Annotated in this window: 51 protein-coding genes and 2 tRNA genes (2 of these 53 cut by a window edge); 11 read left to right on the plus strand and 42 right to left on the minus strand. The window is 72.8% G+C overall.

Features of this window, described 5'->3' with window-relative positions:
• Positions 1-106: the 3' portion of an MFS transporter gene (locus CP977_RS11390; protein ID WP_152370034.1), read on the plus strand. Its footprint begins 1,244 nt before the window's first position; 106 of the gene's 1,350 nt are visible here — the last part of the coding sequence; the start codon falls outside the window, past its left edge; it ends in the stop codon at positions 104-106.
• Between the two features lie 245 nt (positions 107-351).
• On the opposite strand, the gene CP977_RS11395 is transcribed toward CP977_RS11390, so the two are convergent.
• The 5 genes from CP977_RS11395 to CP977_RS11415 all read right to left on the minus strand — a co-directional run bounded on the left by CP977_RS11395 (position 352) and on the right by CP977_RS11415 (position 5,123).
• Complete coding sequence (locus CP977_RS11395; RefSeq protein ID WP_152370035.1) at positions 352-1,356, minus strand: adenosine deaminase; 1,005 nt, start codon at positions 1,354-1,356, stop codon at positions 352-354.
• Positions 1,357-1,358: 2 nt separating this feature from the next.
• Positions 1,359-2,264, minus strand: a complete 906-nt coding sequence (locus CP977_RS11400) for a ribonuclease Z (protein ID WP_062755782.1) — start codon at positions 2,262-2,264, stop codon at positions 1,359-1,361.
• 3 nt (positions 2,265-2,267) lie between these two features.
• Positions 2,268-2,627, minus strand: coding sequence for a histidine triad nucleotide-binding protein (locus CP977_RS11405; RefSeq protein WP_062755780.1), 360 nt, complete (start codon positions 2,625-2,627; stop codon positions 2,268-2,270).
• 91 nt (positions 2,628-2,718) lie between these two features.
• The gene (locus CP977_RS11410) at positions 2,719-3,834 is read right to left on the minus strand and encodes a tetratricopeptide repeat protein (protein WP_229991656.1); all 1,116 of its coding nucleotides are present in this window, start codon (positions 3,832-3,834) and stop codon (positions 2,719-2,721) included.
• Positions 3,831-5,123 carry an ATP-binding protein gene (locus CP977_RS11415; RefSeq protein ID WP_152370036.1) on the minus strand — a complete coding sequence of 431 codons (1,293 nt, stop codon included), beginning with the start codon at positions 5,121-5,123 and terminating at the stop codon, positions 3,831-3,833. The genes CP977_RS11410 and CP977_RS11415 overlap by 4 nt, the downstream gene beginning before the upstream one ends.
• Before the next feature lie 87 nt (positions 5,124-5,210).
• Here CP977_RS11415 and CP977_RS11420 point away from each other — a divergent pair, with 87 nt between their 5' ends.
• Positions 5,211-5,591 carry a hypothetical protein gene (locus CP977_RS11420; RefSeq protein WP_152370037.1) on the plus strand — a complete coding sequence of 127 codons (381 nt, stop codon included), beginning with the start codon at positions 5,211-5,213 and terminating at the stop codon, positions 5,589-5,591.
• On the opposite strand, the gene CP977_RS11425 is transcribed toward CP977_RS11420, so the two are convergent.
• The 4 genes from CP977_RS11425 to hrcA all read right to left on the minus strand — a co-directional run bounded on the left by CP977_RS11425 (position 5,588) and on the right by hrcA (position 9,667).
• Positions 5,588-6,331: a 16S rRNA (uracil(1498)-N(3))-methyltransferase gene (locus tag CP977_RS11425; RefSeq protein WP_109185920.1), complete on the minus strand. Its 744-nt coding sequence runs from the start codon at positions 6,329-6,331 to the stop codon at positions 5,588-5,590. The two genes, CP977_RS11420 and CP977_RS11425, sit on opposite strands and share 4 nt — an antisense overlap.
• On the minus strand, positions 6,328-7,410 hold the full coding sequence (locus CP977_RS11430; protein ID WP_109185921.1) for a nitronate monooxygenase: 1,083 nt from the start codon (positions 7,408-7,410) through the stop codon (positions 6,328-6,330). The genes CP977_RS11425 and CP977_RS11430 overlap by 4 nt, the downstream gene beginning before the upstream one ends.
• A 100-nt stretch (positions 7,411-7,510) precedes the next feature.
• Entirely contained in the window at positions 7,511-8,647 is a 1,137-nt protein-coding gene (gene dnaJ / locus CP977_RS11435; protein ID WP_030211060.1) for a molecular chaperone DnaJ, read from the minus strand.
• A complete protein-coding gene (gene hrcA / locus CP977_RS11440; protein ID WP_030211063.1) occupies positions 8,648-9,667 on the minus strand; it encodes a heat-inducible transcriptional repressor HrcA in 1,020 nt (339 codons plus the stop codon). It lies immediately after the preceding gene.
• 147 nt (positions 9,668-9,814) lie between these two features.
• On the opposite strand from hrcA, the gene CP977_RS11445 reads away from it, so the two are divergent.
• Positions 9,815-10,543, plus strand: coding sequence for an MBL fold metallo-hydrolase (locus CP977_RS11445; protein ID WP_152370038.1), 729 nt, complete (start codon positions 9,815-9,817; stop codon positions 10,541-10,543).
• A 10-nt stretch (positions 10,544-10,553) separates the two neighbouring features.
• Positions 10,554-11,357: a DUF3097 domain-containing protein gene (locus CP977_RS11450; protein ID WP_062755764.1), complete on the plus strand. Its 804-nt coding sequence runs from the start codon at positions 10,554-10,556 to the stop codon at positions 11,355-11,357.
• Between the two features lie 18 nt (positions 11,358-11,375).
• Here CP977_RS11450 and hemW read toward each other — a convergent pair whose 3' ends face one another.
• From hemW to lepA, 3 genes are all read right to left on the minus strand, one after another.
• Entirely contained in the window at positions 11,376-12,608 is a 1,233-nt protein-coding gene (gene hemW, locus CP977_RS11455) for a radical SAM family heme chaperone HemW (protein ID WP_062755762.1), read from the minus strand.
• Positions 12,609-12,697: 89 nt separating this feature from the next.
• Positions 12,698-14,575 carry an AMP-dependent synthetase/ligase gene (locus tag CP977_RS11460; protein WP_152370039.1) on the minus strand — a complete coding sequence of 626 codons (1,878 nt, stop codon included), beginning with the start codon at positions 14,573-14,575 and terminating at the stop codon, positions 12,698-12,700.
• Between the two features lie 311 nt (positions 14,576-14,886).
• Complete coding sequence (gene lepA / locus CP977_RS11465; protein WP_062755758.1) at positions 14,887-16,755, minus strand: translation elongation factor 4; 1,869 nt, start codon at positions 16,753-16,755, stop codon at positions 14,887-14,889.
• A gap of 186 nt (positions 16,756-16,941) precedes the next feature.
• On the opposite strand from lepA, the gene rpsT reads away from it, so the two are divergent.
• Positions 16,942-17,208 (plus strand): 30S ribosomal protein S20, encoded by a 267-nt coding sequence (rpsT, locus tag CP977_RS11470; protein ID WP_030211082.1) that lies wholly within the window; start codon positions 16,942-16,944, stop codon positions 17,206-17,208.
• 309 nt (positions 17,209-17,517) lie between these two features.
• Here rpsT and holA read toward each other — a convergent pair whose 3' ends face one another.
• Positions 17,518-18,510, minus strand: coding sequence for a DNA polymerase III subunit delta (gene holA, locus CP977_RS11475; protein ID WP_152370040.1), 993 nt, complete (start codon positions 18,508-18,510; stop codon positions 17,518-17,520).
• A 79-nt stretch (positions 18,511-18,589) separates the two neighbouring features.
• Between holA and CP977_RS11480 the strand changes: the two genes are divergently transcribed.
• Positions 18,590-18,832, plus strand: a complete 243-nt coding sequence (locus tag CP977_RS11480; protein WP_030211087.1) for a hypothetical protein — start codon at positions 18,590-18,592, stop codon at positions 18,830-18,832.
• 23 nt (positions 18,833-18,855) lie between these two features.
• Here the strand turns inward: CP977_RS11480 and CP977_RS11485 are convergent, their stop codons facing one another.
• The 8 genes from CP977_RS11485 to CP977_RS11520 all read right to left on the minus strand — a co-directional run bounded on the left by CP977_RS11485 (position 18,856) and on the right by CP977_RS11520 (position 29,775).
• Complete coding sequence (locus tag CP977_RS11485; protein WP_152370041.1) at positions 18,856-19,746, minus strand: YceI family protein; 891 nt, start codon at positions 19,744-19,746, stop codon at positions 18,856-18,858.
• A gap of 176 nt (positions 19,747-19,922) precedes the next feature.
• Entirely contained in the window at positions 19,923-20,789 is an 867-nt protein-coding gene (locus CP977_RS11490) for an arylamine N-acetyltransferase family protein (RefSeq protein WP_079131211.1), read from the minus strand.
• Positions 20,790-20,862: 73 nt separating this feature from the next.
• Positions 20,863-23,430 (minus strand): ComEC/Rec2 family competence protein, encoded by a 2,568-nt coding sequence (locus tag CP977_RS11495; protein WP_229991655.1) that lies wholly within the window; start codon positions 23,428-23,430, stop codon positions 20,863-20,865.
• A 44-nt stretch (positions 23,431-23,474) separates the two neighbouring features.
• Positions 23,475-24,332 carry a ComEA family DNA-binding protein gene (locus tag CP977_RS11500; protein ID WP_308017199.1) on the minus strand — a complete coding sequence of 286 codons (858 nt, stop codon included), beginning with the start codon at positions 24,330-24,332 and terminating at the stop codon, positions 23,475-23,477.
• A gap of 373 nt (positions 24,333-24,705) precedes the next feature.
• Positions 24,706-25,551, minus strand: coding sequence for a DegV family protein (locus CP977_RS11505; RefSeq protein ID WP_062755750.1), 846 nt, complete (start codon positions 25,549-25,551; stop codon positions 24,706-24,708).
• A gap of 87 nt (positions 25,552-25,638) precedes the next feature.
• Positions 25,639-26,376, minus strand: coding sequence for a hypothetical protein (locus tag CP977_RS11510; protein WP_062755748.1), 738 nt, complete (start codon positions 26,374-26,376; stop codon positions 25,639-25,641).
• A gap of 167 nt (positions 26,377-26,543) precedes the next feature.
• Complete coding sequence (gene leuS / locus CP977_RS11515) at positions 26,544-29,414, minus strand: leucine--tRNA ligase (protein WP_152370044.1); 2,871 nt, start codon at positions 29,412-29,414, stop codon at positions 26,544-26,546.
• Between the two features lie 288 nt (positions 29,415-29,702).
• Positions 29,703-29,775 (minus strand) — tRNA-Ala (locus tag CP977_RS11520).
• A 121-nt stretch (positions 29,776-29,896) separates the two neighbouring features.
• Between CP977_RS11520 and CP977_RS11525 the strand changes: the two genes are divergently transcribed.
• Positions 29,897-31,246, plus strand: a complete 1,350-nt coding sequence (locus CP977_RS11525) for a glycosyltransferase 87 family protein (protein WP_062755740.1) — start codon at positions 29,897-29,899, stop codon at positions 31,244-31,246.
• Here the strand turns inward: CP977_RS11525 and CP977_RS11530 are convergent.
• The 8 genes from CP977_RS11530 to CP977_RS11565 all read right to left on the minus strand — a co-directional run bounded on the left by CP977_RS11530 (position 31,225) and on the right by CP977_RS11565 (position 36,042).
• On the minus strand, positions 31,225-31,458 hold the full coding sequence (locus tag CP977_RS11530) for a hypothetical protein (RefSeq protein ID WP_030211122.1): 234 nt from the start codon (positions 31,456-31,458) through the stop codon (positions 31,225-31,227). The two genes, CP977_RS11525 and CP977_RS11530, sit on opposite strands and share 22 nt — an antisense overlap.
• Before the next feature lie 230 nt (positions 31,459-31,688).
• A tRNA-Ala gene (locus tag CP977_RS11540) sits at positions 31,689-31,761 on the minus strand.
• Between the two features lie 105 nt (positions 31,762-31,866).
• A complete protein-coding gene (locus tag CP977_RS11545) occupies positions 31,867-32,520 on the minus strand; it encodes a histidine phosphatase family protein (RefSeq protein WP_062755738.1) in 654 nt (217 codons plus the stop codon).
• Entirely contained in the window at positions 32,517-32,984 is a 468-nt protein-coding gene (gene rsfS, locus CP977_RS11550) for a ribosome silencing factor (RefSeq protein ID WP_109185930.1), read from the minus strand. Before rsfS ends, CP977_RS11545 begins: the two co-directional genes overlap by 4 nt.
• A 106-nt stretch (positions 32,985-33,090) precedes the next feature.
• The gene (locus CP977_RS11555) at positions 33,091-34,866 is read right to left on the minus strand and encodes an LCP family protein (RefSeq protein WP_152370045.1); all 1,776 of its coding nucleotides are present in this window, start codon (positions 34,864-34,866) and stop codon (positions 33,091-33,093) included.
• A gap of 19 nt (positions 34,867-34,885) precedes the next feature.
• Entirely contained in the window at positions 34,886-35,512 is a 627-nt protein-coding gene (gene nadD / locus CP977_RS11560; protein WP_079131209.1) for a nicotinate-nucleotide adenylyltransferase, read from the minus strand.
• Between the two features lie 51 nt (positions 35,513-35,563).
• Positions 35,564-35,725 carry a hypothetical protein gene (locus CP977_RS34015; protein ID WP_167309045.1) on the minus strand — a complete coding sequence of 54 codons (162 nt, stop codon included), beginning with the start codon at positions 35,723-35,725 and terminating at the stop codon, positions 35,564-35,566.
• 83 nt (positions 35,726-35,808) lie between these two features.
• On the minus strand, positions 35,809-36,042 hold the full coding sequence (locus CP977_RS11565; RefSeq protein WP_062755731.1) for a hypothetical protein: 234 nt from the start codon (positions 36,040-36,042) through the stop codon (positions 35,809-35,811).
• A 128-nt stretch (positions 36,043-36,170) separates the two neighbouring features.
• On the opposite strand from CP977_RS11565, the gene CP977_RS11570 reads away from it, so the two are divergent.
• Entirely contained in the window at positions 36,171-37,289 is a 1,119-nt protein-coding gene (locus CP977_RS11570) for a M48 family metallopeptidase (RefSeq protein ID WP_152370046.1), read from the plus strand.
• On the opposite strand, the gene CP977_RS11575 is transcribed toward CP977_RS11570, so the two are convergent.
• The 7 genes from CP977_RS11575 to CP977_RS11605 all read right to left on the minus strand — a co-directional run bounded on the left by CP977_RS11575 (position 37,274) and on the right by CP977_RS11605 (position 44,184).
• Entirely contained in the window at positions 37,274-38,359 is a 1,086-nt protein-coding gene (locus CP977_RS11575) for an SCO2583 family membrane protein (RefSeq protein WP_062755727.1), read from the minus strand. The two genes, CP977_RS11570 and CP977_RS11575, sit on opposite strands and share 16 nt — an antisense overlap.
• 172 nt (positions 38,360-38,531) lie before the next feature.
• Positions 38,532-39,092 (minus strand): SCO2584 family spore wall biosynthesis protein, encoded by a 561-nt coding sequence (locus tag CP977_RS11580; RefSeq protein WP_104860532.1) that lies wholly within the window; start codon positions 39,090-39,092, stop codon positions 38,532-38,534.
• Positions 39,093-39,225: 133 nt separating this feature from the next.
• Positions 39,226-40,509 carry a glutamate-5-semialdehyde dehydrogenase gene (locus CP977_RS11585; RefSeq protein ID WP_062755725.1) on the minus strand — a complete coding sequence of 428 codons (1,284 nt, stop codon included), beginning with the start codon at positions 40,507-40,509 and terminating at the stop codon, positions 39,226-39,228.
• Between the two features lie 139 nt (positions 40,510-40,648).
• Positions 40,649-41,170, minus strand: coding sequence for a hypothetical protein (locus CP977_RS11590; protein WP_062755723.1), 522 nt, complete (start codon positions 41,168-41,170; stop codon positions 40,649-40,651).
• A 197-nt stretch (positions 41,171-41,367) separates the two neighbouring features.
• The gene (proB, locus tag CP977_RS11595) at positions 41,368-42,471 is read right to left on the minus strand and encodes a glutamate 5-kinase (RefSeq protein ID WP_109186122.1); all 1,104 of its coding nucleotides are present in this window, start codon (positions 42,469-42,471) and stop codon (positions 41,368-41,370) included.
• Positions 42,472-42,580: 109 nt separating this feature from the next.
• Complete coding sequence (locus CP977_RS11600; protein WP_152370047.1) at positions 42,581-43,177, minus strand: GtrA family protein; 597 nt, start codon at positions 43,175-43,177, stop codon at positions 42,581-42,583.
• Positions 43,177-44,184 carry a glycosyltransferase family 2 protein gene (locus CP977_RS11605; RefSeq protein ID WP_062755721.1) on the minus strand — a complete coding sequence of 336 codons (1,008 nt, stop codon included), beginning with the start codon at positions 44,182-44,184 and terminating at the stop codon, positions 43,177-43,179. Before CP977_RS11605 ends, CP977_RS11600 begins: the two co-directional genes overlap by 1 nt.
• Before the next feature lie 240 nt (positions 44,185-44,424).
• Between CP977_RS11605 and CP977_RS11610 the strand changes: the two genes are divergently transcribed.
• The 3 genes from CP977_RS11610 to CP977_RS11620 all read left to right on the plus strand — a co-directional run bounded on the left by CP977_RS11610 (position 44,425) and on the right by CP977_RS11620 (position 50,362).
• Positions 44,425-45,975, plus strand: a complete 1,551-nt coding sequence (locus CP977_RS11610) for a DUF6056 family protein (protein WP_152370048.1) — start codon at positions 44,425-44,427, stop codon at positions 45,973-45,975.
• 347 nt (positions 45,976-46,322) lie between these two features.
• The gene (locus CP977_RS11615) at positions 46,323-49,193 is read left to right on the plus strand and encodes a bifunctional glycosyltransferase/CDP-glycerol:glycerophosphate glycerophosphotransferase (RefSeq protein ID WP_062755715.1); all 2,871 of its coding nucleotides are present in this window, start codon (positions 46,323-46,325) and stop codon (positions 49,191-49,193) included.
• A 62-nt stretch (positions 49,194-49,255) separates the two neighbouring features.
• Complete coding sequence (locus CP977_RS11620; RefSeq protein ID WP_109186123.1) at positions 49,256-50,362, plus strand: glycosyltransferase; 1,107 nt, start codon at positions 49,256-49,258, stop codon at positions 50,360-50,362.
• A gap of 93 nt (positions 50,363-50,455) precedes the next feature.
• On the opposite strand, the gene galE is transcribed toward CP977_RS11620, so the two are convergent.
• From galE to CP977_RS11650, 6 genes are all read right to left on the minus strand, one after another.
• Positions 50,456-51,445: a UDP-glucose 4-epimerase GalE gene (gene galE / locus CP977_RS11625; protein WP_152370049.1), complete on the minus strand. Its 990-nt coding sequence runs from the start codon at positions 51,443-51,445 to the stop codon at positions 50,456-50,458.
• Positions 51,446-51,459: 14 nt separating this feature from the next.
• A complete protein-coding gene (locus CP977_RS11630; RefSeq protein ID WP_183953194.1) occupies positions 51,460-53,097 on the minus strand; it encodes a glycosyltransferase family 2 protein in 1,638 nt (545 codons plus the stop codon).
• 133 nt (positions 53,098-53,230) lie between these two features.
• Positions 53,231-54,670, minus strand: coding sequence for a GTPase ObgE (obgE, locus tag CP977_RS11635; RefSeq protein ID WP_109185938.1), 1,440 nt, complete (start codon positions 54,668-54,670; stop codon positions 53,231-53,233).
• Between the two features lie 107 nt (positions 54,671-54,777).
• A complete protein-coding gene (rpmA, locus tag CP977_RS11640; protein WP_010041940.1) occupies positions 54,778-55,032 on the minus strand; it encodes a 50S ribosomal protein L27 in 255 nt (84 codons plus the stop codon).
• A gap of 14 nt (positions 55,033-55,046) precedes the next feature.
• Complete coding sequence (gene rplU / locus CP977_RS11645) at positions 55,047-55,367, minus strand: 50S ribosomal protein L21 (RefSeq protein ID WP_030211179.1); 321 nt, start codon at positions 55,365-55,367, stop codon at positions 55,047-55,049.
• A 283-nt stretch (positions 55,368-55,650) separates the two neighbouring features.
• Positions 55,651-57,324 carry the 3' end of an Rne/Rng family ribonuclease gene (locus tag CP977_RS11650; protein WP_152370050.1) on the minus strand. 2,283 nt of this gene lie beyond the right edge of the window, so 1,674 of the gene's 3,957 nt are visible here — the last part of the coding sequence; its start codon lies beyond the right edge, outside the window — the gene reads right to left on this strand; it ends in the stop codon at positions 55,651-55,653.

The raw sequence follows: 57,324 nt of genomic DNA on the forward strand, positions 1-57,324 counted from the left end.
GGCGCCGGAGCAGCCGGTGGCTTCGATCCGGGTGCCGGTCGCGGCGGGCCGGCGGCGCTTGACGAAGTCGACGTTCGGGTTGGCGAGGCCGAGCGATCGGGGGTGAGGGGGTGGGGGGCCGGTACGGGGCGCCTGCGGCGGGCTTGTTCCCCGCCCCTTCCCGTAACCGGGGGCGAGCCCCCGGACCCCCGTACGCCCTGCGGGCGTGTCCTCAAACGCCGGACGGGCTGAAAATCCAGCCCCGCCGGCGTTTGAGACGCGGGGTCCGGGGCGGAGCCCCGGTTTCGGGAAGGGGCGGGGTGGGGAAGAGGCCCGCCGCAGGCGTCCCGGCCCGCACCCGACCCGCCACGTCTACGACCCGCCGCCCCCGAACTCGTACGCCTCCACCTCCGCCAGATACCGCTCCCTCCGACCCTCCTCGTCCTCCAGGAACGATGCCAGGAAGGAGTTCCGGGCCAGCTCCCGGAGCTGGTCCTGCGTCAGGCCGAGCGCGTCGCGGACGCCGTCGTAGTTGTCGCCCGCGTAGCCGCCGAAGTAGGCGGGGTCGTCGGAGTTGACGGTGACGAGGAGGCCGGCCGACATCATCGCGCGGAGCGGATGGTCGGCGAGTGTGTCGATGCCGCGGAGGCGGACGTTCGACAGGGGGCAGAGGGTGAGCGGGACCCGCTCGCGGGCGAGCCGGGTGACGAGGTCGGGGTCGTCCATGCAGCGCAGCCCGTGGTCGATCCGCTCGACGCCGAGGACGTCGAGCGCCTCTCGGACGTACTCCGCGGGGCCCTCCTCGCCCGCGTGGGCGACGCGTCGCAGGCCGAGCCGGGCGGCCTCCTCGTACACCTCGCGGAACTTGGCCGGCGGGTGGCCGACCTCGGCGGAGTCGAGGCCGACGCCGGTGATCCGGTCCAGGTACGGCTTCGCGGCCTCCAGGGTGGCGAGGGCCGACTCGGCGGACTCGTCGCGCAGGAAGCACATGATGAGCCGGGTGGAGATCCCGTACCGCTCCTCGGCGCGGTCGAGGGAGGCGGTCAGGCCCTCGATCACGGTGCCGATCGGAACGCCTCGGGCGGTGTGCGCCTGCGGGTCGAAGAAGATCTCGGCGTGCCGGACGCCCTGGGCGGCGGCCCGCTCCAGGTAGGCGTCGGCGAGTTCGGTGAAGTCCTCGGCGGTGCGCAGGACCGCCATCAGGCCGTAGTACAGGTCCAGGAAGGACTGGAGGTCGCTGAAGCGGTACGCCTCGCGCAGGGCGTCGGTGTCCGCGTACGGCAGGGTGACGCCGTTGCGCGCGGCGAGCGCGAAGGCCAGCTCGGGTTCGAGGGTGCCTTCGATGTGGAGGTGCAGTTCTGCCTTGGGTACGGGCATGTTCACGTTCGTTTCGGTACGGGGACCCTCATGAGGTCCTGGGCAATGCTCAGCTCGCCGTCGAACCCGGCCGCCCGCGCCTGCCGTTCGAACGCGGCGGGGTCGTGGTAGCGCTGCGAGAAGTGGGTGAGGACGAGGTGCCGCACGCCCGCGTCCCGGGCGACCGCGGCGGCCTGTCCGGCCGTCAGGTGGCCGTGGTCGGTGGCGAGGCGGACGTCCTCGTCCAGGAAGGTCGACTCGATGACGAGCATGTCGGCGCCCTCGGCGAGGGCGTGCACGCCGTCGCAGAGCCGGGTGTCCATGACGAAGGCGAAGCGCTGGCCGCGCCGGATCTCGCTGACCTGGTCGAGGGTGACGCCGTTCAGGGCGCCGTCGCGCTGGATCCGGCCCACGTCGGGGCCCTTGATGCCGTGTTCGGCGAGCTTCCCGGGCAGTATGCGGCGCCCGTCGGGCTCGACCAGGCGGTAGCCGTAGGACTCGACGGGGTGGGAGAGCCGGTGCGCTTCCAGGGTGTAGGCGTCGGTGACGGCGAGCGGCCCGTCGGCGGTGACGGGCGCCTCGACCAGTTTCACGGTCTCGCGGTAGGCGGTGGCGTACCGCAGCCGCTCGAAGAAGCGCTGTCCGCTCGCCGGGTAGTGGGCGGTGACCGGGTGCGGGACCTGGTCGAGGTTGATCCGCTGGATCACCCCGGCCAGGCCGAGCGAGTGGTCGCCGTGGAAGTGCGTGACGCAGATCCGGTCGAGGTCGTGCGCGGCGACCCCGGCGCGCAGCATCTGGCGCTGGGTGCCCTCGCCGGGGTCGAACATGATGCCCCGGCCGTCCCAGCGCAGCAGGTAGCCGTTGTGGTTGCGGTGCCGGGTCGGGACCTGGCTGGCGGTGCCGAGGACGACCAGTTCGCGTACGGACACGGCTTATCCGGGGGGCCAGTTGAGGCCGCGGCCGCCGAGCACGTGCGCGTGGGTGTGGAAGACGGTCTGACCCGCGCCCGCGCCGGTGTTGAGGACGATCCGGTAGCCGGTGCCGTCGGTCTTCTCCTGGGCGGCGACCTCTCCGGCCTCGCGCAGCAGGTCGGCGGCGACGGTCGGCGCGGCGGCGGCGAGGGAGGCGGCGTCCGGGTAGTGGAGGCGCGGGATCACCAGGACGTGGGTGGGTGCCTGCGGGTTGATGTCGCGGAACGCGACGGTCGTCTCCGTCTCGCGCACGATCGTCGCCGGCACCTCCCCCGACACGATCTTGCAGAACAGGCAGTCGCTCTGCGGCTCTCCGGCCATGGTCCGGGCCTCCTCGCCTCCGTCGGTCAGTACACGCGCATGCTATCCGCCGGCGCCGACAAGATCGGTTCCGTTGTCCACAGGGGCGGGGTCAGTCCTTGGGCGCGCGCCGGTTCAGGAACGAGCGGCTCACCCAGTACGTGATGATCACGGCCCAGAACAGGGGTGTGCCGAGCCCGCCGACCGCCCCCGCGTCGAGGTTCCAGAGGGCCATCGTCACCACCGAGTGGAGCCCGAGCAGGCCCACGGCCGTCGCCATGGCGATCACCGGCCGGCAGCCGCGGGCCACCAGGAGCAGCGGGCGGCGCAGGCGGGGCGGCAGCCGGCGGCCCATCCACAGGACCCAGCCGCCCCAGGCGCCGACGAGGACGGTCGCGCCGATCAGGAACGGGACCACCGCCTCGGCCCCGGTCGCGCCGGTGCGGACGGGGGCGGAGCCGAGCGCGGAGGCGATGAAGCCGAGCAGGGCGACCCAGCGGGCCCCGGCGACGGTGTTCCAGGCCATGGCCTCCAGGTTGTAGCGGGCCTTGCGGTCCTGGAGGTCGAGCGCGGCGGAGGCGACGAACCCCTCGGCGGCCTGCGTCCACGCCCCGCGCCGGAACCAGCGGCGCCGCAGCCGGAGCAGCGAGAGGTTGTTGTGGGCCTCGCTGCTCTGCGGGTTGAGGCGCAGCGTCGTCTCGTACGCGCGCTGCGCGGTGGCGTGGTCGCCCCGGCGCTGGGCGGTGAGGCCGACCAGGAAGTGGGCCGCGTCCTCCTCGGGCGCGAGGTGCACGGCGGCCCGGGCCGCCTCGTACGCCTCGACGGTACGCGCGGGCGTGCGCGTGTGTTCGCCGTGCTCGGTGAGGGCGGTGCCGAGCGCGTAGTGGGTGCCCCAGTACTGCGGGGCGAGCGCGACGGCGTGCCGGGCGGTGCCCTCGGCCTCCTGGAACCGCTTCTGGGCGAGGAGGACCTGGACGCGCATCAGCCAGGCGCCGAGCAGTTCGGGGTCGGCCCGCAGCGCCTGGTCCACGGCGGCCAGGGCGGCGGGGTGGGCGCCGTCCCGGTGGTGGCAGCGGGCGAGCAGGACGAGGGCCTCGGCGTTCTCGGGGTCGGTCGCCAGGTGCTGGGCGGCGAGCGCCCCGGCCTGGGCGTACCGCCCGGCCTCGTACAGCGCCTCGGCGCGCCGCAGCGTGGTGTCGTGGGCGCCCCGGACCTCCGCCTCGCTCACAGCTTGCGCTTCCGCTTGAGGTGGGCGAGCAGGTCGTCGTAGAGGCCGCCCTCGTTGGCGAACATGGCGACGTTCCGGGCGGCGGCGAACCACGGCTCCGTGGACGGCTTGATCTGCTTGGCCGCGCCGAGCAGGTCCTTGGTGGTGATCAGGCGTACGGAGCCGCTGCGGGCGGAGTCGAGGAGGGCGGCCTCGGCGGCCGTCTCGCAGACGTGGGCGAGGTCGGCGCCGGAGAAGTCCTCGGTGGCCTTGACGAGCTTGCCGAGGTCGACGGCCTCGATGGGGCGCTCGCGCAGGTGGTAGCGGAGGATCGCCTCGCGGGCGGCGGCGTCGGGCGGCAGTACGAGCAGGGTGCGGTCGAGGCGGCCGGGGCGGCGCAGGGCGATGTCCACGTCCCAGGGGACGTTGGTGGCGGCGAGCACGAAGACGCCCTCGTTGCCGGCGCCGCTCGCGATGCCGTCGAGCTCGGTGAGGAGCTGGTTGACGACGTTGCGCAGGCCGCTGTGGTGGGTGCGGGAGCGCTTGGCGCCGAGGGCGTCCAACTCGTCGAGGAAGACGACGCAGGGGGCCTGGCGGCGGGCGGTCTCGAAGATGTCGTGGATGTTCTTCTCGGAGGCGCCGATCCACATGTCGAGGACGTCGGAGAGCGAGACGGTGAGGAAGCTCGCGCCGAGTTCGCCCGCGACGGCCCGGGCGATGAAGGTCTTGCCGCAGCCGGGCGGGCCGTAGAGGAGCAGGCCGCCGCGCAGCGACTTGCCGTACAGCCTGCGCAGTTCGGGGTTGCGCATGGGGGCGAGGAAGGCGGCCTCCAGGCGGTCCTTGACCTCCTCCATGCCGCCGACGTCGGCGAGGCGGACGGAACCGGGGGCGTCGACGTCCCAGGCGGCCGCGTCCCCGGCGGTCCCGTCGCCGTCGGCGGCCTGCGGGTCCTCCAGGAAGCGGGGCCCGACGAGGTCCCGCACCTGCTGCTCGGCGGCGTCCCAGTCGAAGGAGGTGGCGGGGGCGCTCGGGGCGGGGGCTTCCGCGGTCGTCGGTTCCGGGGCCGGGGGCTCCACGACGGCCGGTGCGGGGCTCTCCGCGGCGGGCAGTCCCATCGCGCGGACCATCAGGGCGCGGGCGTTCTCGTCCCCGGGCGCGTGCTGGAGGGCGACGGCCGCCTCCGCGACGGCCTCGTCGCCCAGTCCCTCCGCGAGGAGGAGTTCGGCGAAGTGGAGGCGCAGGGGCACGTCGCCGGGGGCGGCGGCCACGGCGGCGCGGAGACTGCGGATCAGGGGGGACTCGTCGGCCATGCGGCCACCCTAAGGAGCCTTCGGGGGTGGCCGTCCACCGGGTTCGTCACATCTCCCCTCCGCGACGCCCTCCGTACACTCCGCCGCATGAGACGGGACGGGGCGCTGCGCAGGCTGACGGTGGACGACGGGACGGTCTGGCTCTGGAACGTCCGGCGCCGCCACCGGCACCCCGACTGCCGGACCGTGCTGGGCCTGCGCCGCGCCGATTCCCCCCGGGCCGTGCTGCGGCTGGTCTTCCGGGAGGAGCCGGGCCGCGCGGTGGCCGGTTTCACGATGGGCCGGCACGAGGTGCTCGCCGTCGGGGGCGGCTGGCTGAACCTCGACGAGCCCGGGGTCGTCCGCCGGTTCCTCGACGCGGCGGTGGCCCGCGGCCTCGTCCCGGCCGCGAACGGGGTGCGGGAGGAGGACGGGTGGCCGCTCTTCGACGCGCTGACGGCCGACACCTCCCGTCCTCCGGGGTCCTAGCTCCAGCGGCCCGTCCGTCCCAGGACGAGCGCCGTGGCCGCCGTGCCCGCCGTGGAGGTGCGCAGGACGCTGCGGCCCAGCCGGTACGGCTTCGCCCCGGCCGCCCCGAAGGCGGCCAGCTCCTCCGGGGAGACCCCGCCCTCGGGCCCGACGACCAGGACGACCGAGCCCTTCGCGGGCAGGTCGGCGGTGGCGAGCGCGCCGCTGGGGTGGTCGCGGTCCTCGTGCAGGACGGCCGCGAAGTCGGCCTCCGCGAGGAGGGCGGCGACCTGCTTGGTCGTCATGAGGTCGGCGATCTCGGGGAAGCGGGTGCGGCGCGACTGCTTGCCGGCCTCGCGCGCGGTGGACCGCCACTTGGCGAGCGCCTTGAGGCCCCGGTCGCCCTTCCACTGGGTGATGCAGCGGGAGGCGGCCCACGGCACGATCGCGTCCACGCCGGTCTCCGTCATCGTCTCGACGGCCAGTTCGCCCCGGTCGCCCTTGGGGAGGGCCTGGACGACGGTGATCCGGGGCTCCTCCGCGGGGTCCTCGTGGACCTCGGCGACCCGTACCGTCAGCTGGTCCTTGCCCTCGGCGGCGACGACCTCGCAGGCGGCCCAGCGGCCCCGGCCGTCGACGAGGACCAGCTCCTCGCCCTCCCGCAGCCGCTTCACGGAGACGGCGTGCCGCCCCTCGGGGCCGTCCAGGAGGAAGTTCCCGGCGCCGGGGACGGCGTCGACGACGAAGACGGGTGCGGTCACGGGGTGCTCCTGTGGGGCAGTGCGGCGAGGGCGGTGTCGAGTTCGGCGGCGAGGACCCCGACCAGTTCCCCGGCGGGGAGCGCGCGGGCGAGGCGGTGGCCCTGGCCGGCCCAGAGGGCCATGCCCTGGGGGTCGCCGGCGGTGGCGGCGGCCTTGCGCAGTGGGGCGGTGAGGTGGTGGACCTCGGGGTAGGCGGCGGGGGCGTACGGGCCGTGCTCGCGCGTGAAGCGGTTGACGAGGCCGCGCGCCGGGCGCCCGGAGAAGGCCCGGGTGAGGGCGGTCCGGGTGAACAGCGGGTCGGTCAGGGCCCGCTTGTGCAGCGGGTGGGCGCCCGACTCGGGGCAGGGGAGGAAGGCGGTGCCGAGCTGGGCGGCGCCGGCCCCGGCGGCGAGGACGGCGGCGATCTGGGCGCCGCGCATGATTCCGCCGGCGGCGACGACCGGCAGGCCGGTGCTCTCGCGGACCTGGGCGACGAGGGTGAGCAGGCCGGTGCCGGGCGTGCCGTCCTCGTCCGGGTCGTCGCGGTGCGTCCCCTGGTGCCCGCCGGCCTCGACGCCCTGGGCGCAGACGGCGTCGGCCCCGGCGCGCTCGGCGGCCAGGGCCTCCTCGGCGGAGGTGACGGTGACGATCGTGTACGTGCCGGCGCGGGCGAAGGCGGCGAGGACGTCGGGCGCGGGGCAGCCGAAGGTGAAGGAGACGACGGGGACCGGGTCCTCCAGGAGGATGGCCAGCTTGGCGTCGTAGGCGTCGTCGCGGGAGTCGTCGGTCTCGCCGAGCCGGGTCCCGTACCAGTCGGCCTCTCCGGCGAGCTGGTGGCGGTAGACCTCGACGGCGGCCGGGTCGGCGGGCCGTCCGGTCTGCGGCATGAAGAGGTTGACGCCGAAGGGGCGCGCGGTGAGCCGGCGCACCTGCTTGATCTCCTGGTAAAGCCCTCCGGCCGTCTTGTAGCCGCCGGCCAGGAAGCCGAGCGCCCCGGCCTCGCAGACGGCTCCGGCGAGCTCGGGACAGGAGGCGCCACCCGCCATGGGGGCCTGCACGATCGGGAACGGAGAGAGATCGTTCAGTGCGGTGGTGGACATATGGGCATCGTGTCATGCCGCGGGGAGACGTATGGGAAGGGGCGGTATCCATACATGGATACCGCCCCTTCCCATACGTGAAGCCGTGCGTACTCCGGACCTACCGCCCGTTGAACGCGTCCTTCAGCCGCGAGAACAGCCCCTGCTGCCCCGGCTGGAACTGCCCCGTCGGCCGCTCCTCGCCGCGCAGCTTGGCCAGCTCGCGCAGGAGGCGCTCCTGCTCCGCGTCGAGCTTGCTCGGGGTCTGGACCTCGACGTGCACGATGAGGTCGCCGCGCCCGTTGCCGCGCAGGTGGGTGACGCCGCGCCCGTGGAGCGGGATCGACTGGCCGGACTGGGTGCCGGGCCGGATGTCGACCTCCTCGACGCCGTCGAGGGTCTGCAGCGGCACTTTGGTGCCGAGCGCGCCCGCCGTCATCGGGATCGTCACCGTGCAGTGCAGGTCGTCGCCGCGCCGCTGGAACGTCTCGTGCGGGGTCTCGTGGATCTCGACGTACAGGTCGCCGGCGGGGCCGCCGCCGGGGCCGACCTCGCCCTCGCCCGCGAGCTGGATGCGGGTGCCGTTGTCGACGCCGGCCGGGATCTTGACCGTGAGGGTGCGGCGGGAGCGGACCCGCCCGTCGCCCGCGCACTCGGGGCACGGGGTCGGGACGACGGTGCCGAAGCCCTGGCACTGCGGGCAGGGCCGGGAGGTCATGACCTGCCCCAGGAAGGACCGGGTGACCTGGGAGACCTCGCCGCGGCCGCGGCACATGTCGCAGGTCTGCGCGGAGGTGCCGGGCGCGGCGCCCTCGCCGGAGCAGGTCGTGCAGACGACCGCCGTGTCGACCTGGATGTCCTTCGTGGTGCCGAAGGCCGCCTCGTCGAGGCTGATCTCCAGACGGATCATGGCGTCCTGGCCGCGGCGGGTGCGCGAGCGCGGGCCGCGCTGCGAGGCCGTGCCGAAGAAGGCGTCCATGATGTCGGAGAAGTTGCCGAAGCCGCCCGCTCCGAAGCCGCCCGCGCCGCCTCCGCCGGAGGACGAGAGCGGGTCGCCGCCGAGGTCGTAGACCTGCTTCTTCTGCGGGTCCGAGAGGACCTCGTAGGCGGCGTTGATCTCCTTGAAGCGTTCCTGCGTCTTCGGATCGGGATTGACGTCCGGGTGCAGCTCGCGCGCGAGCCTCCGGAACGCCTTCTTGATCTCGTCCTGGGACGCGTCGCGGCGCACGCCGAGTACGGCGTAGTAGTCCGTGGCCACTTACGACTCCGCCAGGATCTGTCCGACGTAACGTGCCACTGCGCGTACCGCTCCCATCGTTCCGGGGTAGTCCATGCGGGTCGGTCCGACCACGCCGAGTTTGGCGACTGCCTCGCCGCCCGAACCGTAACCGACCGAGACGACGGACGTGGAGCTCAGCCCCTCGTGGGCGTTCTCGTGCCCGATCCGTACGGTCATGCCCGATTCCTTGGCCTCGCCGAGCAGCTTGAGGAGGACGACCTGCTCCTCCAGAGCCTCCAGGACGGGCCTGATCGTCAGGGGGAAGTCGTGTCCGAAGCGGGTGAGGTTGGCGGTGCCGCCGATCATCAGCCGCTCCTCGTGCTCCTCCACGAGGGTTTCGAGGAGGGTCGCGAGCACGGTCGAGACCGTGGCGCGGTCCTCGGCCTCCTCGAAGGACTCGGGGAGGTCCTGCACCAGCTGCGGCACGTCGGCGAACCGGCGGCCGACGACCCGGCTGTTGAGCCGGGCCCGCAGGTCGGCGAGGGAGGTCTCGCCGAAGGGCGCGGGGCAGTCGATCACCCGCTGCTCGACCCGGCCGGTGTCCGTGATGAGGACGAGCATCAGGCGGGCCGGGGCCAGCGCGAGCAGTTCCACGTGCCGGACGGTGGAGCGGGTCAGCGAGGGGTACTGGACGACGGCGACCTGCCGGGTCAGCTGCGCGAGCAGCCGGACCGTGCGGCCGACGACGTCGTCCAGGTCGACCGCGCCGTCGAGGAAGTTGTGGATGGCCCGCCGCTCGGGCGTCGAGAGCGGCTTGACCCCCGCGAGCCGGTCGACGAAGAGGCGGTAGCCCTTGTCCGTCGGGATGCGGCCCGCGCTGGTGTGGGGCTGCGCGATGTAGCCCTCGTCCTCGAGCACGGCCATGTCGTTGCGCACGGTGGCGGGCGACACGCCGAGCTTGTGGCGCTCCGTGAGCGCCTTGGAGCCGACGGGCTCCTCCGTCCCGACATAGTCCTGGACGATGGCGCGCAGCACTTCGAGTCTGCGTTCGCTGAGCATCGTGCGCACCTCCAGCTGTCGTCGGTCGTTCCGGTTGCTCCGCTTTTGGCACTCGCCCTGTCCGAGTGCCAGCGATCCCGGGCCAGTGTACGGCGGCACACGTCGCTCCTGGCAAGGAGGCGACGCCCCGCCGGTTAGCGTCACCGTATGGATATCGACTGGGAAGCGCGGGGATGGGAACGGCTCGCGGACGGGGTGGGCCGGCGGCGGCTGCCCGGCTGGGACGCCACGGTGGGGCTCGTCGTGGGCGAACGGGCGGTGCTGCTGTACGACACGGGGGCGTCCCTCGCGGAGGGCGCGAAGCTGCGGGCGGAGGTGGCGGAACTCACGGGCGGCCGGCGGGTGACGCACATCGCACTGAGCCACCCGCACTTCGACCACGTGTTCGGCACGGCGGCCTTCGCGGGCGCGGAGGTCTTCGGCGCGGTCGGCCTGGAGGAGCTGCTGGCCCGGGAGCGGGACCGGGAGGAGCTGCGGTCGGACGGGGTGAAGCAGGGCCTCGACCCGGCGGCGGCCGCGGAGGCGGCGGACGTCCTCGTGGCCCCGCGGCACGTGGTCTCCGGCGAGTGGACGCTCGACCTGGGCGGCCGGCAGGTGCTCCTGGCGAACGTCGGCCCCGGGCACACCGGCCACGACCTGGCGCTCCTGGTGCCGGGCCCGCCGGAGGTGGTCTTCTGCGGTGACCTGGTGGAGGAGTCGGGCGAGCCGCAGGCGGGCCCGGACGCGATCCCGTCCCGCTGGCCGGACGCCCTGGACCGCCTCCTGTCGCTCGGCGGCGGCGACGCGGTGTACGTGCCGGGGCACGGCGCGGTGGTGGACGCGGCGTTCGTACGACGCCAGCGCGAGGAACTGGCGACGCGCTTCTCCGTCGCATAACGTCGCCCGAATGCGCAGCTACAACCCGGATCTGACTCCCCCCTGGAAGCGCTCGGCGCCCGTGCCGGAGGTTCCGGCCGACCGGGACCTCGTCGTGGAGGAGGTGGCGACGGGCTTCTGCGGGGCGGTGATCCGCTGCGAGGCGGGCACGGTGACCCTGGAGGACCGCTTCGGCAAGCACCGGGTCTTCCCGCTGGAACCGCGCGGCTTCCTCCTGGAGGGGAAGGTCGTGACCCTGGTCCGCCCGTCCGCCGCCGCGCCGGCCCGCCCGACCCGTACGGCCTCCGGCTCGGTCGCGGTGCCGGGCGCACGCGCGCGCGTGGCGCGGGCCGGCCGGATCTACGTCGAGGGCCGCCACGACGCGGAGCTGGTCGAGCGGGTCTGGGGCGACGACCTGCGGATCGAGGGCGTGGTCGTGGAGTACCTGGAGGGCGTCGACGACCTGCCGGCGATCGTCGCGGAGTTCGGCCCGGCGCCCGACGCGCGCCTCGGCGTCCTGGTGGACCACCTGGTCCCGGGCTCCAAGGAGTCCCGGATCGCGGCCCGGGTGACCTCCCCGGACGTCCTGGTCGTCGGCCACCCGTACATCGACGTCTGGGAGGCGGTGAAGCCGTCCTCGCTCGGCATCCCGGCCTGGCCGACGGTCCCGCGCGGCCAGGACTGGAAGACGGGCGTCTGCCGGGCCCTGGGCTGGCCGGAGAACACGGGCGCGGCCTGGCAGCACATCCTGTCGCGGGTGACGTCGTACAAGGACCTGGAGCCGGCCCTCCTCGGCCGGGTGGAGGAGCTGATCGATTTCGTGACGGCGCCGTAGGAGCCCTCGGAGCGGCTCCTAGTCCACCAGGTCCCGCACCACCGCGTCCGCGAGCAGCCGGCCCCGCAGGGTCAGGACCGCCCGCCCCTCCTCGTACGGCACGGGGTCGAGCAGGCCGTCCGCCAGGGCCTTCCCGGCGGCGGCCAGGCCGGCCGGTCTGAGCAGGTCCAGCGGGCAGCCGTCCCGCAGGCGCAGTTCGAGCAGGATCCGCTCCACCCGCCGGTCCTCCTCCGAGAGCAGCTCGCGGCCCGCGCCCGGCGTCCGCCCCTCCGCGAGGGCCGCCGCGTACGCGCCCGGGTGCTTCACGTTCCACCAGCGGACCCCGCCCACGTGGCTGTGCGCGCCGGGCCCGGCGCCCCACCAGTCGGCGCCGCGCCAGTACAGCTCGTTGTGGAGGCAGCGCCCGGCCTCCGAGGTGGCCCAGTTGGACACCTCGTACCACTCGAAACCGGCCCCGGACAGCACCTCCTCGGTGATCAGGTACCGGTCGGCGTGCACGTCGTCGTCGGTCATCGGCACCTCGCCGCGCCGGATGCGGCGGGCCAGCTGCGTGCCCTCCTCGACGATCAGGGCGTACGCGCTGACGTGGTCGGGTCCCGCGCCGATCGCCGCGTCGAGCGAGGCCCGCCAGTCGTCGTCGGACTCGCCGGGCGTGCCGTAGATCAGGTCGAGGTTGACGTGGTCGAACCCGGCGGCCCGCGCCTCGGCGACGCACGCCTCGGGGCGCCCGGGGGTGTGGGTGCGGTCGAGGACCTTCAGGACGTGCTGCCGGGCGCTCTGCATGCCGAAGGAGACCCGGTTGAAGCCGCCCTCGCGCAGCTCGGCCAGGTAGGCCGGGTCCACGGACTCCGGGTTGGCCTCGGTCGTGACCTCGGCACCGTCCGCGAGCCCGAACTCGTCGCGGATCGCCCCCAGCATCCGTACGAGGTCGCCGGCGGCGAGCAGCGTGGGCGTGCCGCCGCCGACGAAGACGGTCCGGACCGGCCGGGGGTCGTCGCCGAGGACCTTCCGGGCGAGCCGGACCTCCTCGGCGACCTGGTCGGCGTAGTTGTCCCGGGAGGCGAGCACGCCCCCCGTGCCGCGCAGCTCGCTCGCCGTGTAGGTGTTGAAGTCGCAGTACCCGCAGCGAGTCGCACAGTAGGGCACGTGCAGGTAGAACCCGAGCGGGCGCTCCCCGGCCCCTTCCAGGGCGTGCGGGGGCAGCGCCCCGTCCTCGGGAACGGTCTCACCATCGGGCAGTACGGAAGGCATGAGCCCATTGTCCCGTACTGCCCGGGGCGGGCCGACTGCCTGTGGACAACCGGCTCCCCTGCTGGTCGGCCCCGGTGCGGGGCCGCCGGTCAGGCCTCGCGCGAGCCCGCGTACATCTCGTCGATGAGGTGCTTGTACTCGCGCTCCACGACCGGCCGCTTGAGCTTCAGGGACGGGGTCAGCTCGCCGTGCTCGATGTCGAGGTCGCGCGGCAGCAGGCGGAACTTCTTGATCGTCTGCCAGCGCTGCAGGCCCTCGTTGAGCCGGTCCACGTACCCCTGGATCAGCTTCTCGGTCTGCGGGGCGGCGACGACCTCGGCGTACGACTTGCCCGCGAGGTCGTGCTCGGCGGCCCAGCCGAGGATGGAGGGCTCGTCGAGGGCGATCAGGGCGGTGCAGAAGTTCCGGTCGGCGCCGTGGACCAGGATGTTCGAGACGAACGGGCAGACGGCCTTGAACTGGCCCTCGACCTCGGCCGGCGCGATGTACTTGCCGCCGGACGTCTTGATCAGGTCCTTCTTGCGGTCGGTGATCCGCAGGTAGCCGTCGGCGGACAGCTCGCCGATGTCGCCGGTGTGGAACCAGCCGTCGGACTCCAGGACCTCGGCCGTCTTCTCCGGCAGGCCGTGGTAGCCCTCCATGATGCCGGGGCCGCGCATCAGGATCTCGCCGTCGTCGGCGATGCGGACCTCGGTGCCGGGGAGCGGCTTGCCGACGGTGCCGGTGCGGTAGGCCTCGCCCGGGTTGACGAAGGAGGCGGCGGAGGACTCGGTGAGGCCGTAGCCCTCCAGGATGTGGATGCCCGCGCCGGCGAAGAAGTAGCCGATCTCGGGGGCGAGGGCGGCGGAGCCGGAGATGCAGGCGCGCAGGTTGCCGCCGAAGGCCTCGCGGATCTTGCCGTAGACCAGGGCGTCGGCGACCTTGTGCTTGACGCCCAGGCCGAGGGGCGCGGAGGCGGTGCCGGTGCGGCGGAAGTTGTCCTGGGTGGTCTTCGCGTACTCGCGGGCGACCTCGGCGGCCCACTGGAAGATCTTGTACTTGGCGCCGCCGGCGGCGCGGGCCTTGGCGGCGACCCCGTTGTAGACCTTCTCGAAGATGCGGGGCACGGCCGCCATGTAGGTCGGCTGGACCACCGGCAGGTTCTCGATGATCTTGTCGACGCGGCCGTCGACGGCGGTGACGTGCCCGACCTCGATCTGGCCCGAGGTGAGGACCTTGCCGAAGACGTGGGCGAGCGGCAGCCACAGGTACTGCACGTCCCCCTGGGTGACGAGGCCGGTCGCGGCGATCGCCTTGGCCATGTACGACCAGTTGTCGTGCGGGAGCCGGACGCCCTTGGGGCGGCCGGTGGTGCCCGAGGTGTAGATGAGGGTGGCGAGCTGCGTGGAGGTGATCGCGGAGACCCGCTCCTTGACCGCCTCGGGGTGCTTCTCCAGGTACGCCCGGCCGCGCGCCTCCAGCTCGGCGAGGGTGAGGACCCAGTCGCCGTCGCTCTCGACTCCGGCGGCGTCGACCACGACCACGTGGCGGAGGCTCGGCAGCTCGGAGCGGCGTTCGACGGCCTTGGCGAGCTGGGCCGCGTCCTCCGCGATGAGGACCTTCGACTCGGAGTCCGAGAGGATGAAGGCCGACTCCTCGGCGTTGGTCTGCGGGTAGATCGTGGTGGTCGCGGCGCCCGCGCACATCACGCCGAGGTCCGCGAGGATCCACTCGACCCGGGTGGAGGAGGCGAGGGCGATCCGCTCCTCGGACTGCACGCCGAGGTCCACGAGGCCGGCGGCGATCGCGTAGACCCGCTCGGCGGCCTGCCCCCAGCTGAGCGACTTCCAGTCGTCCGGGCCGGAGCCGGACGCGGCGGGTACCGGGTAGCGGTAGGCCTCCGCGTCGGGAGTCCGCTCGACTCGCTCAAGGAAGAGGGTCGCCACGGAGGGCGGCCGGTTCTCGATCTGGGTCTGTGTGTCGCTCACGACGTCCTCCGGGCGGCGGCGGTGCCTTCTGGCGGTTCGTAACTAACTGGCGAGTAACCTTCGAGCCGGGATCAGAGTAAAGGTCCGAGGTCCGGCGCGTAAGGCCTTGCAGTGCGTCGCTTCATAACGAACGGGTCCACGCGCACCGTGCGCGTGGACCCGTTCCCGTGTCCTGTGGACCCGTTCGCATCTCCCGTGGGGACGTTCGCATCTCCCATAGGGACGTTCCCGTGTCTCGTGGGACGGGGTGGGCCGCCGTGGACCCGCCCGCCGTCACGCCCTCCGATCGTCTCCCGACGGTCCGGAATTGGCTACTTCTTGCCCTTGCCGGAGGACTCGTCGCTCGACAGGACGGCGATGAAGGCCTCCTGCGGGACCTCCACCGAGCCGACCATCTTCATGCGCTTCTTGCCCTCCTTCTGCTTCTCGAGCAGCTTCCGCTTCCGGGAGATGTCACCGCCGTAGCACTTGGCGAGGACGTCCTTGCGGATGGCGCGGATGGTCTCGCGGGCGATGACCCGGGAGCCGATCGCGGCCTGGATGGGCACCTCGAAGGCCTGCCGGGGGATGAGCTCGCGCAGCTTGGCGACGAGCCGCACGCCGTAGGCGTACGCCGCGTCCTTGTGGGTGACGGCGGAGAAGGCGTCCACCTTGTCGCCGTGCAGCAGGATGTCGACCTTGACCAGGCTGGAGGCCTGCTCACCCGTGGGCTCGTAGTCGAGGGAGGCGTACCCGCGCGTCTTGGACTTCAGCTGGTCGAAGAAGTCGAAGACGATCTCCGCGAGGGGCAGGGTGTAGCGGATCTCGACCCGGTCCTCGGAGAGGTAGTCCATGCCGATCAGGGTGCCGCGCCGGTTCTGGCAGAGCTCCATGATCGCGCCGATGAACTCGCTGGGCGCGAGGATCGTGGCCCGGACGACGGGCTCGTACACCTCGCTGATCTTGCCCTCGGGGAACTCGCTCGGGTTCGTGACCGTGTGCTCGCTGCCGTCCTCCATGACCACGCGGTAGACCACGTTGGGGGCGGTGGCGATCAGGTCGAGGCCGAACTCGCGCTCCAGGCGCTCGCGGATCACGTCCAGGTGGAGCAGGCCGAGGAAGCCGACGCGGAAGCCGAAGCCGAGCGCGGCGGAGGTCTCCGGCTCGTAGACGAGCGCGGCGTCGTTGAGCTGGAGCTTGTCCAGGGCCTCGCGGAGGTCGGGGTACTCCGAGCCGTCCAGCGGGTAGAGGCCCGAGAAGACCATCGGCTTCGGGTCCTTGTAGCCGCCGAGCGCCTCGGTGGCGCCCTTGGACTGCGAGGTGATCGTGTCGCCGACCTTGGACTGGCGGACGTCCTTCACACCGGTGATGAGGTAGCCCACCTCGCCGACGCCCAGGCCGTCGGCCGCCAGCATCTCCGGCGAGTTGGTGCCGATCTCCAGCAGCTCGTGGGTGGCGCCGGTCGACATCATCTTGATGCGCTCGCGCTTGTTGAGCTGCCCGTCGACCACACGCACGTACGTCACGACGCCCCGGTACGAGTCGTACACGGAGTCGAAGATCATCGCGCGGGCGGGGGCGTCGGCGACGCCGACCGGGGCCGGGACGTCCCGGACGACGCGGTCGAGCAGCGCCTCGACGCCCAGACCGGTCTTGGCGGAGACCTTGAGCACGTCCTCCGGCTGGCAGCCGATGAGGTTCGCCAGCTCCTCGGCGAACTTCTCCGGCTGCGCGGCCGGCAGGTCGATCTTGTTGAGGACCGGGACGATGGTGAGGTCGTTCTCCATCGCCAGGTAGAGGTTGGCGAGGGTCTGCGCCTCGATGCCCTGCGCCGCGTCCACCAGGAGGATCGTGCCCTCGCAGGCCGCCAGGGACCGCGAGACCTCGTAGGTGAAGTCGACGTGCCCGGGGGTGTCGATCATGTTCAGGATGTGCGTGCGCCCCTGCTCCGGCCCCTCGGTGGGAGCCCACGGCAGACGGACGGCCTGGGACTTGATCGTGATGCCGCGCTCACGCTCGATGTCCATCCGGTCGAGGTACTGGGCGCGCATCTGCCGCTGGTCGACCACACCGGTGAGCTGGAGCATCCGGTCGGCGAGCGTGGACTTGCCGTGGTCGATGTGCGCGATGATGCAGAAGTTGCGGATCAGAGCCGGGTCGGTACGGCTCGGCTCGGGCACGTTGGTAGGAGTCGCGGGCACGCAGGCTTCTCGTCTCGGGCGATGTTCTGAACGGATACGTAGGCTCCATGGTCCCATGCCCGGCGGCCGACGCCCGGTTTGGGCGGCCGCGAGGGCGGCTGATACCGTGGACAGCTGTGCCTCGTCTGCCCTCTCAGCTCGCGAGGCGCTTCCAGAAGGAACACCGAACCTGTAAAGGCTCTTTTCGTGGCGAACATCAAGTCCCAGATCAAGCGGAACAAGACGAACGAGAAGGCGCGCCTGCGCAACAAGGCCGTCAAGTCCTCGCTCAAGACCGCGATCCGCAAGGCCCGTGAGGCTGTCGCCGCCGGCGACCTCGAGAAGGCCACCGTCGCCGCTCGTGCCGCCTCGCGTCAGCTCGACAAGGCTGTCTCGAAGGGTGTCATCCACAAGAACGCCGCCGCCAACAAGAAGTCGGCGCTGGCCACCAAGGTTGCCTCCCTCCAGGGCTGAGCTCTGATCTAACCGGCCGTACGGGACCCAGCGGGCCCTCTCTCCCGCTCCCGCCCGACCACCCAGGGCTCGCGCGCGGACGCGTTCGCCACGCGGGTGCGAGCCCATCTTGCTCGAACGTCGAAGGCCCCGCCGTCTCCTTCCCCAGGAGGCTGCGGGGCCTTCGTCATGCGGTCTGCGGGGGCTTTGCCGTAGGAGGCAGGTGCTCTTTGTACGTGTACGGGTGTACGTGTACGGGGCGGGCGCCCCTGCTGTCTCGGGCGCCCGGCCTCGGCCGGGCCGGTCCAGTCCGCGCCGTTCCGGGCCCGGTCAGGCGTCCCGGCGCATCCTCGCCGCCCGGGCCACCGCGACGACCGCCTTCTCCAGGGCGTACTCGGGGTCGTCGCCCCCGCCCTTCACGCCCGCGTCCGCCTCGGCGACCGCGCGCAGGGCCAGCGAGACGCCGTCCGGGGTCCAGCCGCGCATCTGCTGCCGCACGCGGTCGATCTTCCAGGGCGGCATGCCCAGCTCCCGCGCCAGGTCGGCGGGGCGGCCGCCCCGGGCCGAGGAGAGCTTGCCGATGGCCCGCACTCCCTGCGCGAGCGCGCTGGTGATCAGCACCGGCGCGACCCCGGTCGAGAGCGACCAGCGCAGGGCCTCCAGGGCCTCCGCCGCCCGCCCCTCGACGGCGCGGTCGGCGACGTTGAAGGAGGAGGCCTCGGCGCGGCCCGTGTAGTACCGCCCGACGACGGCCTCGTCGATCGTGCCGTCCACGTCGGAGGTCAGCTGCGCGACGGCGGAGGCCAGCTCGCGCAGGTCGCTGCCGATCGCGTCGACCAGGGCCTGGCAGGCCTCCGGCGTGGCCGAGCGCCCGAGCGTCCGGAACTCCTGCCGCACGAACGTCAGCCGCTCCGCCGGCTTGGTCGTCTTCGGGCAGGCCACCTCCCTCGCCCCCGCCTTGCGCGCGGCGTCGAGCAGACCCTTGCCCTTGGCCCCGCCCGCGTGGAGCAGGACGAGGGAGATGTCCTCGACCGGGTCGCCCAGGTAGGCCTTGACGTCCTTGACCACGTCGGCGGAGAGGTCCTGCGCGTTCCGCACGATCAGGACCTTGCGCTCGGCGAAGAGCGAGGGGCTGGTGAGCTCCACGAGCGCCCCGGGCTGGAGCTGGTCGGGGGTGAGGTCGCGCACGTCCGTGTCGGCGTCGGCGGCGCGGGCGGCCGCCACCACCTCCTGGACGGCGCGGTCGAGGAGCAGGTCCTCCTGTCCCACGGCGAGCGTCAGGGGACCGAGGAGGTCGTCGGGGGAAGTCTTCCTGGTGGCCATCGCGGTCCAGCATCCCACGGGCCACTGACAGCCGTGCCCGCCGGCAGTCGCGCCCGTGCCCGTGCCCGAGAATGGCGGGGTGAGCGAACGACACGTACTGGTGCTCCCCGACCGCGACGCCGCCGAGGAGGTCGCCGAGGAGCTTCCCGACCGCTTCGGGGTCGCCGAGGAACCGCAGCTCGTCCGGGACGCCCTGGCAGGCGAGGACGACGCCGAGGACGCGCAGTGGCTGGTGGTCGTCGAGGACCCGGACGGCCGGCTCGACCCGGCGGCCCTCGACGGCCTGGCCGCCGAGTACGAGGGCTGGCTGGAAGCCCCCTGATCCCGTCAGCCCCCCTGGTCCCGTCAGCCTCCTGACGTCTTGGGCACGATCTGGACGTCGAGGTCGATGCTGATGCTGGACCCGACGGCCGCGATGCCGCGCGCGAGCAGCGTCTGCCAGGTGAGGGTGAAGTCCTCGCGGTGGAGCTCGGTGGTGGCGCGGCAGGCGCACCGGGTCTCCCCCTCCAGGCCGTTCCCGAGGCCCAGGTACTGGGTGTCGAGGGTGACCGTGCGGCTCACCCCGTGGAGGGTGAGCGCCCCTGTGACGGCCCAGCGGCTGCCGCCCCGGTGGGCGAAGCGCTCGCCGTAGAACTCCAGCGTCGGGTACTTCTCGACATCGAGGAAGTCGCCCGAGCGCAGGTGGTCGTCGCGCATCCGCACCCCGGTGTCGATGGAGGCCGCGTCGATGACGACGTGCATCGCGGAGTGCTCCATGCGGTCGGCGATGCGGACCGCGCCCGCGAAGGCGTTGAACCGGCCGTGGATCCGGGCCAGTCCGATGTGGCGCGCCGTGAACCCGATCTGCGAGTGCGTCGGGTCGATCTCCCAGTCGCCCGGCTCCGGGAGCGGGGGCTGCGGGGCGACCTGGAGCATGACGTCGCCGAGGCCGGTGTGGACGCCCTCGGCGACGACGGCGGTGCCGTGGTGCGGCGTGTAGCCCTCGGCGGTGACCGCGAGCCGGTACTCGCCGGCCGGCACGGTCGCGAGCGCGGTGCCGTAGGGGTCGGTCTCCCCGGCCAGCACCTTGCGCCCCGCCGTGTCGCTGACGACGAACTCGGCCTGCCGGACGGGCTCGTGCACGGGGTCGAGCACCCGGCAGCTCAGCACCCCCGCCGAGGACGGGACGGCAAGACCGGCGAGCGGCCCGCCCCGCGCGGCGTTCCCTCCGCGCTTCCCGAAGAGACGATCGAACATTCTTCACGCACCCCCGTGCGACTCGTTCACTGTGCAACGAAGTCGCATTCGATCACCGATGGGACGTTCGAGGCAAACCGGAGCAAGTGTCGGCAAGTGTTACCGGGAGTCCGAATTGACACTCTCTTCCCGTACCGAGGGCGGCGACGCGATGGATCACGTGGCGGGCGGCGGGGCTACGCGGCGGGCGGCGAGACGACGGGCAGCGCGTCGAGCGCGATGCCGAACAGCTCCCGGTACGCCTCCCGCACCTCGTCGTCCCCGTCGAGGATCCGCTCGTCGCGCTCGCCGTGGGCGCTGGTGATCAGTTTCGTGCCGCTGAGGGTGATCCGGCCCTCCTCGGTGAGCCGGGAGCAGACGAGGGAGCGCGTGAAGTGCGAGTCGGGCGAGGTCCGGTGGTACCAGGCCCCGGCCGCGAAGTCGGCGAGCTCGCGCGGCCGGGTCTCCGCCAGGTACTGGGGCTTCCCGTCCCGCAGCACCTCCAGGTCGCCGTCGGCGGTCTCCACGATCCGGAAGACACCCCCGGGGTCCTCCTGGTCGTCGCGCACGTCGAAGGCCAGCGGGAAGTGGCTGTGGTCGCCGAACCCGACGTCGGCCAGCCACCGCTCCCCCTCCGCCGTCTCCACCCGCAACGCCATGTGGTCGTACGGGATGCCCAGCTTCCCTCCCTCCCCGACGACCCGCGCCTGGAGCAGCTCGACCCCGTACCCGAGCCCCCTCAACAGGACGGCGAACGCCGTGTTGATCTCGTAGCAGAAACCGCCCCTGCGCGCGCCGACCACCTTGTCGAGGAGCGCCTTCCCGTCCAGGACGACGGACTCGCCGAGGTGGATCGAGAGGTTCTCGAACGGCACGGTCCGCAGGTGGCGCAGGTGCAGCTCGCGCAGCGCGGCGGCGTCCGCGCGGTCCGGCCGCTCCGCCCCGATGCGCCGCAGGTAGGCCTCGACCTCGGACGGAGCGGGCACGAAGGGCGCGGGCGGGACGGAGGGCCCCTGCGGCGCCGGGGACTCGGACGGGACGGCGGGTGTCGGCTGCGTGGTCATACGAACAGTCTGCCGCCCCGGTCCACCGTCCCAGGCCCTTCGTATCACCGATTCCCCATCCCCTACGGGGAGTTCATCCGCCCTTCGGTACGGCCATGAGCCCCCTCCCCGCCCCCGTCACCGCGATCGCCCCGTCCCGGTCGGTGCGCAGCACCCGTGCCCCGCCGTCCCGCAGTGCCTCCAGCGTCCGGGGCGACGGGTGGCCGTACGGGTTGTCCAGGCCGGCCGACACGAGCGCGAGCCTCGGCCGCACGGCCCGTATCAGCGCCGGGTCCTGGTGCGCGGACCCGTGGTGGGCGACCTTGAGCACGTCCACCGGCGCGAGGCCCGGATGGACCCGCAGCAGCGCCCGCTGCGCCGGCGGCTCCAGGTCCCCGAGGAGCAGCAGGCTCATCCCTCCGGCGGCACGGACGAGCAACGCGACACTGGCGTCGTTGGGCCCCTCGAAGGACCCCCCGGCCGCCGCCGTGCCCGCCACGGTCCTCCCGGCCGTCGGCCACGGCCAGAGGACCCGCCACTCCAGGGCCCCGACCCTCCGCCGCTCCCCCGGACCGGCACGGATCACCGGCACCCGGGCCCCGGCCGCCGTCCGTCGCACGAACGCGGCCTGGGCGGGCGGCTCTTCGAGCCCCGTCGTCTGGATCGCCCCCACCGACCGCCCCCGCAGCACTCCCGGGAGCCCGGCCACGTGGTCCGCGTGGAAGTGGGTGAGCACCAGCAACGGCACCCGTCTCACCCCGAGTTCACGCAGACAGCGGTCCACCGGCTCGGGGTCGGGGCCCGCGTCCACCACGACGGCGGAGTCCCCGCCCGCCGCGAGCACGGTCGCGTCCCCCTGGCCCACCTGGCACATCGCGAACACCCAGCCCGGCGGCGGCCATCCGGTGGCCCACCGGGCCAGCGGCGCCGGCCGCACCACGGCGAGCAGGAGCAGGGCGGCGACGAGGGCGCCCAGCACGCCCCGGTGCGGCAGTCTGCGCGCCCCGAGGACCACGGTCGCGGTGAGCAGCGCGAGGGCCAGCCCGCCCCACCACCCGCCGGGCCAGGCCAGCTCCGCCCCCGGCAGCGCGCTCCCGGTGCGGGCCACCCACGCGATCCACCGGACCGGCCACCCCGCCACCCATGCCAGGCCCTCCGCCGCCGGCATCCAGATCGCCGCCAGGGCCAGCGCGCCGAACCCGCACACCGTCGCGGGCGCCACGGCGAGTTCGGCGAAGAGGTTCGCCGGGATGGCGACCAGGCTCACCCGGGCCGCGAAGACCGCCACGACCGGAGCGCACACCGCCTGCGCCGCCAGGGCGGCGGCCAGCGCCTCCGCCAACCGGCCGGGCATCCCGCGCCGCCGCAGCGCGTCGCTCCACCGGGGAGCGATCGTCAGCAGCGCCCCCGTCGCCAGGACCGAGAGCAGGAACCCGTAACTCCGGGCGAGCCAGGGGTCGTAGAGCACCAGGACGAGGACGGCGGCGGCCAGCGCGGGGACCAGCGACCTCCTGCGCCCCGTGCCGATCGCGAGCAGCGCGACGAGGCCGCAGGCGGCGGCGCGCAGCACGCTCGGGTCGGGCCGGCAGACGATCACGAAGGCCAGCGTCAGACCGCCCCCGGCCACCGCGGTGACCCGCAGCGACAGCCCGAGCCGGGGCGCGAGCCCACCCCGCTCCGCCCGGTGCGCCCGCCCGGGCCGCCCGATCAGCAGGAGCAGCACGATCGTGAGGTTGCTGCCCGACACGGCCAACAGGTGCGTGAGATCGGTGGCTTCGAAGGCGTCCCTCAGCTCGGAGCCGACCCGGGAGGTGTCCCCGACGACCAGACCGGGCAGCAGGGCCCGCGCGTCGGGATCGAGCCCCTCGGTCGCCTTCCGCAGCCCCGCGCGCAGCTCCCCCGCCGTCCGTTGCGGCGCGCTCGGCCGGCCCACGACCAGTGGCGGGGCCGAACCGTCGACCTTGAGCACCGCCGCGAACGGCTCGCCCGGATGCGCCGGCGGCGCAAGACGGCCGCCGACCCGCAGCCGGGTGGAGGGCAGGAGCCGCAGCCACGCCTCACGCCCTTCTCCCGGCGACACGATCAGCAGGACCGGCGCCCGGGTCCGGTGGACCGCACCGTCCGACCGCTCGACCCGGGTCACCTCACCGTCCAGGACGACCGAGACCGGGGCCATGGCGTTGCCCCGCACCTTCGGCCGGGTGAGCCGCGGATCGGAGGTCACCGCCACCTCGAAGCGCGCCCGCGCGTACTCCTCGGCGAGGACCGGTACGGGCCCGCGCCGCAGGTCCGCCGCGTGCAGCCCCGCCGAGGCGGCCCCGGCCGCGGCGCACAGCAGGACCCCGGCCCACGCGGTGACCCGCAACCGCCGCCCGGCGACACCTCCCGACGGGCCCGCGCCACACCCCTCTCCGGAGCCTCCTCCACGGTCGGCCGTCCCACGGCTCCCCTCCGGGCCTCCCCTCCGCCGGACCGCGCCCCGCGCCAGCAGGACCGCCGCCCCCACCAGGCAGGCCGTGACGCCGGTCACCACCCACCATCCGGTGACGCCCACGGCCCAGGCCGCAGCCGCCCAGGCCGCCGCCGCGAGGGGAACGAGCCGCAGGTCGGCCGGCCCTTCCCACCGGTCCCCCTCCCGCGTCTCCGCCTCCTCCTCCACCACCTCCGTCCCCGTTTCCGCCCTCTCGGCCGGTCCCCCGCCCCGCTTCACGGCCGGACCAGTGGTTCGAGGTCGGCGAACCTCCGCTCGCCGATGCCGGTGACCTCCCGCAGCTCGGCCACCGACCGGAAGCCGCCGTGTTCCGTGCGGTGGTCGACGATGTGCCGGGCGAGGACCGGTCCGACGCCCGGGAGGGTGTCGAGCTGTTCCACCGTGGCCGTGTTGAGGCTCACCGGCGTCCCCGGAGCGCTTCCCCCTCCTGTTCCTCCCGCGCCCCCTCCGCTTCGGGGGCCGGGCCCGGCGACCCGCGCTCCCGGCACGTCGACCAGGACCTGTTCGCCGTCGGACAGGACACGCGCCCGGTTGATCCCGGTGAGGTCGGCGCCGGACCGCACCCCGCCCGCCGCCCGCAGGGCGTCCGCCACCCGCGACCCCGCGGGCAGGGTCAGTACTCCCGGCCTGCGCACCTTCCCGCCCACGTCGACGACGACCTTCCCCGCGGAGGACACCGACGGGGCGGGCGGGACGGGCGGCGGCCCCGCCTCCTCCCGGGCCTCCGGCTCCGGCCCGGACCGCCCTGCGGGCGCGACCGTCGCGGGCGCGGCACGGACGAGTTCGGGGGCGCGCACCGGCTCCGGGCGGCCCGTCCAGAAGTAACCGCCCGCGAGCCCCGCGGCCACGAGCAGGACCACCGTCAGCGCGGCCAAAGTCCTCGGCTCCAGCCCGCACCGCGTCTGCACCCACAGCGGAAGCCGGTCGCGGGCCCCCGCCACCAGCCGCTCCCGCACCCCGGGCGACGGGGCCGGCAGAACGTCCCGTTCCGGGACCTCGGCCGTCTCCGCCCCGGTGGGCGGCTCCGTCGGGAACAGGGCGTCCCCCCGGCGCCGTACGACGCCTCCGGGCACTTCGGAAGGCCTCCCCGCCCGGACGCGCCGCCGCCCTCGCCCGGGAGGCGAACCGCGCCCTCCGGGACGACCGCGTCCGTCCGAACCGGCCGCCCTCCCGGGCCCGCTCGTCGGCCCGCGAGCCGTCCTCACCGCCCCGGGGGCAGCCGTGCCCGTGCCCATATCCGTCGTATCCGTGTCGATGTCCGCGGTACCGACGGCGGTGGTGGTGGTGCTTGATGCGATGGATGCACGAATCGTCATGCACGTGACGGTAGGGATCGTGGACACCCCGTGCCGGGCTCACCCGAGGTCCGTGGACAGCGGCCCCGCTGTGGAAAACTCCGTCACCCTCACGGGCGACGGACGCACGGCCGACGCACGGCCCGGGGGCTCAGCGGGGCGAGACGACGACCGCGAGGAGCCCGGGGCCCGTGTGGGCGCCGATGACCGCGCCCACCTCGCTGACGTGGAACTCCCCGATCCCCGGGACGCGCTCCCTGAGCCGGTCCGCGAGCGTGGCGGCACGCTCCGGCGCGGACAGATGGTGCACGGCGATGTCGACGGCCCCGGAGCCGGCCCGCTCCACCGCGATCTCCTCCAGGCGCGCGATGGCCTTCGAGGCCGTCCGCACCTTCTCCCGCAGCTCGATCCGCCCGCCGTCGAGTTCGAGGAGGGGCTTCACCGCGAACGCCGAGCCGAGGAGCGCCTGCGCGGTGCCGATCCGTCCGCCCCGGCGCAGGTAGTCCAGGGTGTCGACGTAGAAGAAGGCGGAGATCCCGGCGGCGCGCTTCTCGGCCGCCGCGACCGCCTCGTCGAGCGAGCCCCCGGCCTCCACGGTCCGCGCCGCCGCCAGGGCGCAGAAGCCCAGCGCCATTCCCATCATGCGGGTGTCCACCACGCGTACGGGCACGGGGGCGTCCTTCGCGGCGAGCACGGCCGCGTCGTAGGTCCCGGAGACCTCGGCGGACAGGTGGAGCGAGACGATGCCCCGCGCACCGGCCTCGGCGGCCTCGCGGTAGGTCTCGGCGAAGACCTCGGGGCTGGGGCGGGAGGTGGTGACGGACCGCCGCTTCTGGAGGGCCTGGGCCAGGGCCTCGGCCGAGATCTCCGTGCCCTCCTGGAGGGCGCGGTCGCCGATGACGACGGTCAGCGGGACCGTGGTGATGCCGTGCCGCTCCGTCGTCTGGCGTGGCAGGTAGGCCGTGGAATCGGTGACGATCGCGACATGCCGGGACATGAGCGGGAGGTTACCCGCCGAAGCCCCCGCACGGCAGCCCGGCCCCCCAACGGCCCGCCGGACAGGTCCTGGGCGTCGGCCGTGGCGTCAGGTGGTGGTCTCCGGGCGGGCCGACTTCTCCCAGGGGTGCGCGGTCAGCCGGGGGTCGGGCCCCGTGATCGCGGACGGCTCGCTCCGGGGCCCAGCGTCCGCCGCCCGGCCGGTGGCCCCGGCAGGATTCCCGGTGGGGCGTCCCGGCTCCTCCGTACCGGCGGAGGCGGCGCCCGGCGCGGGCTCCGGGTCGGTCCAGTGGCGCAGGGCTCCGGCCTCGACGTCGATCTGGGCGCTGAGCGTCGACAGGTCGTCCTCGGCGAACCGCAGGGCCCGGTCCCGGGCGGCGCGGCGCAGCGCGTCGGCCGAGCTCGTGATCCGCTCGGTCCGCGCGGTGAGTTCGGGGAGCTGTCCGGCGACCCACGCCCGGTCGGGCTCCCGCTCCAGGCGCTTGAGGTCGGCGTCGAGTTCGAGGCCGTGCGCGCTGAGCCGGTGGAACAGGTCCAGCGACTCCTTCAGCGAGGCGTCCTGGCCGACGCCCGCCTGCAGGGCATCCTGCGTGGCGCGCATCGAGGTGCGCAACGAGAGCCGCAGCCGGGCCAGCTCGCCCGCGGCGCCGGCCTGGCCGAAGCTCTTGGCCCGCAGCGTGGTGTCCTCGACCGTGCGCCGGGCCTGGTCCAGGGTGCGGTCGACTCCGCGCTTGGCGGCCTTCGTCACCTTCACGGCGGCGTACACCCCGAGCGCCACGAAGGCGACGAAGAGCAGCGCCAGGATCGTGAGAATCGCGGCTTCCATGGGCGCCCCTCCGGCATCGGTCGACTCGCCGCGCGGTTCGTCACGCGGTTGTGGTTCCTCCACGGTAAACGGAACGGGCAGGCCGAGGGTTCCATCGGAACCCCCAACCTGCCCGTAGGGGAAACCCCTATGCGCGACTGTTGACCGAGCCGCGCGTCAGCGGCCCGCTAGCCCGCGACGATGTTGACCAGCTTCGGCGCGCGCACGATCACCTTGCGGATCTCGGCGCCGCCCAGGGCCGAGACCACGTGCGGGTCGGCCAGGGCCAGGGCCTCCAGGTCCGCGTCCGTGATCGACGGGGAGACCTCCAGGCGGGCCTTGACCTTGCCCTTGATCTGCACGACGCAGGTCACGGTCTCGTCCACGACGTACGCCGGGTCGGCGACCGGGAAGTCCTGGTGGACGACCGATCCGGTGTGGCCCAGCCGACGCCACAGCTCCTCGGCGATGTGCGGGGCCAGCGGGGCGACCAGCAGCACCAGCCGCTCCGCGACCGTGCGGGAGACCGCGCCGCCGGACTTGGTCAGGTGGTTGTTCAGTTCGGTGATCTTGGCGATGGCGGTGTTGAAGCGCATCGCGGCCATGTCCTGCGCGACGCCGTCGATCGCCTTGTGCAGGGCGCGCAGCGTGTCCTCGTCGGGCTCGGCGTCGACCACGGTGACCTCACCGGTCGACTCGTCCACGATGTTGCGCCACAGCCGCTGCAGCAGCCGGTACTGGCCGACCACCGCGCGCGTGTCCCAGGGGCGCGACACGTCCAGCGGGCCCATCGCCATCTCGTACAGGCGCAGGGTGTCGGCGCCGTACTCGGCGCAGATCTCGTCCGGCGTCACGGCGTTCTTCAGGGACTTGCCCATCTTGCCCAGGACGCGGGAGACCTTCTCGCCCTGGTACCAGAAGCCGCCGTCGCGCTCCTCGACCTCGGCCGCCGGCACTGCGATCCCGCGCGCGTCCCGGTAGACGAAGGCCTGGATCATGCCCTGGTTGTACAGCTTGTGGAAGGGCTCGGCCGAGGAGACGTGGCCCAGGTCGAACAGGACCTTGGACCAGAAGCGCGCGTACAGCAGGTGCAGCACGGCGTGCTCGGCGCCGCCGACGTACAGGTCGACGCCACCGGTCGGCATGCCCTCGCGGGGGCCCATCCAGTACTGCTCGACGGCCGGGTCGACCAGCTTCTCGGAATTGTGCGGGTCCAGGTAGCGCAGCTCGTACCAGCAGGAACCGGCCCAGTTGGGCATGGTGTTGGTCTCGCGGCGGTACTTCTTGGGGCCGTCGCCCAGGTCCAGGGTGACGTTCACCCAGTCCTCGTTGCGGGACAGCGGGGTCTCCGGGCGGGTGTCCGCGTCGTCCGGGTCGAAGGTGCGCGGCGAGTAGTCGTCCACCTCCGGCAGTTCCAGCGGCAGCATCGACTCGGGCAGCGAGTGGGCGACGCCGTCCTCGTCGTAGACGATCGGGAAGGGCTCGCCCCAGTACCGCTGGCGGCTGAACAGCCAGTCGCGCAGCCGGAAGTTGACGGTGCCCTCGCCGATGCCGCGGTCGGCCAGCCAGGCGGTGATCCTCGCCTTGGCCTCGGTGACGCCCAGGCCGTCCAGGGAGATCTCGTCGTTGGCGGAGTTGACCAGCTCGGCCTCGTAGGAGGCGAAGGCGTCGTCCCAGGTGGACGGGTCGGTGCCGCGGTCGTCCGAGGGCTCCACGACGCAGCGCATCGGCAGCTCGAAGGCGCGCGCGAAGGCGAAGTCGCGGCTGTCGTGCGCCGGGACGGCCATGATGGCGCCGGTGCCGTAGCCCATCAGGACGTAGTCGGCGATGAAGACCGGGACCCGCTCGCCGCTGACCGGGTTGGTCGCGTACGCGCCGGTGAAGACGCCGGTCTTGTCCTTGGCCTCGGCCTGGCGCTCGACGTCGGACTTGGAGGCGGCCTGCTTGCGGTAGGCGTCGACGGCCTCGGCGGGGGTGGCGTGGCCGCCGGTCCACACGTCGTGGGTGCCTTCGGGCCAGGCGGCCGGGACGATCTTCTCGACCAGGTCGTGCTCGGGCGCCAGGACCATGTAGGTGGCGCCGAACAGGGTGTCCTGGCGGGTGGTGAAGACGGTGATGGCACCGGCGTCGCCGACCTGGAAGTCGACGCGGGCGCCCTCGGAGCGGCCGATCCAGTTCCGCTGCTGCAGCTTGATGGCCTCGGGCCAGTCCAGCGCGTCCAGGTCGTCCAGCAGGCGGTCCGCGTAGGCGGTGATCCGCATGTTCCACTGGCGCAGCTTGGACTTGAAGACGGGGAAGTTGCCGCGCTCGGAGCGTCCGTCGGCGGTGACCTCCTCGTTGGCCAGGACGGTGCCCAGGCCGGGGCACCAGTTGACCGGCGCGTCGGAGGCGTACGCCAGGCGGTACTCGCCCAGGACGTCGGAGCGCTCGGCGGCGCTCAGCTCGCTCCACGCGCGCGTGGTGCCGGGGACCTCACGGGTGCCGTCGGCGAACTGCTCGACCAGCTCGGCGATCGGACGGGCCTTTCCGGCCTCCGTGTCGTACCAGGAGTTGAAGATCTGCAGGAAGATCCACTGGGTCCACTTGTAGTACTCCGGGTCGATCGTGGCGAACGACCGGCGCTTGTCGTGGCCCAGGCCCAGCCGGCGCAGCTGGACCTTCATGTTCTCCATGTTGGCCTCGGTGGACACGCGCGGGTGCGTGCCCGTCTGCACGGCGTACTGCTCGGCCGGCAGGCCGAAGGCGTCGAAGCCCAGGGTGTGCAGCACGTTGTGGCCGGTCATGCGCGCGTGGCGGGCGAAGACGTCCGTCGCGATGTAGCCCAGCGGGTGGCCGACGTGCAGTCCCGCGCCCGAGGGGTACGGGAACATGTCCATGATGAACTTCTTGGGGCGCGCGGCGACCGCGGGGTCGCCCGCCAGGTCACCGGTGGGGTTCGGGGCCTCGTAGGTGCCCTCGGCGTCCCAGAAGTCCTGCCAGCGTGCCTCGATGTCGGCGGCCATGGCCGCCGTGTAGCGATGCGGGGCCGCCGTCTCGGCGGCCGTATTGATCTCGGTCATGGTCCTTGAAGCTCCATCGATCGTCTCTGCCCACGGCCACTGAACTGCCCGAAACGAAAAATCCCCTCGCACAGGAGGGGATGCCGCGCCGACTCCGACGGGACGTCTGCCGTCCGTCGGAACTGGTCAGCGCGGCTCGGTAAGCAGGAGGCGTACGGCACGCATGGCGCCAGGGTACCGCAGCGACCACACGGGCCGCACCGGCGTTCCGGGGGCCGGGACACGAGAAAGCGGGCCACCCGATCCGGGTGACCCGCTTTCCCCTCCACGGGATCCGTGGAGTTTCTGTGGAGCTAAGGAGAATTGAACTCCTGACCTCCTGCATGCCATGCAGGCGCTCTACCAACTGAGCTATAGCCCCTTGCTTTCCGTCTCCGTTCCGGTTTCCCTCGCGGCGACAGACAGAACATTAACCGGCTCCCCGGCAGATCTCCAAATCGATTCCCGGAGCCCCTCCGGGCCGCCGGGTAGGGTCGCCGACTGTGTCCGTCTCCGTGCTCTCGAAAACCCGTGTCCGGCCGTGGCCCCTGGTCACCGCCGCGGCGGTCTGCCTGCTCTCGTTCGCGGCCTTCTGGGTGGCGCAACGCCTCGCCCACGTGAACATGCTCGACGTGATGGTCTACCGGGCCGAGGGCGAGACGGTCCGGGCCGGCGGCGACCTGTACGCGATGCGCGCCACCTCGGCGAACCTCGGCATGACGTACCCGCCCTTCGCGGCCCTGCTGTTCGTGCCGCTGACCCTGGTGGGCGTCCCGCTGATGCGGACGCTCACCACCGGCGGGAACCTGCTCCTGGTGGTCGCCCTGGTCCAGCTGTCGGTCCAGCTGGCCCGCCCGTCGCTGTCCCGCGCGGACCTGTGGCGCGCGACGTTCTGGATCGCCGCGGTGGTGGTCTGGTGCGAGCCGGTGTGGACGACCCTGCGGTACGGCCAGATCAACCTGCTCATAGCCGTGGCGGTGCTCTGGGACCTCACGCGGCGCGAGGGCAGCCGCTGGGCCGGCCTGGGCATCGGCCTGGCGACCGCGGTGAAACTCACACCGGGCCTCTTCGTGGTCCTGCTGCTCGTCGCGGGCGTGCTGCTGTGGCGCCGGGACCGGTCCTGGAACCAGTGGCTGCGCACGGCGGCGACGGCGACGGGGGTGTTCCTCGGGACGACGCTGGCCGTGGTGGTCGCGCTGCCCGCGGACTCGAAGAAGTTCTGGACCGAGACGCTGTTCGAGACGGGCCGGGTCGGCTTCGCCGAGGAGACCGCCAACCAGTCGATCCGCGGCGTCCTGGCCCGGCTGATGCACACCGACGACCCGGGCATGTGGTGGGCGGTGACGGCGGCCCTCATGGGCGGCGCCGCGATGGTGGTGGCGGTACGGGCCGCGCTGCGCGGCGACAGGGCCGTGGCGGTGGTCGTCTGCGCGTTCACGGCGCTGATGATCAGCCCCATCTCGTGGTCCCACCACTGGGTGTGGTGCGTTCCGCTGCTGATCCTGCTCGTGGACCGCGCCACGCGCGCGTGGCGGGTGGCGGGGCCGGTGGCCCTGGTGTTCGCGTCGTTCGCGCTGTGGTGGGTCCCGCACGACCCGGGCCGCCCCGAACTGGACCAGAACGCGGGCCAGATGCTGCTCTCGGCCGTCTATCCGCTGACGACGACGGCGCTGCTCGTGGGGTACGTGCTGACGCGACGGAAGCTGCGCGGGACGGAGGCCGGGCGCGGGGTGAACGCCGGGCGCGGGACGGAGACCGGTACGGAGGCCCCGGAACCGCCCCTGGAGGCCGTACCGGAGCAGGAGTCCCGGACCGCGCCGGAGCGGGAGCGTCAGGCCGTGGCGAAGGAGTAGAACCGCTTGAGGGTGCAGTGCTCGTCGAGGAGCCGGCCGTAGATCGGCTCCCCCTCCAGCTCGCGGTAGGTCTCGATCGGGTCGCCTTTTATGATCAGCGCCCGCGCGCACTCCTCGCACCAGTACTGGAAATCCGGGTTGACGGGGTCCATGTCGCGCACGATGGGCGTGCCGCTGCCGCACCAGTCGCACTTCCGCCTGTGTGCACCCATCAGTCAGCTCCAGCTGTGGCCGCAGGTCGCGCGCCCCGTCGTACACCTGGTCGTGCACCAACAGGACACCCTGCCGTTGTCGCCGAGCACGTGGGCCACCCTCCCGTCCGGATCCTGTCCCCCTCCGGCCGTCCGATTCTGCCATGGCCCCGCAAGGGGGCCGGCGCACTCGGCAGAATGGGGCGAAACGACGAATCCCGCCCCCTGCTGGGGACGGGATTCGGTGACTGTGGAGCTAAGGAGAATTGAACTCCTGACCTCCTGCATGCCATGCAGGCGCTCTACCAACTGAGCTATAGCCCCTCGTGTTCTTCGCGCTCCGCGCTGCGAACAAGAAGAACTCTAGCCTGTGACCTGCCGGAAAGTGAAATCCGGGTCCGGCGGCCCCGTCACGGGGCTCAGCGGGACTCAGTCGTCGTCGCCGAGGACCGGCTCGGGCAGCGTGCCGGCGTTGTGCTCCATCAGGCGCCAGCCGCGCGCGCCCTCGCCGAGGACGGACCAGCAGCAGTTCGAGAGCCCGCCCAGGCTCTCCCAGTGCCGGGACTCCAGGCCGAGGAGCCGGCCGATGGTGGTGCGGATGGTGCCGCCGTGGCTGACCACGACGAGCGTGCCGTTCTCCGGGAGCTTGTCGGCGTGCTCCAGGACCACGGGGGCGGCCCGGTCGGCCACCTCGGTCTCCAGCTCGCCGCCGCCCCGGCGCACGGGCTCGCCGCGCTTCCACGCGGCGTACTGCTCTCCGTACCGCGCCACGATCTCGTCGTGGGTCAGCCCCTGCCACTCCCCCGCGTACGTCTCGCGCAGCGCGGCGTCGTGGGCGACGTCGTGGCCGGTGAGCGCGGCGAGCTCGGCGGCGGTGGCCGCCGCCCGCTTCAGGTCGGAGGCCACGATGGCGTCCGGCTTGAGCGCGGCGAGCAGCCGTGCGGCCCGGCGCGCCTGGGCGACGCCGGTCTCCGTCAGCTCGATGTCGGTCGAGCCCTGGAAGCGGCGCTCCAGGTTCCAGGAGGTCTGGCCGTGGCGCCAGAGGACGATGCGGCGGCCGGTGCCGGCCCTGGTGGCGCTCAGCTCAGCTCACCGTCCGGTCCGTCGGGGAGGCCGGAGGCGTGGCCGGAGGTGTCGACGCCGCTCAGGGCGGCGTGCTCGGCGCCCTTGCCGCGGGTCTTCACGGCGTCCTCGGGCAGCTCCAGCTCGGGGCAGTCCTTCCACAGCCGCTCCAGGGCGTAGAAGACCCGCTCCTCGCTGTGCTGGACGTGGACGACGATGTCGACGTAGTCCAGCAGGATCCAGCGCGCGTCGCGGTCGCCCTCACGGCGGACCGGCTTGGCGCCGAGCTCCTTGAGGAGCCGCTCCTCGATCTCGTCGACGATCGACTTGACCTGGCGGTCGTTGGGCGCGGAGGCGAGCAGGAAGGCGTCGGTGATCGACAGCACGTCGCTGACGTCGTACGCGATGATGTCGTGCGCGAGCCGGTCGGCGGCCGCCTGGGCGGCGGTCTTGACGAGCTCGATGGAACGGTCCGTGGCGGTCACAGGCAGGCTTTCGTCGGCGGTCCAGTACCCCTCCAGGGTCTCACGGACCGCCGACGGCGCCGTCTGACTTTTCCGGAGCGCCGCCGGCGGGCCCCGGTCGGCGGCGCTAGCCGGCTCCGGGTGCCTTGTAGTCGCCGCCCAGGACGACGGTGACGGCGGCCGCCCCCGTGGTCTGGCCCTTGCGGACCGAGCCGTCCGGCAGGCCCAGCGTCTTGGCGACCTCGGCGGCCGCCGCCTTCTGGGCGTCGTCGTCGTAGAGGACCTGCGACTTCTCCTGGGACGGCGCTCCACTGGCGCCCACGATGGCGTAGCCGCCGTTGGCCAGCACGATCCGGGCCGCCTCGGCGGCGTTCCTGCCGGAGCCGTCCCGCAGGGAGACCCGGGTGATCCCGTCCGCCTCGGGGGCGGTGACCTTGCCGCCGAGGATCTCCTTCACGACGCTGTCGCTCGCGCCGTCGGTCAGGGCGCCGTCCTCCTCCACCGGGAGCACGGCCGTCTTGTAGGCGCCGACCTTGGCGTGCTCGGCGAGCTTGGCCAGGGAGGCGCCGAGGTCCTTCTCGGGGAGCGAGGGGTCGAGGATCTGCTGGAGGGTCTCGATGGTGACCGTGGCGGCCGCGGGGTCGTCGGAGATCTTCCGCAGCACCCCGTACAGGACCTGGCCGAAGCGCTGGAGCTGCTTGGCGTCGGCCTCGCCGGGGGCCCGGTAGGTGGCGTAGGCGACGGCGGCGCGGCCGTTCAGCGTCTGCTGCTCGCCCTTCTTGACGAGCGGCTCGCCGCCCTTGGGGGCGGGCACGTCGGTGTCGGTGTCGGTCTCGATGCCGCTGACGACCTCGACCAGGTTCTCCAGGTACGGGGTGTCCAGGCGCCAGGTGCCGGCGATCTTCGTCCCGAGGAGGTTGCCGATCGACTCCCGGGTGCCGCTGGAGCCGTCGTCCTCGACCGACTTGCCGAGGGTGGTCGCGGAACCCTCGGCGTCGGCGACGACGACCGAGTTGGGGAGCAGGACGGTGGTGCCCTGGCGGGTGGTCGCGTTCTCCACGAGGAGGGCGGTGGAGGTTCCGCCGTTCGTGGTGTCGTGGAGGTGGACCACGATGGTGTCGCGCTTCTGGGGGCCGGTCGCGGTGGCCCCCTTCTTCTCCGGTTCGGAGGTGCCGGGGAGCAGGCCCGCGGACCACAGGTAGCCGACGCCGCCGACGACGGCGAGCACGAGGACGACGACGAGCGCGACGATCCGGTTGCGGCCCCGCCGCCTGGCCTCCTCGCGCCGCTCCGAACGGCTCTCGGTGAACTTGAGCCAGTCGATGACGTCCTCGGAGTCCTCGTCGGGCTCCTCGATGAACGAGAACTGCTCGGTGCGGTACTCGCGGTCGTCGCCGTCCGTACGGGACGGGGCGGGGCGTGGCGTCCGCCCCGGGGCGGACCGCTCGGAGGCGGGGCGCTGGCCGGGGACGCCGGGCGGGGCGGCGACGGGCGCGGCCGGGGCCTCGGGGGCCGGCCGCGCGGGCTCGGGCCCGGACTGCGGCTGGTACTGGGGGTGGCTCTGGGGCTGCGGGTGGGCCTGGGGCTGGACGGCCCACTGCTGTCCGGTCCCGGCCCCGGCGCCGACCCCGGTGTCGTAGGAGGGGTAGGCGTAGCCCTGCTGCCCGTACGGGTCGTACGCGGGCTGCTGGGCCTGCTGCGGCTGCGGCGGCTGCTGTTGCTGGGCGTAGGGGTCGTAACCGTACGCCTGCTGCGGCTGCGCGGGCTGCCCGTACGGGTCGTAGTGCTGCGCGGGCTGCTGCTGCGCCTGCGGCTGCTGGTACACCGGCTGCCCGTACTCGTCGTAGCCGATGATCTGCGGCTGCGGACGGTACGGATCGTACGGGTGCTGCTGGTCGTTCACCGGTGCCCCTCCCCGAAGCTCACTGGCCGCGGTACAACTGGCGCTTGTCGATGTAGCGCACCACGCCGTCCGGCACCAGATACCAGACGGGATCGCCCTGCGCGACCCTCGCCCGGCAGTCGGTGGAGGAGATGGCGAGCGCGGGGACCTCGACGAGCGAGACCCCGCCCTTGGGCAGGCCGTCGTCGGTGAGGTCGTGGCCCGGGCGGGTGACGCCGATGAAGTGGGCGAGCGAGAAGAGTTCCTCCGCGTCGCGCCAGGTGAGGATCTGCGACAGCGCGTCGGCCCCGGTGATGAAGAAGAGGTCCGAGTCGCCGTTGAGGGAGTGCAGGTCCCGCAGGGTGTCGATGGTGTAGGTCGCACCGCCGCGGTCGATGTCGATCCGGCTGACCGAGAACTGCGGGTTGGAGGCCGTGGCGATGACCGTCATCAGATAGCGGTCCTCGGGTGCGGACACGGCCTTGTGGCTCTTCTGCCACGGCTGCCCGGTCGGCACGAACACCACCTCGTCGAGATGGAACAGGGCGGCGACCTCGCTGGCCGCCACCAGGTGTCCGTGGTGGATCGGGTCGAAGGTTCCGCCCATCACGCCGAGTCGGCGCTTGCCGCGCCCGCCAGTACCAGTAGGCACTTCCTGCTCTCCCATGCGTGCAGAGCCTACTGGCACGGCGGCGGCCGCCGGATCAGCGGTGCCGGTTCAGCGGTCGCGGTTGAAGCGGGTGGTGATCCACAGCAGGAGCATCAGGGCACCGAAGGCGCCGATACCGGTGAGGTAAGGGTTGAGGCTTTCGTGGTTGCCGCCGTGCTCGGCGCCCTCGGCGAGGGTGACCAGGTGGGCGGCGGCGCTGTGGAGGCTCATCTTCGGCAGACCTAACGATCGGGGATGGGAGCGGAGACTTCGCGCACATCGTATGCGGGCCGTCCGGACGCGCTCACGCCGACTCAGGCGTTCGCGTCGCGCCCCGTGTTGCCGCCCGTCCCGGCGGTGCCGTCCTCGCCGCCCGGGGCGTCCGTGCCGTCGGTGCGGTACCCGCGCAGCAGGAACCAGGCGAGCAGCACCCCGCCCACGATCGAGGCGAGCAGCACGATCCGGAGCGTGTCGCCCGGCCCCTGGTCCGCGGCGGCGGCGAGCAGGGCGGCGACGTCGGCGGTGGCGGCGGCGGCGGTGTCCGGCATGTCGGTCGTGCCCTTCGGTCGTCCTCGGTGCCCGAGTTATCCACAGGCCCCGCCACACGGTAGCGCCAGCGCCTAGTCTGGGTGCAGTCAGGGGGACGAGCACCGACTCGTACGAACAGGGGGCATCCATGACCGAGAACGACCACGGGAGCGCGCCGAGCAGGCAGCGGAAGCGGTTCCCGGGCATCTCCTCGCGGGCCTACGAGCATCCGGCCGACCGCTCGGCGCTGGTGGCGCTGCGCAAGCTCAGCGGCTTCGACACGGCCTTCAAGGCACTCAGCGGGCTGCTGCCGGAGCGCAGCCTGCGACTCCTCTACCTCTCGGACTCCGTCCGGGTGAGCGACGCGCAGTTCAGTCACCTCAACGACATGCTGCGGGACGCCTGTTACATCCTGGACCTGGAGAAGGTCCCGCCGATGTACGTGACGCAGGACCCGAAGCCCAACGCGATGTGCATCGGCCTGGACGAGCCGATCATCGTGCTCACCACCGGTCTCGTGGAGCTCCTCGACGAGGAGGAGATGCGGGCCGTCGTCGGCCACGAGGTGGGGCACGCCCTCTCGGGGCACGCCGTGTACCGCACGGTCCTGTTGTTCCTGACCAACCTGGCGCTCAAGATCGCCTGGATCCCGCTGGGGGCGGTCGCGATCACGGCCATCGTGACGGCGCTGCGCGAGTGGTTCCGCAAGTCGGAGCTCTCCGCCGACCGGGCCGGGCTGCTCGTCGGGCAGGACGTGCGGGCCTCGATGCGCGGTCTGATGAAGATCGCCGGCGGCAACCACCTGCACGAGATGAACGTGGACGCGTTCCTCGCCCAGGCCGACGAGTACGAGAAGGCCGGGGACCTGCGGGACTCGGTCCTGAAGATCCTCAACGTGCTGCCGCGTTCGCACCCCTTCACGGCCGTCCGGGCGGCGGAGCTGAAGAAGTGGTCGGAGAGCCGGGACTTCCAGCGGATCATGGACGGGCACTACCCGAAGCGCTCGGAGGACAAGGACGCCTCGGTCTCGGACTCCTTCCGGGAGTCGGCCGGGCACTACGCCGAGACCGTGCGGAACAGCAAGGATCCGCTGTTCAAGCTGGTCGGGGACATAGCGGGCGGCGCCGGGGACCTGGCGGGCGACCTGGGCGGCCGGCTGCGCGACCGGTTCGGCGGCCAGGGCTCCGCGAAGGCGGACGGCGGCAAGGCGTCGGCCGGGGACGACGAGGCCCGGGGCGACACCGGGGACGGTCAGAAGGAAGGCTGAGCCCGCGGGGCCAGCGCTCCGCACAGCGAGGGGGCTGCGGGCCGGTCCGTGGCGTACGGGTCGGTGACCGCCGGCCCGCCGCCCGCCTCGGCGGCCCGCGCCCCCGCCAGGAGCGGCTTCAGGGAGCCCGTGGTGTCCGTGTCGCAGGCCTGCGGTCCGGCTTCCGTGGTGCTGCTCAGGAGCTCGGCGCGGTGCGCCCGCAGGTCCTCGCGGTCGAAGCGGAAGTGCACCGCGCGGTGGACGGTGAAGAGGGACGCCGCGGCGACCGGTCCGGTGCCCCGGGCGGCCGGGCGGAGGGCGTAGGTGTACGTGTGGTCCGCGGTGACGTCCAGGGTGTCGGGCCCGGTCTCCTCGAAGCGGAGGGTGCCCTGGACCCGGACGGCGGGTTCCGCGAGGGCGACCTGCCGGGGGTCGAAGCGGACGAGCCAGGCGGCGAGGGCGTGCCGGCCGTCGTCGGCGGGCGTTTCGACGCTCCGGTCGAACTGCGCCAGCTGGTCGGGGTCGAGCAGCAGGCGTACGGGCCGGACGGTGGCGCCGGTGAGGACGTCGGGGTCCAGGGAGGAGGCGGTGAGGTACTTCCTGGCGATGTCGAGGGCGGCGACGACCTGGCTCGCGGCGAAGTGGGGGGTGCGCCCGGCGACCGGCGGGTTGATGCCGGCGGCTCCGACGCGGTACTCGGCGGCCGGGCTGCGGGCGAAGAGCCGCGCGGGTTCGCCGCCGGGGACGGGGTCCCGGGGGGCGAGCCGGACGAGGGTGGTCCGCAGGGGTTCGGCGCGCTGGTCGACGGGGGGCTGGTACGGGTTGCGGACGCCCAGGTAGACGGCGGTGCCGAAGGCGAGGAGGACGAGGAGGACCAGCAGGAACGCCTGGCGGGAGCCGCTCCGGGCGGCCCCGGAGGGGAGGCTGCGGACGGCCTGGGCGTGCTCGCCCATCCGCTCCCGGGCGGAGAACTCCTGGAGGCGGGCAGCACGGACGAACGCCTCGTCGAAGACGACGGATCGGTACTCGTCCTCACCACCGCCGGGGAACCCCTCGGGTGTCCCCTCAGGCGGGTCGCCACGCCCTGCCATACCTTCAGGGTAGGTCTGCGGGGGCTTCGGTAAACGCCCAGGTACACGTCAAGTTCCGAAGAGTTCCGCCATCGGGGCGGCCGGGTTCCGGCGCGGGGCCGGTGCGGGACGGGCCGGGGTCCGGGTCGGGGAGCGTCGCGGGGCCGGTTTCGATCCGGGGGCCGGGTGGGGGCTATCCGGGGGACGCGGAGCGTGCGGCGGGGGCGTGGGCCGCGGGCGGGGCCGGGTTCGGGGGCGGGGCGTCGACCCCGGTGGTGGCCGGCGGCGGGACCTGGTCCTGGCGGTTGGCGGAGGCGCCCCGGTAGACGGCGCTGAAGGCGAGGGCGACCATGCCGACCCCCATGACGAGGGCGAGGACCCAGGCGACGGGCCGGTGCCAGCGGGCGCTGCCGCGGTAGGGGCGCAGGGCGCCGCCGTGGGGGCCGTAGGGGCTGTCGTCGTCGCCGATGTCGTCGGGCTCGTAGGTGAGGCCCAGCGGGTCGTGGCCGTCCTCGTAGAGGTCGTCGTCGGCCGGTCCGCCGCCCGCGCGGGCGCGGGCCGACTCGGCCTCGGCACGGGCCTGGGCGGCGGCGAGGAGCCGCTCGACCGCGGTCGGCTCGTGGACGGGGGCGGCCCGGACGAACTCCTCGTCGAAGACCACGGCGGCGTGGACCTCGTCAGCGCCTCCGCGGTCGACAGAGTCCTCGGGGTCTCCGCCGTTCTGGAACGGCCTGCCCCCCATGTCGTCCGGCACGGATTCAGGGTAGCCCCGGAAGGGGGTTTTGGGCAGGGAGAGTGCGAACCCTCCCCGCCCGTACCGAAAGCCGTACGGGGCGAAAACCCGCCCGTACCGGAAGGAGGTGTCGGAGGTGGTGTCGAAGGAGGTGTTACCGCACGTGACCGTCGCCGGTGACGATGTACTTGGTCGAGGTCAGCTCGGGAAGGCCCATGGGCCCCCTGGCGTGCAGCTTCTGGGTGGAGATGCCGATCTCGGCGCCGAAGCCGAACTGGCCGCCGTCCGTGAACCGGGTGGAGGCGTTCACGGCGACCGTGGTGGAGTCGACCAGCTGGGTGAAGCGGCGGGCCGCGGCCTGCGAGGTGGTGACGATCGCCTCGGTGTGGCCGGAGGACCACGTCCGGATGTGCTCCACGGCCTTGTCGAGGGAGTCCACGACGGCGGCGGCGATGTCGTACGAGAGGTACTCGGTCTCCCAGTCCTCCGCCGTGGCCGGGACGACGGTGGCCTTGGAGCCCTCGGCGAGGGCGAGGGTCCGCTCGTCGGCGTGGACGGTGACGCCGGCCTCGGCGAGGGCGTCGAGGGCCCGGGGCAGGAAGGCCTCGGCGACGTCCTGGTGGACGAGGAGGGTCTCGGCGGCGTTGCAGACGCTGACCCGGTGGGCCTTGGAGTTGATCAGGACGTCCACGGCCATGTCGAGGTCGGTCTCGGCGTCGACGTAGACGTGGCAGTTGCCGGTGCCGGTCTCGATGACCGGGACGGTGGACTCCTCGACGACGGTCTTGATGAGGGAGGCGCCGCCGCGCGGGATGAGGACGTCCACGAGGCCGCGGGCCCGCATCAGCTCGCGGACCGAGTCGCGGGACTCGCCGGGGACGAGCTGGACCGCGTCGGCGGGCAGCCCGGCGCCCCCGACGGCGTCGCGCAGGACGGTCACCAGGGCGTTGTTGGAGGCGTACGCGGAGGAGGAGCCGCGGAGCAGGACGGCGTTGCCGGACTTGAGGCAGAGGGCGGCGGCGTCGACGGTGACGTTCGGGCGGGCCTCGTAGATGATGCCGACGACGCCGAGGGGGACGCGGACCTGGCGCAGGTCGATGCCGTTGGGGAGGGTCGAGCCTCGGACGACCTCGCCGACGGGGTCGGGCAGCGCGGCCACGTCGCGGACGTCGGCGGCGATGGCCCGGACGCGCTCGGGGGTGAGGGTGAGCCGGTCGACGATGGCCTCGCTGGTCCCGGCCTCGCGGGCCTTGGCGATGTCCGCGGCGTTGGCCTCGACGATCTCGGCGGTGCGCGCTTCGAGGGCGTCCGCGACGGCGAGGAGGGCCTCGTCCTTGACCGCGCGCGGGAGTGGCGCGATTTCGGCGGCGGCGGCACGGGCCCGGTGGGCGGCCCGGGTGACCGGGGAGAGGTTGTCGAGGGGCGTGAGCGAGGTCATGCCCGCAGGGTACTGGCACCCCTGCGGACATCCCTCACGTATCCCGCACTCCGAGACGTATCCCTGGACGCCCTTCCGGGCACGTCCCGGGGCGTGCCCCCGGACGTGCTCCGGTCGTCCCCGTCGGGGGTCCCGCCCCTCAGTAGGGGTGGACGCCGACCGGGGCGGCGGGCGGCGGGCCGTAGCCCTCCGCGATCCGCTGGTGGTAGGTCTCGCGGTCGATGACCTCCAGGCCCACGATCTCCCAGGGCGGCAGCTTGGCGGTCTGCCGGTGCTCGCCCCACAGGCGCAGGGCGACGGCCGCCGCGTCGTGCAGGTCGCGGGCCTCCTCCCAGTACCGGATCTCGGCGTGATCGTTGGCGTAGCGGCTGGTCAGCAGGAAGGGGTGGTCGTGGGCCAGCTGTTCGAGCCCCCGGCGCACCTCCTTCAGCGGCGACTCCACGCCCGACACGCTGAGGGTGATGTGCCAGAGCTTGGACACGGGCCGTTCCTCGGCGCGTGCCTCACGTGTCTCGCGTGCCCCATCCGTGTCGGTGGTGGTCTCGGTCTTCCTGTCCGTGGGCCTGTCCCGTGACGCGTCGAAGTCGGCTCCGGCCTCGACGCTGGTCAGGGCGCGTTCGGCAGTCCCACGGGGCGGCGCCCCTGGGCGCGCTCGTCTCACCGGCGACCTCCTGTGTGATGCGTGTGGTGCTGTACCCCGCCTTGCTCTTAACCCCCGAGACAAAGTTGACCAGTCCGAGGCGGCACTTGGGGCGGTTTTGGTGAACGTCCCTTCCGGATGGCCGCAGTTTCAGCCGTTTCGGCGGAGGCGTTCGACGGATGGCGTACGGGGCACGGCGATCGGCCGGCGGCGCGCTGTCAGGCGATGACCACGAGGTCGTCGCGGTGGACGACCTCGCGCTCGTACTCCGGTCCCAGCTCCCTGGCGAGCTCGTGGGTGGAGCGCCCGAGCATCCGGGGGAGCTCCTTGGCGTCGAAGTTGACGAGGCCGCGGGCGACGGCCCGGCCGGCGGCGTCGCGCAGTTCGACCGGGTCACCGGCCACGAAGTCGCCCTCGACGGTCGCGACACCGGCCGCGAGCAGGGACTTCTTGCCCTCCACGACGGCACGGACGGCCCCGTCGTCGAGGGTGAGGGAGCCCTGCGGGGTGGAGGCGTGGGCGAGCCAGAGGAGCCGGTCGGCGGAGCGGCGGCCGGTGCGGTGGAAGTACGTGCCGGTGTCCCGGCCGGTGAGGGCGTCGGCGGCGCGGCTCGCGGAGGTGAGGACGACGGGGATGCCAGCGGCGGCGGCGATCCGGGCCGCCTCGACCTTGGTGACCATGCCGCCGGTGCCGACGCCCGCCTTGCCGGCCGAGCCGATCTCGACGTGGGCGATGTCCTCGGGGCCCTTGACCTCGGCGATCCTCGACGTGCCGGGCTTGGACGGGTCGCCGTCGTAGAGCCCGTCGACGTCGGAGAGCAGCACGAGCAGGTCGGCGCGGACGAGGTGGGCGACGAGGGCGGCGAGCCGGTCGTTGTCGCCGAAGCGGATCTCGTCCGTGGCGACGGTGTCGTTCTCGTTGACGACGGGCAGCGCGCCCATGGTGAGGAGCTGGTCGAGGGTCCGGTACGCGTTGCGGTAGTGGGCGCGCCGGCTGGTGTCGTCGGTGGTGAGGAGGACCTGGCCGACGCGGACGCCGTAGCGGGCGAAGGAGGCGGTGTAGCGGGCCACGAGCAGGCCCTGGCCGACGCTGGCGGCAGCCTGCTGGCGGGCGAGGTCCTTGGGGCGGCGGGTGAGGCCGAGCGGGGCGAGGCCCGCGGCGATGGCGCCGGAGGAGACGAGGACGATCTCCTTCTCGCCGCCGCTGCGGACCTTGGCGAGCACGTCCACGAGGGCGTCGACCCGGTCGGCGTCGAGCCCCCCGGAGGCGGTGGTGAGGGAGGAGGAGCCGACCTTGACGACGATCCTGCGGGCCTCCGTCACGTACTGCCTCGCGCTGTCCGTCTGACCCGTCACCTGCGTCGTCACCTGCGTCGTCCTCACTCGCCGTCCCGTGGCGCCGGGCGCTGCGCGCCGCGGCCGCCAGGGCAATCTACGCGAGCCGGGAGGGCTGCCGCTCGTCCGTTTCGCTCCCCGGACCGGACGGGCCGGACGCGGCGGTGGCCGCGCCGGTGCCGCGGGGCACCAGGATCCGCTGGGAGATCAGGTAGGTGAAGGGGATCGCGACGACGGCCGCCACGAGTGGCGCGATCCTTTCGTCCATTCCGACCCAGGTGACGAGCACGAACAGGCCGGTGCTCTGCACCACGAAGTTGGTGAGGTTGGCGAGGGGGAAGAGGGCGAACTTCTTCCAGGTGGGGCGGGTGCGGTAGGTGAAGTAGGTGTTGAGGAAGAAGGAGCCGATCATGCTGAGCACGAAGGCGATGGAGTTCGCGGCGAGGTACGGCATCCACGGGTGCAGGAGCAGGTAGAACCCGAAGAACGTGCCGGTGTTGACCCCGCCCACCAGGCCGAAGCGGATGATCTCCGCGAGCCGCGCCCGCAGCGCGGGCGACCGCCCGGCGGAACCGGCGCCCCCGGCGGAACCAGCAGGTTCGGCGCCCTCGGCAGAACCGGAACCGGAACCCTCGCCGACCGCGCGACCGGTCTCCCCGACCGGGCCGGGCCGCTCCTCCCGGCCCGTCCCCATCAGCGCTCCCGCTCGGTGGTCGCGACGCGCAGGTGCTCGGCCGCGCGGTCGGCGACGGTGCGACCGGCGGTCGTGCTGCCGAGGGAGCGGTGGGTCTCCTTGACGAGGAAGTGCGGCCGGCGCTTGGTCTCGTAGTAGATGCGGCCGATGTACTCGCCGATCAGCCCCAGCATCATCATCTGCACGCCGCCGAGGCCCACGATGATCGCGACCAGGGTGACGTATCCGGGCGCGTCGACGCCCTGCGTGATGGCGTTGACGACCACCCAGACCGCGTACAGGGCGGCGAGGCCGGTCAGCATCATGCCGAGCCAGAGGGCCATGCGCAGCGGACGGTTGTTGAAGGAGATCAGCCCGTCCATGCCGTAGTTGACCAGGGAGCTGAACTTCCACTTCGTCTCGCCGCCCTCGCGCGCGGCGTTCCGGTAGTCGAAGGTGACGGTGTCGAAGCCGATCCAGGAGAAGAGGCCCTTGGAGAAGCGGTTGTACTCGGGGAGCGAGAGCAGCGCGTCGACGGCGGGCCGGGAGAGCAGACGGAAGTCGCCGACGCCGTCGGTGAGCTCCACGTCGACCCAGCGGTTGACGGCCCGGTAGTAGGTGCGGCTGAGGGCGCTGCGGATCTTCTTGTCACCCTCACGGGTACGTCGCGCTATCACCTGGTCGTGGCCCTGGTGGTAGAGCTCCAGCATGCGTTCCAGCAGCTCAGGCGGGTGCTGGAGGTCGGCGTCCATGATCACCACGGCGTCACCGACGGCCTTGCTCAGGCCCGCGAGCATGCCCGCTTCCTTGCCGAAGTTGCGGCTGAAGGAGGCATACTGGGTGCGGTTCGGGTGCAGGGAGGCGATCTCGCGCAGCTTGCCCAGCGTCCCGTCGGAGCTCCCGTCGTCCACGTAGCAGATCTCGTAGTCGACCGCGAGGGTGTCGAGCACCTGACGCATCCGCGCGTCGAAGAGTTCGACCACGTCCTCCTCGTTGAAACAGGGGACGACGACGGAGAGTTTGGTCATGGAACGGTCACTCCAGAAGGATGGACGAGAGCACGCTCTGAGGGGCCACCACCGGGCTCTTCTTCAAGCGGCACCGTGCGGTACAAGGTGGTGATGACCGTCCGGCGCGCCCTGCGTGGCCGTCCCGGTCGGCATGTCGTCCACAACGATAAAGCATGCGGTAAAGACCTTGAAAACGCGTGGCATTTCACTTATTTGTCACCTTGAGAGATGCCACAGGGCCCACAGGAGTCACCCCCGGTGAGCAAGATCGCCACAACGGGACAGAGTGAGGCGGGAGCCCCGGAAGACGGGGCGGAAGCCGGCGCCGCCGACCGGAACGGATTGTTCCCCCGGGCCCTGAACGGGGTCTCGGCCGTCGTCGCCCTCGGGGCCGGAGCCATACTCGCCGTCGGCGCCTTCCTCGGACTCTACGTGCGCCCCACGTCGGACGACTGGTGCGCCCTCTGGAAGGCCCGCGACATGGGCGTCCTGGGCATCACCGCGGACTTCTACAACACCCAGAACGGGCGCGTCACCAACGCCTTCCTGACCGGTGTCGTCTACTTCGACGACATGCGGGGGGCGAAGCTGATGCCCGCCTTCCTCGTGGTGGGCTTCGGTCTCGTCCTCTTCTTCCTCGCCCGCGCCGCGCTGCGGGCCCTGGGCCTCCCCCGGCCCGGTGCCGTGTCCCTCGTGGTCGCGGTGGCGCTCTTCGAGGCCCTGCTGTTCTTCGCGGGCACGCGCGCGTACCAGACGCTGCTCTGGGCCCCCACCACCATCTCCCACACCCTGCCGAGCCTGATCGGCCTCACGGCGGTGCTCGGCGCCGTCGTGGGAGCCCGTTCCGGGCGTCCGTGGGCCCGGAGGGCCGCCGTCGTCATGGCGGCCCTGACCGGCCTGGCGCTCGGCATGCTCAGCGAGCCGTTCACCATGGTGGCCGGGATCTTCGCGGTCGCCGCCGGACTCGTCTGCCTCCCCCGCTTCGGCCGGACGAAGGACTGGTACGTCACCACCTGGTGCACCGCCGCCTGCCTCGGCCTCGGCACGGGCCTCGTGATCCTCTACACCTCCCCCGGCGCCCGGTGGCGGCGCGCCCAGAACACCACCCAGAAGCCGCTGACGGCGGAGGAGCTGGGCGAGATCCTGCACGACTGGTCGCGCATCTGGCAGACGGTCGCCGACCAGTGGGCGTACCTGGGGGCCTTCGCCGTCGGCGCCCTCCTGGGCCTGGGCCTCGCCTCCGCCGGGCCCTCCCGCGACCACGACGGCTCCGCCGGCCGCCGGGTGCCGTGGTTCCTGGCGCTCCTGCCGGTGCCGCTGATCGCGCTCGCGAGCCTGGGCGTCACGTACGGCCTGCGCAGCGGCTACGGGCCGTCCGGCTGGACGTACGCGCGGACCTGGATCAGCTTCCTCGTTCCGCTGCTGCTCGTCCTCTGCGCGTACGGCGCGTGGGCCGGGTACCGCCTCGGACGGCTGCTCCTCACCCCGGGCCGCCCCGCGGCCCCCGGCCGCTCCGCCGCCCGCGCCGTCACGCTGGTCGCGGTGGGCGCGCTCGCCCTGGGGAGCACGATCGCCCTGGTGCGGCCCGTGTACGTCCTGAACAAGACGACGGTCCACCGCTCCATCGCCTGGGACAACCAGAACGCCGGGATCCGCGCGGACGTGGCGGAGGGCGCCACCGAGGCGACGTACCGGCCCATGAACATCGGCTGGCTGGCCGAGCCCTTCTTCACCTCGTCGTACGAGCGCGACTGGGCCGCCCAGTGCGCGGCCCGCTACTACCAGGTGGACCGGCTCCGCCGCCCCTGACCGACCCCGCCGCTCCGGCCGGAGGCCCACCACCTCCGGCCGGAGGCCCACAGCCCCGGCCGGAACCCTGACGAGGTGTGTTTCCCGTCACTTCGTCCCGCCCGTCATGAGAGGGTTCGCAGTACCTTCTCTCCCCGTGCGCGGGCCGGTGCCGGCGGCCACGGCGGAGCTCCGGTGAGGAAACACCCGTACGGGCGACTCCCGACACGCGGGGATGATGGTCCCGCGCCCGGTCCTTCCGTCACGATCGGAACGCGCCGGGCCCCGCGCCGCCGAAAGGCGCGGAGAAGCGGACGGGCAACACCAGGTAGCTTGGGTGTGTCTGGAGGAAAGACAAATGGATCGAGGTGCAAGTGCCTGACGTCTCCGTGGTCGTCATCGCCTACAACGACGCAGAGCGTCTCCCGACGGCCGTCCGGTCGGTGCTGGATCAGACCCTGCACGGCGTCGAAGTGGTGATCGTCGACGACTGCAGCAAGGACAGCACCTTCGAGGTCGCCCAGGCGCTCGCCGCCGCGCACCCCGACCGGGTGAGGGCCTTCCAGCTGCCGCAGAACAGCGGCGGCTGCGGCGCTCCCCGCAACTACGGCATCCAGCAGTGCGCCGGCGACTACGTCGTGTTCCTCGACAGCGACGACGTCCTCGAACGCAACGCCTGCCGCAACATGCTGGACGCCGCCGAGAGCACCGGTTCCGACATCGTCTCCGGCCTCTGCGTCCGCGTGCACCTGGACAGCCGCCACAAGAAGACCACCCCCTGGTACCCGTGGATCTACTCCACGACCCGGACGATCGAGTCGATCACCGAGCTGCCGGACCTGCTGACCTTCGACACCCTGTCGACGAACAAGTGCTACCGCCGGGAGTTCCTCCTGGAGTCCGGTCTGGAGTTCCCGGTCGGCATCCACTACGAGGACCTGCTCTTCTCGGCCCAGGCCTACGTCGCCGCGCGCCGGATCACGCTCATCCCCAACACGGTCTACCACTGGAACGTGCAGGAGAGCGCCGCCGCCAAGTCGATCAGCAACCGGCGCCACGAGATCGCCAACTTCGTGCACCGCATGGAGATACACCGCCGGGTGGACGCCCTGCTGGAGAGCAAGGGCTACGACGAGCTCAAGTACCGCAAGGACATCAAGTTCCTCAAGCACGACCTGGTCCTGCACTTCCGCGACCTGGCGCTGCTCGACGAGGACTACCGGCGCGAGTTCGCCGAGCTGGCCAACGGCTACCTCGCCGAGATAGACCCGAGGGCGTACGAGGAGGTGCAGCCGCTGCACGCCATCTGCGCCTACCTGCTGAGCAAGGAGGACTGGGACAACCTGCTCCCGGCCACCGAGGCGCTCACCAACGCGGGCCGCCTCACCTCCCCGCTCGCCGAGGTCGACGGGCAGGTGTACTGGTGCGACCGGCACCTGGACACCGAGCAGGGCCGCCAGGTCCTCGACGTCACCGCGCGCGGCTTCCACACCCGCCCGCTCACGACGCTCGCCCTCGGCAACCGGCTCACCTCGTACGAGAGCACCGACGGCGTCGTCAGGCTGGCCGGCCGGGTCGTCAACCCGCTGGGGCGGATCGCCCCGGACGCGAAGCTCGGCGCGGCCCTGGAGTTCTCGGCCCGCCGCAGCGTCGGCGGCAGGACCGCCCGCATCCCGGTGACCTCGGTCCGGCACGCCGGCCAGTGGATCGAGTGGGAGGGCACGGCGGACGTCGCCCGCACCGTGCGCCCGCTCGGCATCATCGACGCCGTCTGGGACGTGCGCCTGGTCCTCACGGTCGACGGCCAGGAGCTGCGCACCCGGGTCTCCGTCGGCGGCACCCCCCTGGACAACGCGCGCTCCCTGAAGGTCCGTCCACGGCTGACGACGCTGGTCTCCGACCGCTTCGTCCCCGAGATCACGAAGAAGGGCAACCTCTCCTACGTGCTCTCCGCCGAGGGCAGGGCGGCCGTGCACACCTCCTCGATGATCGAGGGCGCCATGCACGGGCGGACCGCCCAGCTGGCGAAGACGAGCCTGCGCCGCCTCCTGAAGGCCAAGAAGGACCTGAACTCGGGCGAGACCAAGCTGCGCGTCTACCACGAGTTCTACAGCAAGCTGCCGATCCGCAAGGGCCTCGTGGTCTTCGAGAGCCACCTCGGCAAGCAGTACAGCGACAGCCCCAAGGCGATCTACGAGGAGATGCGCCGCCAGGGCGTCCGCTTCGAGGCCGTGTGGTCCTACGCGGGCGCGAAGCCGACCGGCTTCCCCCAGGACGCCACCCTCGTGAAGCGCTGGAGCTGGCAGTACCTGCGGGCGCTCGCCCAGGCCGAGTTCTGGATCGACAACCAGGGCTTCCCGCTGCGCCTCGCCAAGCGTCCGGGGACCACGTACATCCAGACCTGGCACGGCACCGCCCTCAAGCGGATGGGCTTCGACGAGCCGAACACCAAGGCCCGCGGGCTCGCCGCCCAGGCCGCCTTCCAGGAGTCCCTGGACCGCTTCGACCACTTCCTGATCCGCGGCGAGCACGACCGGCGGACCCTCGCGAAGGGCTTCCGGCTCCGCGACGAGGTGCTGCTGCCCGTCGGCTACCCGCGCAACGACGAACTGGTCGAGACCCGCCGCAAGGAGGCCGAGACCGGCGTCCGGGAGCGCGGCGAGCTCGCCGCGAAGCTGGGCATCGCCCCGGAGAAGAAGGTGCTGCTGTACGCGCCGACCTTCCGGGCCGCCCCGGGCGGCAAGGTGCGCGCCTTCAAGGCCCCGTTCGACGTCCAGGAGTTCGCCGAGCGCTTCGGCGAGACCCACACGCTGCTGATCAGGACGCACTACCTGAACAGCGTGACGCTTCCGCCGTCGGTGCGGGGACGGGTCATCGACGTCTCCTCCCACCACGACATCACCCCGCTCCTCGCCCTCGCGGACGGGCTGATCACCGACTACTCGTCCGTGATGTTCGACTACGGGCTGCTCGACCGCCCGATGATCTTCTTCACCTACGACTACGACGAGTACGCCAAGGAGAACCGGGGCACCTACTTCGACCTGAAGGAGCGCGCTCCGGGGCCGGTCGTGGCCACGGAGGAGGAACTCTTCGGAGTGATCGCCAACTTCAAGGACGAGGCCGACACCAAGTACGCGGCGGCCCGCCAGCGGTTCAACGCGGAGTTCAGCGAGTGCGACCGGGGCGACGCGGCCCGACAGATCGTCGCCAAGTTCTTCACCGGGAGCGGGAAGTGACCAACCAGACCGCCGCGTCCGGCGGCCGTGACATCTTCATCGTCTCCAACAGCGTGGACGAGATGGGCGGCGTGACCACCTGGACGCACCAGATGGCCCGCGAGTTCACCGCCCGCGGCCACCGGCTGCACGTCATCGGCATCACCCCCGCCCCGGCCGGGCGGCAGCACGAGTTCCCCGAGCCGCTGCCGTACGACACCACCACGCTGTACGACGCCCACCCGCCGCAGGTGAAGCCGCTGCGCGGCCTCAAGGGGAAGCTGAACGCGGCGGAGCGGCGGCGCCACGCCGCCCGGGCCGCCGGGATGCGGGAGCGCGCGGACCGGATGTCGGCGCTCTTCGCCGCCGCCCGGCCCGGCGCGGTCGTGATCGTGACCCAGGTGTGGGCGATGGAGTGGGTCGCGCTCGCCGACACCAAGGGCCTCCTGGTGATCGGCATGAGCCACGAGTCGTACGAGGCCAGCGCCGCGTCCTCCCGGCTCGCCCGGGTGAAGCGCCACTACCGGGACGTCGACCGGCTCCTCACCCTCACCCCGGGCGACGCGGACCAGTTGATCCGCGCCGGCATGGACAACGTCGGCCACATGCCGAACGCGCTGCCGTTCATGCCGTCGGCCCCGGTGCCGCGCGAGGAGAAGGTCGTGGTCTCCGTCGGCCGCCTCTCGCACGAGAAGGGCGTCGACATGCTGCTCGACGCCTGGGCCGAGATCGCTTCCCGCCACCCCGACTGGAAGCTGCGGATCTACGGCGCCGGCGACGAGGAGCAGTCCCTGCGGCGGCAGACCACCGAGCTGGACCTCGACGGGTCCGTGGAGTGGATGGGCCGCACCAACGACGTGCTCGGGGCGCTCGCCGGGGCCTCGGTGTTCGCGCAGGCGTCCCGTGCCGAGGGCTTCCCGATCACCCTCCTGGAGGCGATGGCGGCGGGCGTGCCCTGTGCCGCGTTCGACTGCGCGCCGGGCGTCCGGGAGATCATCCGGGACGGCGAGGACGGGCTGCTCGCGCGGCTCGGCAACGCGGCGGAGCTCGGCGGGCACATCAGCACGCTGATCTCCGACAAGGAGCTGCGGGACCGGATGGGCGACGCGGCCTTCGAGAACGTGAAGCGGTACTCGGCCGACGAGATCACCGACCGCTGGGAGGCGCTGTTCGCCTTCCTGGAGCGCTGACGGACCGCGACGCGAGGCCGTCGTACGGGGCTTCGTACGGGAAAGGGCCGGGGAGGCGACTCCCCGGCCCTTTCGCGTGCGTCCCGTACGGCGTCAGACGGCGGCGGCGGCGCGGTTCGCGACCCAGCCGGCCCAGGCCGACTCGATCATGTCGCGCACGTCGTGGCGGGCCTTCCAGCCCAGCTCGCCGGCGATGCGGTCGGCGGAGGCCACGACCCGGGCCGGGTCGCCGGGGCGGCGCGGGGTGACGAGGGGCTCGGTCGTGTGGCCGGTGATCTCGTTGATCAGCGCCACCATCTCGGTGACGGAGACGCCCTCGCCGCGGCCGATGTTGATCGTCAGGTCGCGCGGCTCGCCCGCCTCGGCCCACTCCGCGAGCTTGCGGGCGGCGACGAGGTGCGCGTCGGCCAGGTCCTCGACGTGGATGTAGTCGCGGACGCAGGTGCCGTCGGGGGTGTCGTAGTCGTCGCCGAAGATCCGCGGGGCCTCCCCCGCGTCCAGGCGCTCGAAGACCATCGGGACCAGGTTGAAGACCCCGGTGTCCGCCAGCTCGGGGGTCGCCGCGCCGGCCACGTTGAAGTAGCGCAGGCAGGCCGTGGAGATGCCGTGGGCGGCGCCCGCCGCGCGGACCAGCCACTCGCCCGCCAGCTTCGTCTCGCCGTACGGGCTCAGCGGCAGGCAGGGGGTCTCCTCGGTGACGAGGTCGACGTCCGGCATGCCGTAGACGGAGGCGGAGGAGGAGAAGAGGAAGTTGCGCACGCCGGCGGCGGCGACGGCCTCCAGGAGGACCGTGAGGCCGATGACGTTCTCGCGGTAGTAGTGCAGCGGCAGTTCGACGGACTCGCCGACCTGCTTCTTGGCGGCGAGGTGGACGACGCCGGTCACGCCGTGCTCGGCGATCGTGCGGTCCAGGACCTCGCGGTCGAGCGTCGAGCCGACCACCAGCGGCACGCCCTCCGGCACCCGGGTCTCGTAGCCCGTGGACAGGTCGTCGAGGACGACGACCCGCTCGCCCGCCTGCGTCATGGCGCGGACCACGTGCGAGCCGATGTATCCGGCACCACCGGTGATCAGATAAGTCATAGCGCCCAAACCTTTCACTGAGAACTGCGGACGAACCGGCGGAACCGGGCCCTGACCACCCGGAAGCCGTCCCGGGCACCGGACACCATCCGTACCGCCAGCGAACCGTTCGCCGTCGTGTACTGCTGCACCAGGAGTACACCGTACCGGCTGCTCGGAAGCACCGATCGCCGCTGGGTTCCGGCCACCGGCCGGAGCGCGGTGGTGTACGACTCGCCGTTCGCGCAGGTCACCGTCACGGTGAAGTCCCACAGCTGGACGCCCCGGCGGCCGAGCCGCCGTCCGGCGCCGACCAGCCGGTTGAGCCGGACCGGGGCGCGGCCCGTCCAGCGGGGCTCCGTCCCGTCCCCGTCGGTCCCGGCCCGCAGGTCGATCCGTTCGGTGTGGACGGGCTCGGTCCCGCCGCGCGGCAGGAACCCGACCTCGGCGGTACGGGGGACGGCCTCCGCGAGCCGTCCGTACAGGTCCCGCGCCGTGAGGGTCAGGTCGCCGGGGCGCAGGACGGCGTCGACGACGAGCGGCAGTTCGCCGAGCGGCAGCCGGTCCATGCCGTCGAGGCGGGCCTCCGGCAGGTCCTCGGACCAGACGGCGTCGGCGGGGGTGCCGGCGTACGGCGGGAGCAGCCGGCCCGGTTTGGCACACAACCGTGACAGTCGGAGCAGGTCGCACGGCTCCTTCGCGGCCAGCAGGAAGCGGGCGGCCCAGCGGGCGGGGGCGACGGCGGCGGCGATCTCCGGCTCCCGGAAGCCGGCCAGGTGCTCGCGGGTGACCTCCCACCACTCGGCGCGGTGGTCGGCGTCGCGCAGCCGCAGGTCCCTGGCGTACATCCGCAGGTCGTGGTCGAGGAACTTGGTGCGGCAGGCGGCGGCGAGGTCCGTCCGTCCCGCCTCCGCGAAGGTCTCGACGGCCGCGCGGTGGGCGGCGGTCCGGGCCCGCCAGTTGGAGACGTCCTGCCGGGCGAGGGAGATCGACAGCTGGGCGGCGGACCGGCGCACGTGCCAGACGTAGACGGTGTCGGGGACCACGGCGACGCGGGGGGCGGCGGCGTACACCCGGGCGGTGAAGAGGAAGTCCTCGTAGACGAACCGGCCGTCGGGGAAGCGGATGCCGTGCGCGTCGAGGAAGGCGCGGTCGTAGACCTTGTTGACGCAGAGGGTGTCGTGGACGAGGGGGCGCAGTTCCTCGGGGGTCTCCAGGACGGCCGGTTCCCGGTAGAGGGCGGGCTGCCAGCGCACGTCCCTGCCCTCGGGGAGCTCGCGGCGCACGCAGACGCCGACGGCGACGGGGGCGCGGTGCCGCTCCGCGGCGGCGACCAGGGCCTCGGCGGCGCCGGGCGGCAGGACGTCGTCGCTGTCGAGGAACATGACGTACGGGGCGGTGGCGGCCGCGATGCCGTCGTTGCGCGGGGTGCCGCAGCCGCCGCTGTTCTCCGCGCGGTGCACCACCCGCAGCCGGGGGTGCAGGGCGGCCAGCTCGTCGAGCACCCCCGCCGTGCCGTCGCCGGAGCGGTCGTCGACCGCCACGACCTCGGCCACCACGGGCCCCTGGTCGAGCGCGGACCTGATGGCCTCGCCGACCAGCTCCTCGTCGTTGTAGGCGATGACGACGACGCTGAGCAGGCCCGCGGTCTCGGGCGGGGGAACGGTACTCACGGGCAGGATCCTACGGGAGCCCCCGGGCCCCTCCTCCCGGCCGGTCGAGGGGCTTCCCGGCCCCGCCGGAAGCGGGGCCGGCACCGCCGGAACGAGACCGGGGCCGGGGCCCGCCGGAGCGGGCCCGGGACCGCTAGAACGGGTCGAACTCGTCGAACTCGCGCTGCGCGTCGTCGCGCTCCGCGTCCCGGTCCCGGCGCCGCTGCGCCGCCGGGCGCGGGGCCTCCAGGCGGTGGTCCTCGCCGCGGCGGCCGAGCATCTCGGCGCCGGCCATCATGCTGGGCTCCCAGTCGAAGACGACCGCGTTCTCCTCGGAGCCGATCGCGACGCCGTCGCCCGCGCGGGCGCCCGCCTTCATCAGCGCGTCCTCGACGCCGAGGCGGTTGAGGCGGTCGGCCAGGTAGCCCACGGCCTCGTCGTTGTTGAAGTCGGTCTGGCGGACCCAGCGCTCCGGCTTCTCGCCGCGCACCCGGTAGACCTCCTCGGCCTCGTCGTACGTGACCGTGAAGCCCGCGTCGTCCACGGCCTTCGGGCGGATGACGATCCGGGTCGCCTCCTCCTTCGGCTTGGCGGCGCGCGCCTCGGCGACGATGCCGGCGAGGGCGAAGGAGAGCTCCTTCAGACCGGTGCGGGCCACGGCGGAGACCTCGAACACCCGGTAGCCGCGCTCCTCCAGGTCCGGGCGGATCATGTCCGCGAGGTCCTGGCCGTCCGGGATGTCGATCTTGTTGAGGACGACGATCCGGGGCCGGTCGTCCAGGCCGCCGTACTGCTTCAGCTCCTCCTCGATGACGTCGAGGTCGGAGACCGGGTCGCGGTCGGACTCCAGGGTCGCGGTGTCCAGGACGTGGACGAGGACCGAGCAGCGCTCCACGTGGCGGAGGAACTCCAGGCCCAGGCCGCGGCCCTGGCTGGCGCCCGGGATCAGGCCCGGGACGTCGGCGATGGTGTAGACGGTCGAGCCGGCCGTGACGACGCCCAGGTTCGGGACGAGGGTGGTGAAGGGGTAGTCCGCGATCTTCGGCTTGGCGGCCGACAGGACGGAGATCAGGGAGGACTTGCCGGCGCTCGGGTAGCCGACGAGGGCCACGTCGGCGACGGTCTTGAGCTCCAGGACGATGTCCTGGAGGTCGCCGGGCTCGCCGAGCAGCGCGAAGCCGGGGGCCTTGCGGCGCGCGGAGGACAGCGCGGCGTTGCCGAGGCCGCCGCGACCGCCCTGGGCGGCGACGTACGTGGTGCCGTGGCCGACCAGGTCCGCGAGGACCTCGCCCGCCTTGTCGAGGACGACGGTGCCGTCGGGCACGGTCAGGACGAGGTCCTGGCCGTCCTTGCCGGAACGGTTGCCGCCCTCGCCGGGCTTGCCGTTGGTGGCCTTGCGGTGCGGGGAGTGGTGGTACTCCAGGAGGGTGGTGACGGACTGGTCGACGACCAGGATCACGTCGCCGCCGCGGCCGCCGTTGCCGCCGTCGGGCCCGCCGAGCGGCTTGAACTTCTCCCGATGGACGGAGGCGCAGCCGTGGCCTCCGTTACCCGCGGCGACGTGCAGCTCGACGCGGTCCACGAAGGTGGTCATGGTGGTGCCTCCAGGGTGTTACGTAAGGAATGTCTATCTGGTAACACGCGAAAGGCGGACCCGCTTCCCGTGCCGGGAAGTGAGGTCCGCCTCCGCGAAAGATCCGATCAGGCGACCGGAACGATGTTCACGACCTTGCGGCCGCGGTGGGTGCCGAACTGCACCGAACCGGCCTGCAGGGCGAACAGCGTGTCGTCGCCGCCACGGCCGACGCCCGCGCCGGGGTGGAAGTGGGTGCCACGCTGGCGGACCAGGATCTCACCCGCGTTGACGACCTGACCGCCGAAGCGCTTCACGCCGAGCCGCTGGGCGTTGGAGTCGCGACCGTTCCGGGTGGACGATGCGCCCTTCTTGTGTGCCATTGCTCAGTCCCTCTTTACTTCGCGGCCGTCGGGATCGCGGTGACCTTGATCGCCGTGTACTGCTGGCGGTGACCCTGGCGACGGCGGTAGCCGGTCTTGTTCTTGTAGCGCAGGATGTCGATCTTGGCGCCCTTGTGGTGATCCACGACCTCGGCCTCGACCTTGATGCCGGCCAGGACCCACGGGTCGCTGGTCACGGCGTCGCCGTCGACAACGAGCAGGGTCGAGAGCTCGACCGTGTCGCCAACCTTGGCAGTGGAAATCTTGTCAACCTCAACGATGTCGCCGACAGCAACCTTGTGCTGGCGACCACCGCTGCGCACGATGGCGTACACGCGGATCTCTCTCTCACTCGGGATGAAACCTCTGACGCCAGCCGCCCGCACGGACCCGGGGGTCCGCGGCGTTCCGGAATCGGACGAGCGGCCTCTCCCGACGAGCGGGAGGGAGGTGCTCAGAGGCGCGGCGCGCCGACAGACGCGCCGACGGTCTAGGTTACGGGCGGCCGACGCGGGGGGTCAAATTCGCCCGGGACGGCCCGGGCCGCCCCTCCCCCGCGCTTTCGCGTACGTCCACGTACGTCCGCGCACGGAGGGAGGGGCGGCCCGTGCCCGCCGGTCAGTCCTGGGCCGGGGAGGCGGTCTTCTCGGCCGCCTTCTTGGCCGTGGTCTTCTTGGCGGTCGTCTTCTTCGCCGCGGTCTTCTTGGTCGCCGCCGTCTTCTTGGCGGCGGTCTTCTTGGCCGTGGCCTTCTTCGCCGTGGTCTTGCGCGCCGCCGTCTTCTTGGCGGGGGCGGGCTCGGCCTCGGCGTCCGCGACCTCGGTGTCCGCGGCCTCGGGCTCCTCGGCGGCCGGGGCCGTGGCGACCACGACGACGGCTTCCTCGGCGCCCGCGGGCGAACCGGCGGGGGCGGTGGCCTTGCGGACCACCCGGCGGCGGGCACGCGGCGGGGCGGCCACGGGGGCCTCCTCGACGGCGGGCTGCTCCGGGGCGGGCTCCTCGGCCGCGACGGCCTCGGGCTCCGGCTCCGGCTCCGCGACGGGAGTCACGTCGGCCTCGGCCTCGGTCACCGTCTCCACGACGGTGACCGGCTCGGCCGGCTCCGTGGTCGAGACGACCGGGGAGGTCGCCCGGCGGGTGGCACGGCGACGGCCGCGCGGGGCCGGGGCGGCGGGCTCCTCGACCACGGCCTCGGCCACGGTCTCCGCCACGGGGGCGGCCTCGGGCTCGACGGCCTCGGGCCCGGCGGCCGGCTCGGCCACCGGCTCCGCCACGACGGGCTCGGCCTCGGTCACGGTCTCCACGACGGGAGCCGGGGCGACCGGCGTCGGAGCGACCGGCGTCGAGGCGACCGGGGCGGTCACCCTGCGGGTCGCGCGACGGCGGCCACGGCCGCGCGTGGCGGCCGCCTCCGCCTCGGCGACGGAGCCGTACAGCTCCTCGTCCGGGGCGATCGGCACCGGCACGGCCACCGGGGCGGCCAGCTCCGCCGCGACCTCGGCCTCGGTCTCGACCTCGTGGGCCGCGTCCTCGGCACCGGTCTCCACGGCCTCGGCGTGCTCGTGCTCGTGGACGTGCCCGTCGCCGCCACGGCCGCGCTTCTTCGCGCGCTTGCCGCCGCCACCGCCGCCGGGGGTGGTCGGCTGCTCCATGTGGACGATGACGCCGCGCCCGTTGCAGTGGACGCAGGTCTCGGAGAAGGACTCCAGGAGGCCCTGGCCGACCCGCTTGCGGGTCATCTGGACCAGGCCCAGCGAGGTGACCTCGGCCACCTGGTGCTTGGTCCGGTCCCGGCCCAGGCACTCCAGGAGGCGGCGCAGCACCAGGTCGCGGTTGGACTCCAGGACCATGTCGATGAAGTCGATGACGACGATGCCGCCGAGGTCGCGCAGCCGCAGCTGGCGCACGATCTCCTCGGCCGCCTCCAGGTTGTTCCTGGTGACGGTCTCCTCCAGGTTGCCGCCCTGGCCGGTGAACTTGCCGGTGTTGACGTCGACGACGATCATCGCCTCGGTCTTGTCGATCACCAGCGAGCCGCCGGACGGCAGCCAGACCTTGCGGTCGAGCGCCTTCATCAGCTGCTCGTCGATCCGGTACGTCGCGAAGACGTCGACCTCGCTCGTCCACTTGGACAGGCGGTCGGTCAGGTCCGGGGCGACGTGGCCGACGTACCCGTGGATGGTCTCCCACGCGTCGTCGCCGCTGACGATGACCTTGGAGAAGTCCTCGTTGAAGATGTCGCGGACGACCCGGACGGTCATGTCCGGCTCGCCGTAGAGCAGCGTCGGGGCGTT

The organism is Streptomyces cinereoruber (assembly GCF_009299385.1).
GTDB lineage: Bacteria > Actinomycetota > Actinomycetes > Streptomycetales > Streptomycetaceae > Streptomyces > Streptomyces bikiniensis.

Bases quoted from the DNA above. Each gene is read 5' to 3' on its own strand.
- CP977_RS11395 (WP_152370035.1), bottom strand. From the start codon at position 1,356: ATGCCCGTACCCAAGGCAGAACTGCACCTCCACATCGAAGGCACCCTC.
- CP977_RS11405 (WP_062755780.1), bottom strand. From the start codon at position 2,627: ATGGCCGGAGAGCCGCAGAGCGACTGCCTGTTCTGCAAGATCGTGTCG.
- CP977_RS11415 (WP_152370036.1), bottom strand. From the start codon at position 5,123: ATGGCCGACGAGTCCCCCCTGATCCGCAGTCTCCGCGCCGCCGTGGCC.
- CP977_RS11420 (WP_152370037.1), top strand. From the start codon at position 5,211: ATGAGACGGGACGGGGCGCTGCGCAGGCTGACGGTGGACGACGGGACG.
- CP977_RS11430 (WP_109185921.1), bottom strand. From the start codon at position 7,410: ATGTCCACCACCGCACTGAACGATCTCTCTCCGTTCCCGATCGTGCAG.
- hrcA (WP_030211063.1), bottom strand. From the start codon at position 9,667: ATGCTCAGCGAACGCAGACTCGAAGTGCTGCGCGCCATCGTCCAGGAC.
- CP977_RS11445 (WP_152370038.1), top strand. From the start codon at position 9,815: ATGGATATCGACTGGGAAGCGCGGGGATGGGAACGGCTCGCGGACGGG.
- CP977_RS11450 (WP_062755764.1), top strand. From the start codon at position 10,554: ATGCGCAGCTACAACCCGGATCTGACTCCCCCCTGGAAGCGCTCGGCG.
- hemW (WP_062755762.1), bottom strand. From the start codon at position 12,608: ATGCCTTCCGTACTGCCCGATGGTGAGACCGTTCCCGAGGACGGGGCG.
- holA (WP_152370040.1), bottom strand. From the start codon at position 18,510: ATGGCCACCAGGAAGACTTCCCCCGACGACCTCCTCGGTCCCCTGACG.
- CP977_RS11485 (WP_152370041.1), bottom strand. From the start codon at position 19,746: ATGTTCGATCGTCTCTTCGGGAAGCGCGGAGGGAACGCCGCGCGGGGC.
- CP977_RS11490 (WP_079131211.1), bottom strand. From the start codon at position 20,789: ATGACCACGCAGCCGACACCCGCCGTCCCGTCCGAGTCCCCGGCGCCG.
- CP977_RS11505 (WP_062755750.1), bottom strand. From the start codon at position 25,551: ATGTCCCGGCATGTCGCGATCGTCACCGATTCCACGGCCTACCTGCCA.
- CP977_RS11510 (WP_062755748.1), bottom strand. From the start codon at position 26,376: ATGGAAGCCGCGATTCTCACGATCCTGGCGCTGCTCTTCGTCGCCTTC.
- leuS (WP_152370044.1), bottom strand. From the start codon at position 29,414: ATGACCGAGATCAATACGGCCGCCGAGACGGCGGCCCCGCATCGCTAC.
- CP977_RS11530 (WP_030211122.1), bottom strand. From the start codon at position 31,458: ATGGGTGCACACAGGCGGAAGTGCGACTGGTGCGGCAGCGGCACGCCC.
- nadD (WP_079131209.1), bottom strand. From the start codon at position 35,512: ATGGGAGAGCAGGAAGTGCCTACTGGTACTGGCGGGCGCGGCAAGCGC.
- CP977_RS34015 (WP_167309045.1), bottom strand. From the start codon at position 35,725: ATGAGCCTCCACAGCGCCGCCGCCCACCTGGTCACCCTCGCCGAGGGC.
- CP977_RS11565 (WP_062755731.1), bottom strand. From the start codon at position 36,042: ATGCCGGACACCGCCGCCGCCGCCACCGCCGACGTCGCCGCCCTGCTC.
- CP977_RS11570 (WP_152370046.1), top strand. From the start codon at position 36,171: ATGACCGAGAACGACCACGGGAGCGCGCCGAGCAGGCAGCGGAAGCGG.
- CP977_RS11575 (WP_062755727.1), bottom strand. From the start codon at position 38,359: ATGGCAGGGCGTGGCGACCCGCCTGAGGGGACACCCGAGGGGTTCCCC.
- CP977_RS11585 (WP_062755725.1), bottom strand. From the start codon at position 40,509: ATGACCTCGCTCACGCCCCTCGACAACCTCTCCCCGGTCACCCGGGCC.
- CP977_RS11600 (WP_152370047.1), bottom strand. From the start codon at position 43,177: ATGGGGACGGGCCGGGAGGAGCGGCCCGGCCCGGTCGGGGAGACCGGT.
- CP977_RS11605 (WP_062755721.1), bottom strand. From the start codon at position 44,184: ATGACCAAACTCTCCGTCGTCGTCCCCTGTTTCAACGAGGAGGACGTG.
- CP977_RS11620 (WP_109186123.1), top strand. From the start codon at position 49,256: ATGGGCGGCGTGACCACCTGGACGCACCAGATGGCCCGCGAGTTCACC.
- galE (WP_152370049.1), bottom strand. From the start codon at position 51,445: ATGACTTATCTGATCACCGGTGGTGCCGGATACATCGGCTCGCACGTG.
- obgE (WP_109185938.1), bottom strand. From the start codon at position 54,670: ATGACCACCTTCGTGGACCGCGTCGAGCTGCACGTCGCCGCGGGTAAC.
- rpmA (WP_010041940.1), bottom strand. From the start codon at position 55,032: ATGGCACACAAGAAGGGCGCATCGTCCACCCGGAACGGTCGCGACTCC.